Genomic DNA, 56,623 nt, shown 5'->3' with positions numbered 1-56,623 from the left:
CGTGCTGCGGCTTGTTCTGGAACTCGACGGCGAAGTCGTGGAGCGTGTCGATCCGCATATCGGCCTGCTGCATCGCGGCACCGAGAAGCTGATGGAGGCGCGCACCTATCTGCAGAACGTGCCTTATTTCGATCGGCTCGATTACGTCGCGCCGATGAACCAGGAACATGCGTTCTGTCTTGCTATTGAGAGATTGCTCGGCGTCGAGGTGCCGCGCCGCGCGCAATTGATCCGTGTTCTCTATGCCGAAATCGGCCGTATCCTGTCGCATCTCCTCAACGTCACGACGCAAGCGATGGACGTCGGCGCCTTGACGCCGCCGCTCTGGGGCTTCGAGGAACGTGAAAAGCTCATGGTCTTCTATGAGCGCGCGTCTGGCTCGCGGATGCATGCGGCTTACTTCCGTCCCGGCGGCGTGCATCAGGATTTGCCGCCGCGCTTGATCGAAGACATCGGCAATTGGTGCGATCCTTTCCTGAAAGTGCTCGACGATCTGCAGGAACTCTTCATCGAGAACCGCATCTTCAAACAACGCAACGTCGATATCGGCGTGGTCAGCCTTGAAGATTGCTGGCGCTGGGGCTTTTCCGGCGTCATGGTGCGCGGTTCGGGCGCGGCGTGGGATTTACGCAAGTCGCAGCCCTACGAATGCTACGAGGAAATGCAGTTCGACATCCCGGTCGGCTTACATGGCGACAATTACGATCGTCAGGTTATCCGCATGGAAGAGATGCGGCAGTCGACCAGCATCATGAAACAATGTGTCGAGAAGCTCATGTCCGCGAACGGACAGGGGCCGGTGCATGTCAAAGGCAAGGTCGCGCCGCCGAGTCGCGCAGAGATGAAGCAGTCGATGGAGGCCTTGATCCATCACTTCAAGCTTTATACCGAGGGCGTCCATGTGCCGGCTGGTGAAGTCTATGCGGCGGTTGAGGCACCGAAGGGCGAGTTCGGCGTCTATCTCGTCTCCGACGGTACCAACAAACCCTATCGCTGTAAAATCCGCGCGCCGGGCTTCGCCCATCTCCAGGCGATGGATTTCCTTTGCCGCAAGACGATGCTCGCTGACGTGAGCGCTATTCTCGGCTCGCTCGACATTGTTTTCGGGGAGGTCGATCGATGAATCCCGAAAGCCTTGAGCTGAAGTTAGCTGGATTTGTCGTCTCGGTCGCAGGTGGCATCGTTGGATCGTGTTTGTCTGCGTTGATCGCCGGAATGCTTGTCGTGAAATTTGTGTTGTCACCCACTAATTATCCGGGGCCACACGATGGATTGCTGCTTTTAATTGTCTTGATTGTTGCGTTAATATCGGGATTTGGACTTGGCAAAACCGTAGCAAATAGTTTGTGGAATACTTTTGTGGTGCGCGGGCACCCCGCAAATGAAACGCTTTTGGGAGGCCATCGATGAGCGTGCGCCGCCTCGCCGAAATACAACCCGAAAGCTTCGCCTTCACGCCGGAGAACGAGGCGCGCTGCGGGCGGGAGATCGCCAAATATCCGCCGGGACGCCAAGCGTCGGCCGTGATCGCCCTGCTTTGGATCGCGCAGAAGCAGAATGACGGTTGGCTGCCGAAGCCGGCAATCGAGAATGTTGCGGCGAAGCTCGGCATGGCGACGATCCGCGTGTTCGAGGTCGCGACCTTCTATACGATGTTCAATCTCGCCCCGGTCGGCAAATATTTCATTCAGTTCTGCGGCACGACGCCCTGCGTTCTGCGTGGCGCCGATGCAATCAAGAAAGTGCTCCAGGCCCGCATCGGCGCGCAAAGCCACGTCACAGCCGATGGTCTGTTTTCCTGGCTCGAAGTGGAATGCCTTGGCGCCTGCTGCAATGCGCCGATGGTGCAGATCAATGATGACTATTACGAAGATCTGACCGAAGAGAATTTCAACAAGCTGCTCGACAATCTTGCGGCAGGGCATCACGTCAAGGTCGGGTCGCAAAGCGGACGCAGAAGCTCGGAGCCCGCGGGCGGCCTGACCTCGCTGACGAGCCTTTACGGCCATGATGGATTGAGTGGCCCGCAGACCTATCATGCGCCACCCAACGGCCATGACACGGCTGCCGCGCACCATGAATGGCACGCGCAGAACGAGGCACCGGCCGAGCCCGCGAGCGCGCGCATCAACCAGGAACAGGAGCATTCCGTCGGGCAACCGGAAAAGACCGTAACGGCACCCCCGCCGAAGGTCGAACCCGGTTCAGGCGGACATTGAGGTCGCACGATGCTTGACGACAAGGATCGCATCTTTCTCAATCTCTATGGCTTCGGCGACTGGCGCCTGAAGGGCGCGCAGGCGCGCGGCGGCTGGGACAATACGAAAGCGATCGTCGATAAGGGCAAGGATTGGGTCATCAACGAGATGAAGGCCTCGGGCCTGCGCGGGCGCGGGGGCGCCGGCTTTCCGACCGGCCTCAAATGGTCCTTCATGCCGAAGCCCGACCCGGCGCGGCCCTCCTATCTCGTTGTCAATGCCGACGAGTCGGAGCCCGGCACCTGCAAGGATCGCGAAATCCTGCGCAACGATCCACATCTTCTGATCGAAGGTTGTCTGCTCGCGTCTTTCGCCATGCAGGCGCATGCCTGCTATATTTATGTCCGTGGCGAATACCGGCTTGAATTCGTGCGCGTGCAGGCAGCGATCGAGGAGGCCTATGAGGCCAATCTCGTCGGCCAGGACAATGTGCACGGCTGGCCCTTCGATATTTACGTCCACCATGGCGCTGGCGCTTATATCTGCGGTGAAGAAAGCGCGTTGCTCGAATCGCTCGAAGGCAAAAAGGGAATGCCGCGGATGAAGCCGCCGTTCCCGGCCAATATGGGCCTCTACGGCTGCCCGACGACGGTGAACAATGTCGAATCAATCGCTGCCGCACCGGCGATCCTGCGCCGTGGTGCCGCCTGGTTCTCCAGCTTCGGCGCCGAGAACAACAAGGGCACGAAACTTTTCTGCATCTCCGGTCACGTCAACGCGCCGTGCAATATCGAAGAGGTAATGTCGATTCCGTTCCGCGAATTGATCGAACGCCATTGCGGCGGCGTTCGCGGCGGCTGGGATAATCTGCTTGCGGTCATTCCGGGCGGCTCTTCGGTTCCGGTCGTGCCGGCGCACGAGATCATCGACGCGCCGATGGATTTCGACACGTTGCGCAATCTGAAGTCCGGCCTTGGCACGGCAGCCGTCATCGTGATGGACAAGTCGACGGATATCGTCCGCGCCATTACCCGCATCAGCTATTTCTACAAGCATGAAAGCTGCGGCCAGTGTACGCCCTGCCGTGAGGGTACGGGCTGGATGTGGCGTGTGTTGACCCGGATGAGCGAAGGTCGCGCGCAAAAACGCGAGATCGATCTGCTGCTCGAAGTTTCGACCGACATCGAGGGCCATACGATCTGCGCGCTCGGCGATGCTGCGGCATGGCCGGTGCAAGGCCTCATCCGGCATTTCCGCCATGAGATTGAGAAGAAGATCGACGATTATTCGGCCAACCCGCATTCGGAGCCTTTGGCCGGCCTCGGCGTGGCGGCGGAGTAGGCGATGAGCGAACCAGCCAAACTTAGCAAGCTCATTGTCGACGGCATCGAAATCGAAGTGCCGCCGGAATATACGCTGCTGCAAGCCTGCGAAGCCGCCGGCGCCGAAATCCCACGCTTCTGCTTCCACGAGCGGCTCTCGATCGCCGGCAATTGCCGTATGTGTCTCGTCGAGGCCAAGGGCGGCCCGCCGAAGCCCGTCGCCTCGTGCGCGATGGCGGTGCGCGATCTGCGCCCCGGCCCGAAAGGCGAGCCGCCGGTCGTCCTTACCAATTCGCCGATGGTGAAAAAGGCGCGTCATGGCGTCATGGAATTCCTGCTCATCAACCATCCGCTCGATTGCCCGATCTGCGATCAGGGCGGCGAATGCGATTTGCAGGACCAGGCGGTCGCCTTCGGTTTTTCCGGCTCGCGCTATGAGGAGAACAAGCGCGCGGTCGAAGACAAATATATCGGCCCGCTGGTGCGGACCTCGATGAATCGCTGCATCCATTGCACGCGCTGCGTCCGCTTCACGGCGGAAGTTGCCGGCACGGGAGACATGGGCGCGATCGGGCGCGGCGAGGATATGGAAATCACGACCTATCTCGAAACCGCGATGGGTTCGGAATTGCAGGGGAACATCGCCGATCTCTGTCCGGTCGGCGCCTTGTTGCCGAAGCCTTACTCGTTCAAGGCGCGCCCGTGGGAATTGACCAAGACCGAATCCGTTGACGTGATGGATGCTCTCGGCTCGTCGATCCGTGTCGATACGCGCGGGCGCGAAGTGATGCGGATCCTGCCGCGCCTCAACGATGCGGTGAACGAGGAATGGATTTCCGACAAAACGCGGCAGATCGTCGATGGCTTGAAGACGCGTCGGCTTGACCGCCCCTACATCCGCGAGAACGGCAAGCTGCGTCCGGCGAGCTGGCAGGAGGCCTTTGCAGCGATTGCGGCGAAGATCAAAGCCGTGCCGGCAGCGCGTATCGGCGCGCTTGTTGGCGATCTCGCCGCGGCGGAAGAAATCTTCGCGCTGAAGCTTTTAATGCAAAGCCTCGGCGTTGTGTCGCTCGATTGCCGACAGGACGGCTCGAAGCTCGATCCGAAGTTCGGCCGCGCGAGCTATATTTTCAACCCGACGATTGCCGGGATCGACGACGCCGATGCGATCATGATCATCGGCTCAAACCCGCGCAAGGAAGCGCCGGTTTTCAACGCCCGCATTCGCAAGCGCTGGCTCAAGGGCAATCTGCTGCTTGGCGTGATCGGCGAAAACGCCGATCTCACCTATTCCTATAATCATCTCGGCGCCGGACCGGAAAGTCTGGCGCGCTTCATCGATCATGCGCTGGCACAGAAAGAGCGGCCGTTGCTGCTTGTCGGGCAGGGCGCGCTGGCACGGCCGGATGGCGCGGCCATTCTCGCGCAGGCCGCCAAAGCCGCCGTTTCGCTCGGCTGCATCAAGGAAGGCTGGACCGGCTTCGGCGTTCTGCATACCGCTGCGGCGCGCGTGGGTGCGCTCGATCTCGGGTTCGTGCCGGGTGAGCGCGGCCTTGACGCGCTGACGATGACGCAGTCCGGCGCGCTGGACGTTATCTTCAATCTCGGTGCCGACGAGATCGACATCGCGCCGGGCGCCTTCGTCATTTATCAGGGCACCCATGGTGACCGTGGCGCGCATCGTGCCGATGTTGTCCTGCCGGGTGCGACATACACCGAGAAGCCGGGCCTTTACGTCAATACGGAAGGCCGCGTGCAGCTTGCCGAGCGGGCTAATTTTCCGCCCGGCGATGCGCGTGAAGATTGGGCGATCCTGCGGGCGCTCTCGGCTACCATCGGTAAGACACTGCCGTTCGACTCGCTGCACGCGCTGAGGCAGAAGCTGTTTGCCGACTATCCGCTCTTCGCCAAGATCGATGCAATCGTGCCCGGCGATCCCGCGGATATTGCCAATATCTCCGATGGCGGCGTGAGCCCCGGCGATGCGGCTTTCGTCTCGTCGATCGAGGATTTCTTCCTGACCAATCCGATCGCGCGCGCCTCGGCTGTCATGGCCGAATGTTCGGCGCTGGCGCGCGGCCATTTGAAACAAGCGGCGGAGTAGCATCGATCATGGACGCTCTGGCGCTTCTATTGACCCTTGTGAAGAGCGTCGTGATGCTCGTCGTTCTGCTGATTTTCATCGCCTACATCCTTTTAGCGGATCGCAAGGTCTGGGCAGCGGTGCAATTGCGGCGCGGCCCGAATGTCGTCGGTCCCTGGGGCCTGTGGCAAAGCTTCGCCGACTTGATCAAGTTCGTGCTGAAGGAGCCCATCATCCCGGACAGCGCGAACAAAGGCCTGTTCCTGCTGGCGCCGGTCCTCACTGGTTTTCTGGCGCTCGCCGCCTGGGCGGTTATTCCGATCGGGAAAGGCTGGAGCATCGCCAATATCAATGTCGGCATTCTCTACATTTTCGCGATCTCGTCGCTCTCGGTCTATGGCATCATCATGGGCGGCTGGGCATCGAACTCGAAATATCCGTTCCTGTCGGCGCTGCGCTCGGCCGCGCAAATGGTCTCCTACGAAGTCTCAATCGGCTTCGTGCTCGTCACCGTGCTGCTCTGCGTCGGCTCGCTGAACCTCGAAGATATCGTGAAGGCGCAGGATTCGCGCTTTGGCCTGCTCGGCTGGTATTGGCTACCGCTCCTGCCGATGTTCGTGATCTTCTTCGTCTCGGCCTTGGCAGAGACGAACCGGCCGCCCTTCGATCTCGTCGAGGCGGAGTCCGAGCTCGTCGCGGGTTTCATGGTCGAATATTCCTCGGCGCCCTACTTGCTTTTCATGCTCGCCGAATATGTGGCGATCATCACCATGTGCGCGCTGGGGACGATCCTGTTCCTCGGTGGCTGGCTGTCGCCGATTCCTTTCCCACCGTTCACCTGGATTCCGGGTCCGATCTGGTTCGTTCTGAAAGTCTGCTTGCTGTTCTTCCTGATCGCGATGGTGAAGGCCTTTGTGCCTCGTTATCGCTACGATCAGCTCATGCGGCTCGGCTGGAAGGTGTTTTTGCCGATCTCTCTGGTCATGGTCGTCCTTGTCGCCGCGGTGCTTGAATTCACCGGCTGGGGCGGCTCGATGGCGCAATGAGGTGATGCGATGAAAATCGAAGCAGCTGCCAAATCGCTTTTGCTGAAGGAATTCGTCGGCGCCTTCTTTCTGTCGATGCGTTATTTCTTCAAGCCGAAAGCGACGCTGAACTATCCGCACGAGAAGAATCCGCAATCGCCGCGCTATCGCGGCGAACATGCGCTGCGCCGCTATCCGAATGGCGAAGAACGCTGCATTGCCTGCAAGCTTTGCGAAGCGATCTGTCCGGCGCAGGCGATCACTATCGAGGCCGGGCCGCGCCGCAACGACGGCACGCGCCGTACGACGCGCTACGATATCGACATGGTGAAATGCATTTATTGCGGCTTCTGCCAGGAAGCTTGCCCGGTCGATGCGATCGTCGAGGGGCCGAACGCCGAATTCTCGGTCGAGACGCGCGAGGAACTCTATTTCGACAAGGGGCGGCTGCTGGACAACGGCGACCGCTGGGAGCGTGAAATCGCCCGTAACATTGCGCTCGACGCACCCTATCGGTGATAACAATGCAAAGGCGCGCGGGAGTAAACATATTGGCGACAGATAGAACGAGGGGAGGGCGCGGCCGGTGAATCTCGTCACCTTCTTCTTTTATCTTTTCTCCGCGATCTTGATTGCGTCCGCGTTCATGGTGATCACGGCGCGCAATCCCGTTCATTCGGTGCTTTATCTCATTCTCGCCTTCGTCAATGCGGCGGGGCTCTTCCTGCTGCTTGGTGCCGAGTTCCTGGCGATGATCCTCGTCATCGTCTATGTCGGCGCCGTTGCGGTGCTATTCCTCTTCGTCGTCATGATGCTCGACGTCGACTTCGCCGAATTCAAGGAAGGCTTCATGCGCAATCTGCCGGTCGGCGTCACTGTCGGCGGCATTGTGCTTTTGGAGCTGGCGTTCTGCGTTGCGGCCTGGCACCTCAGCAGCGGTGAATTCGAGGTGACGGCGTCGCCCGCGCTTTATGGCCTCACCAATACGGCAGCGCTCGGCCGGGTGCTCTATACGCAATATGCCTATCTGTTCGAGGCCTCGGGGCTCGTTCTCCTGACTGCGATGATCGGCGCAATCGTCTTGACGCTGCATCATAAGTCGGGCGTGAAGCGCCAGAATATTGCCGAACAGAACGCGCGCACGGCGGCGACAGCAGTCGAAATGAAGAAACAGCCGTCACGGGCGGGGGTCTGACGATGCAAGTTGCGCTGGGACATTATCTCGTCGTCGCCGCGATCCTGTTTACGCTTGGCGTGGCCGGCATCATCGTCAATCGTAAGAACATCATCGTCATCCTGATGTCGGTCGAGTTGATCCTGCTGGCGGTCAATATCAACCTCGTCGCCTTTTCCGCTTTCCTCGGCGATCTCACCGGCCAGGTCTTCGCGCTGTTCGTGCTGACGGTCGCGGCGGCGGAGGCAGCGATCGGTCTCGCCATTCTCGTCACTTATTATCGTATTCGCGGTACGATCGCGGTCGAAGACATCAACCTGATGAAGGGCTGAGCCGGATGTATCAGGCGATCGTCTTCCTTCCGCTCGCGGGCTTTCTCATTGCCGGGATTTTTGGCCGGCTGATTGGGCCGCGGCCGTCGGAGCTTATTACGACAAGCTTGCTCTTCGTCGCGGCGGCGCTCGCGTGGGTGACTTTCGTCGGCTTTCTGACCAATCAAAACCCATCTTCGATCGAACTTCTCACGAGTTGGTTCGACTCCGGTGCGTTGCATGTCGATTGGGCTTTGCGCGTCGATACTTTGACAGCCGTCATGCTCGTCGTCGTCACGACAGTATCGGCGCTCGTGCATCTTTATTCGATAGGCTATATGCACGACGACCCGTCGCGGCCGCGGTTCTTCGCCTATCTGTCGCTGTTCACCTTTGCCATGCTCATGCTGGTGACATCCGACAATCTGCTGCAGATGTTCTTCGGCTGGGAGGGCGTCGGCCTTGCCTCCTACCTGCTCATCGGCTTCTGGTATCAGAAGCCGTCCGCCAATGCCGCGGCGATCAAGGCTTTCGTTGTCAACCGCGTCGGTGACTTCGGCTTCACGCTCGGCATTTTCCTCGTTTTCATCCTGACGAATTCGGTGACATTCGATCCGATCTTCGCCGCCGCGCCGGGCCTTGCGCATAAGACGATCCATGTCTTCGGCGCCGATCTCGACGCGATGACGATCACCTGTCTGCTGCTCTTCATGGGCGCGATGGGCAAATCGGCGCAATTCCTGCTCCATACCTGGTTGCCAGATGCGATGGAGGGCCCGACACCCGTTTCGGCTTTGATCCACGCGGCGACCATGGTCACGGCCGGCGTCTTCATGGTCGCCCGGCTGTCGCCTTTGTTCGAACAATCGCCAGCAGCGCTTTCCTTTGTCACCTTTATCGGCGGCACGACGGCCTTTTTCGCCGCGACGGTCGGGCTCGTGCAGAACGACATCAAACGCGTCATCGCGTATTCGACGTGTTCGCAGCTCGGTTACATGTTCGTCGGTCTCGGCGTCGGCGGCTATTCGCTCGGCATTTTCCATTTGTTCACGCACGCTTTCTTCAAGGCGCTGCTCTTCCTCGGCGCGGGCTCCGTCATCATGGCGATGCACCACGAGCAGGACATGCGGAAAATGGGCGGCCTCGCGAGCAAGATCCCGGCGACTTTCATCATGATGACGATCGGCACTTTGGCGCTGACCGGCTTTCCGCTAACGGCAGGCTATTTCTCCAAAGATGCGATCATCGAGGCTTCTTATGCGGGCCACGGATGGACGGCGACTTATGCCTTTGTCCTCGTGACGGTCGCGGCAGGTCTGACCTCGTTCTATTCATGGCGCTTGGTGTTCTTGACCTTTTTCGGCCATCCGCACTGGCAGGACGCGCATGAGGATCATGCGCACGAATATGCCGGCATCGCTGACGCGCACAATGGTCACGCGGTGGCTACGGCTCATGCCGATCATGCCTATGATAATCACGCGCATGCTCCGCATGAATCGCCGCCGGTGGTACTCGTCCCGCTTTTCGTCCTCGCCTTCGGCGCGCTGGTGGCGGGTTTCGTGTTCAAGCATTTCTTCATCGGCGAGGGCGGTCCCGACTTCTGGAAGTCTGCGCTTTATTATGGCCCGGCAAACCATATCCTTCAGGCGATGGAGCATGTGCCGGCGCTCGTAAGTCTTGGCCCGACCCTCATGATGGTCGGCGGCTTTTTCGTTGCGCTCTATGTTTATATTCTCGCGCCCGGTACAGCGCAGAAATGGGCCGACGCCATGCCCGGGCTTTATCGTTTTCTGCTCAACAAATGGTACTTCGACGAGCTTTATGACCGCATCTTCGTGCGCCCGGCGTTCTGGCTCGGCAATCTGTTGTGGAAAGGCGGCGACGAGAACATCATCGATCGTTTCGGTCCCAATGGCGTTGCGGCACGCGTCGTGGACGTCACCAATCGCGTGGTGCGGTTGCAGAGTGGCTATCTCTACCATTACGCGTTCGCCATGCTGATCGGCGTCGCGGCGCTCATCACCTATTACCTCGTGGGGAGCCTGCGCTGATGTTCGGTTTTGGCATCCTCTCGGGGCTCGTAGTTCTGCCGCTCGTCGGCGCTGCCTTCATCCTGACCCTGCGCGGCGATGATAAGGCGACGCAAAACAACGCGCGCTGGGCGGCGCTGGCGACAGCAATCATCACCTTCCTGTTCTCGCTGGTCGTTTGTTCGAAGATTGATTTCAGTTCCTCGGCCTTTCAACTCGTCGAGGAACATCGCTGGTTTGGCGACGGCCTTGTCTATAAACTCGGCCTCGACGGTTTGTCGGCGCCTTTCATCTTGCTGACGACCTTCCTCAAACCTTTCTGCATCCTCGCGTCCTGGCGGTCGGTTCAGTTCCGGGTGAAGGAATGTATGATCGCGTTTCTGATCCTCGAGACGCTGCTTCTCGGCGCGTTCTCCGCGCTCGATCTCGTGCTTTTCTATCTTTTCTTCGAGGGCGGTTTGATCCCGATGTTCCTCATCATCGGGATCTGGGGCGGTAAACGGCGCGTTTATGCGAGCTTCAAATTCTTCCTTTACACGCTGCTCGGCTCGGTTTTGATGCTCATCGCCATCATGGCGATGTACAATTTTGCCGGCACGACAGACATCACCATCCTGTTGAAGACTCATTTCCCGCCCCAGATGCAGACTTGGCTGTGGCTCGCCTTCTTCGCCTCTTTCGCGGTGAAACTGCCGATGTGGCCGGTCCACACTTGGCTGCCGGACGCGCATGTCGAGGCGCCGACCGGTGGGTCGGTGGATCTCGCGGCCATATTGCTGAAATTGGGCGGATACGGCTTTATGCGTTTTTCGCTACCGATGTTCCCGGAGGCGTCCGCGCATTTTGCGCCTCTCATCTTCGCGCTATCGGTCATAGGTATCGTCTACACCTCGCTGGTCGCGTTGGTGCAAACCGACATGAAGAAGCTTGTCGCTTATTCATCGATCGCGCATATGGGCTTTGTCACCATCGGCCTGTTCTCCATGACGCAGCAGGGTGTGCAGGGCGCGCTCTTCCTGATGATCTCGCACGGGCTCGTTTCGGCCGCCTTGTTCCTCAGCGTCGGCGTCATATACGACCGGATGCACACACGCGAGATCGCCGCCTATGGTGGCCTCGTCGCGCGTATGCCGCTTTACGCTCTCGCCTTCATGCTTTTCACTATGGCCAATATCGGTCTGCCGGGTACGTCGGGCTTTATCGGCGAATTCCTGTCAACGCTTGGTGCCTTTAAGGTGAATTCGTGGGTAGGCGCCTTCGCGGCACTCGGCACCATTCTTTCAGCGTGCTATGCGCTTTACCTCTACCGGCGCATTATTTTCGGCGTGCTCGACAAGCCAAGCCTGAAGGGCATTACTGATCTCTCGCTACGCGAGATCGTGACGCTCGCACCGCTCTTTCTGATCATCATCTATTACGGCGTGCATCCGGGGCCGCTCCTCGATAACACGGCGCCTTCGGTCACAAATCTCGTTCAGGGCATCGAATTGCGTCTGGCCGAGGCGCATGAACGGACGCTGCAAGTAGTGGGTCTGTCCCAATGAGTACGTTCGGTTTTACCTTCGCGCTTTCGCATTGCCTGCCTGAAGCAATCCTGACCGTCGGCGTTCTGGCGCTGATCCTGGTCGGTGCCATTCGCGAACGTGCCGAATTCATCATCACGGAACTCGCGGTGGGCGTCCTCGGCCTTGCGCTCTTGTCGCTTTTCAGCGGCAAGGCGAATGCGGTGCTGTTCGGTGGCGCTTTCATCGACGACGGCTTCGGGCGCTTCGCGAAGGGCATGTGTTATATCGGCTCGATCGTGACGCTGCTGATCTCGCATCATTTTCTTGTGCAGGAAAAAATCAACAAGTTTGAATTTCCAGTGCTTGTATTGCTTTCGACTCTTGGCATGTCTTTGCTCATATCAGCGAACGGACTTATCGCGCTTTATCTCGGCCTCGAACTGATGTCGCTCGCGCTTTATGTTATCGCGGCGTTTCATCGCGACGATGCGAAAGCCTCGGAAGCCGGCCTTAAATATTTCGTCCTCGGCGCGCTTTCGTCCGGCATGCTCCTTTACGGGGCGTCGCTGCTCTATGGCTTCGCCGGCACCGTTTCGTTCGCCGGGATCGCTTCGGCGGTGACGGGCATACCGTCGCTCGGCGTCGTGTTTGGCCTCGTCTTCCTGATGGCCGGATTGGCCTTCAAGATTTCCGCCGTGCCCTTCCATATGTGGACACCAGATGTCTATCAGGGGGCGCCGACGCCGGTGACGGCCTTTTTCGCGACGGCGCCGAAGATCGCGGCCTTCGCGATCACCGTCCGTGTCATTATCAGCGCCTTTCCGGGCGTTGCTGTGCAATCGCAGCAGATCGTTATCTTCATTTCGATCCTGTCGATGGCGCTGGGTTCTTTCGCCGCGATCGGACAGCAGAGCTTCAAGCGGTTGATGGCCTATTCTTCGATCGGCCATGTCGGCTTCGCGCTCGTCGGTCTTGCTGCGCATAATCAGGATGGCGTGGCGGCGGTTTTGTTCTATCTCGGCATCTATCTCGTCATGGTTCTCGGCACATTCGCGGCGATCCTTTCGATGCAGGTGGGCGGCAAGCCGGTCGAGAACGTCAGCGATCTTTCCGGACTCGCGCGCTCCGACGGGGCGATGGCGTTCTTCTTATCGATGCTGATGTTTTCACTCGCCGGTATTCCGCCGCTGGCGGGGTTCTTCGCCAAATTTTATGTCTTCGACGCTGCGGTGCGGGCGCATCTTTACGGCCTCGCGGTGATCGGCCTCGTCACCAGCGTCGTGGCGGCTTATTATTATCTGCGCATCGTGAAGATCATGTATTTCGATGAACCGGCGACGGCGTTTGACAAAGCGCCGACGGTCTTGCGCGTGGTCCTCGCCGTCGCGGGAATTTTTGTTGTGCTCATGTTCGTCTATCCTGCGCCCTTCTTTGCAGCGACGGTCGCCGCCGCCAAGACGCTGTTTTGAACTTTTCCGCCGGAGCCGCCGAGACGTTCATTCTTGCTGATGCGGCGCTCGCTGCAGGCTACCAGCTTCACGTCTTTCAAACGATCGGCTCGACCAACGATGCTGCGTTTGATGCGGCGCGAGACGGCGCGGATCGCACCTGGATTGTCGCTCGTGCGCAGACGTCGGGCCGTGGCCGTCACGGTCGCCAATGGCAATCGCCGCCGGGCAATCTCTATGCGAGTCTCTTGCTCATCGATGCCGTCGAGCCGCGCTCCGCGCCACAGCTTGGCTTCGTCGCCGGCGTCGCGCTGGCGCGTGCGTTGCAAATACTCATGTCCGACGTTTCACGAATCCGTGTGAAGTGGCCCAACGATATTCTGCTCGATGGTGCAAAGCTCGCCGGCATCCTGGTTGAGGGTCGTATGCTTTCCGCGGGTGCTTACGCTGTCGTCATCGGGTTCGGTGTTAATTGCCAGTCGCGTCCAGCAGATCTGCCTTATCCCGCCGCCGCACTTGCCGAGACGGATGCGGTGCGCAACAAAGCTGAGGATGTTCTTGCTTTGCTCTCGGCGGAAATAGCGCGCGGGCTACACGTTTTAGAACAAGGCTTTGACGCCATCCGCGCCGAGTGGTTAAGCCTTGCGGCTGGGGTTGGCGCGCCGATCAAGGTGCGGACAGCCACGCGGGAATTCGAAGGCGTCTTTCAATCAATCGACGCGACGGGCCGCTTGCTCCTCACTGAGGCGAATGGCACGCATGCGATCGAGGCCGGTGATGTTGTTCTCGGCCATTAGTCAGGACAGGTGAATGGACGAAGCGGGAAGCGAACTGGTCTTCGTGGCGTTGGGCGGCCTTGGCGAAATCGGCATGAACGTCGCCCTTTATGGCGTCGGTCCGCAACACAAGCGCAAATGGCTGATGGTCGATTGCGGCATTGCTTTTTCCGATGAGGCCGGTGTCGAGATCGTTCTGCCGGACCTCACTTTTGTCGAAAAAATCAAACGCGATCTTCTTGGCCTGATCATCACGCACGCGCACGAAGACCATATTGGCGCTGTCGCGGAACTCTGGCCGCGTTTTCAATGTCCGGTCTTCGCCACACCGTTCGCCGCCGCGCTTCTCGCCGCACGGCTCGAGGGCATTCCCGATGCGCCGGACATCAAGATTTCGACGGTCAAGCAGGGCGGCCGCATCGCGCTTGATCCGTTCGATGTAGAATTGATCCCCGTCGCGCATTCGATACCCGAAAGCTGCGCGCTGGCGATTCGTACGCCACATGGCACGGTCGTTCACTCTGGCGATTGGAAGATCGATCCGGAGCCGGGGCTGGGTTTGCCGACGGATTCGGCGCGGCTGACGGCGATCGGCGATGAGGGCGTCCTCGCGCTCGTCTGCGATTCCACCAATATTCTGCGCGACGGTATCAGTCCTTCAGAGGCTGAAGTGGCACTGGCACTGACAGAGGTGATCGGTGGCGCGACGGCGCGTGTCGTCGTCACGACCTTTGCCTCGAATGTCGCGCGTATCCGCGCGGTGGCGTTGGCTGCAAAAGCGGCGGGACGCAGGGTTGTTCTGCTCGGACGCGCAATGGAGCGCGTCGTCAATGTTGCACGCGAGAACGGCTATCTTGAAGGTGTCGATCCTTTTCTGTCGGGCGAGGCTTTTGCGACGCTACGGCGGGAGGAAATCGTCATCCTCGCGACAGGAAGCCAGGGCGAACCGCGCGCCGCCATGGCGCGCATTGCCGTTGACGATCATCCCATCGCAAAACTGTCGCCCGGCGATATGGTGATCTTCTCGTCGCGGACCATTCCGGGCAACGAGCGCGAGGTTGGCCGCATCGTCAACAATCTGATCGGGCAGGGCGTCGAAGTGGTCACCGACCGCAACGCGCTGATCCATGCCTCGGGTCATCCGCGCCGTGGCGAAGTCGCGCAGTTTTACGAATGGGTCAGGCCGAGGATCGTCGTGCCGGCACACGGCGAGGAGCTGCATCTTAGCGAACATGCGGTATTCGCGGCAGAGCGCGGCATAGAAACTGTTGTGAAGGCGCGCAATGGCGATCTTGTCGTCCTCGCGCCCGGCGCGCCTGCCATTATCGACGAGGTTCCGCACGGCCAGCTTGCGCGCGATGGCAGCATTCTCGTGCCCTTGGATGGCGAGTCGATCAAGGCGCGCCAGCGGCTCGCGTTCGCGGGCATCGTGACGATTGCCCTGGCGATCGATCGAAAGGGCGAAATGGCCGGCGTCCCTGATGTGGTCTTGACCGGCTTGCCCGAGAAGACCGCGTCGGGAGTCGCTCTCGACGAGGTGGTCGATGCAGCCGTGTTTCAGACCTTCGAGTCTTTGCCCCGGCCGAAGCGCCGCGACGCCAACGTCGTTTCCGTCGCGATCGAGAAGGCGGTCCGTGCCGCTGTCGGCGTCGTCTGGAACAAGAGGCCGGCGGTTCATGTCTTGGTTATCGAGGTGTAATCTTACGCATGGACAACCCCTGCGTCAGTTTGTAAACTTTTATAGCTTCGACGCTGGCGCCCCGCCAAGCTGGACGCGCCCGCGCCCGGCACGGAATGAGAGACGATGACGCTCGCCAATCTCAACCAGGTCGACGAAAACTTCCCGCAGGCCGAGAGCGCCGAGCGGCGCATTGAAAAACTCACGAAAATCAATCGCGCGCTCATGCGACGCGTCGAACGGGCGATGGAACAGCCGGAGAATGCGGCCTCACTTTTCCAGACGGTGATCGCCCTCGGCAGCGAAGCGAAATCCCGCACGGAAGAGCTGAAATCAACGCTCGTGGAGCTGGAGCGATCCAATCTGGAGTTGAAAGAGGCGCGCGACGGCGCCGAACGCTCGAATCGGATCAAGACGGGTTTTTTCACTGCAATTGGCCACGACGTGCTGCAGCCGTTGCAGGCGGCGCGGCTCACATTGTCGGCGCTCGCTGAAATAGAAGAAGGCCAGCCAGGCGCCCCGCTCGTCGATCAGGTCGATCAAGCCTTGTCGATCGTCGAAGATTTGCTGCGGACGATGCTTGATCTGTCGCGGCTTGAAACTGGCGCGCTACGGCCGAAAATCCAACCCGTCGATCTGAATGAGATTTTCAATTCGGTCATTGGCGGCTTGTTGCCGTTGGCGGTCGATAAAGGCATCACGCTGCGTTTCCGGCGGACGCGTTTCTGGGTCATGTCGGATCCGCTGATGTTGCGGCGTATTATACAAAACCTCGCCGCCAACGCTGTTCGCTATACGGAAGCCGGCCATGTGCTGATTTGTGCGCGGCCGCGAGGCCGTGAGGTCTGCGTCGCGGTTTATGACACGGGCCCAGGCATCGCTGATGCCGAGCGCGAAGTGATTTTCCAGGAGTTCGAGCGCGGCGAAGCTTCCGAGCGGGGCAAAAGCCTTGGCTTCGGGCTTGGCCTTTCGATCGTCCGCCGAATGTCGGCGGCGCTTAAGCACGACATTTTTCTGCGCTCTTACGAGGGGCGTGGCTCGTGCTTCGGCCTGCGGGTCCCAAGGACCTTGGCGCTGGCGCGCCAACCTGGAGGACCCATCCAATCACCCATCCGGCAAATGAATTTGTCGGCCCGCGCAGTGGTTATCGAAAACGATAAAGCCATCGCAGCGGGGATGATCACCTTGCTGCGGCAATGGGGATGCGAAACGAGGGCCGTTCGCAACTTCAGCGAGGCCAGCGATCTCGCTGGTGGGCCGCCCCCCGATATCGTTCTCGCCGACTATCATCTCGACAATGGCGAGGTCGGGCTGAAGTCCGTGCGGCTCCTGCGCAAAGTCTTCGGTGAAGGGGTGCCGGCCATCGTCCTGACGGCCGACCGGACACCGGATGTCGCCGAGGCTGTCAAGGAGGCCCGCTGCGAGTTGCTCCTGAAACCGGTGAAGCCGGCGGAGATGCGGTCACTCATCACCCACCTTTTGCGCAGGTAAAGCTTCGCCGCGCTCGTGCGAATGGCCGAAAGTCCAATGGCGCGGTTGGCCGTGCTTTCTATGATGGCGAAGTTCGCGGCGACGGCAAGGATTTGCCGTTGTGCCATGCTCTCGAAGAAAGCCGATTTCAATGCCTGCGCAAGATGTTACATTTTCGGAGGCAAAACGGTCGGGACGCACGATGCTGGAGCGGTTTTTAATCGTTGACGATCACCCGCTGTTCCGCGAGGCGCTTCAGAACGCCATTCATCTTGCATTTCCGGTTGCGGAAACTCTCGAAGCCAGCTCGATTGACGAAGCACGAAAAATTCTCGAGGCGGAAGAGAATATCGACCTGCTGCTGCTCGATCTCTCGATGCCGGGCACACATGGCTTTGAGGGCCTTTTGGCCCTACGGCGCCAGCGTCCGCGGCTGCCGGTCGTGATTGTCTCAGGGCTTGAAGATAGCCGTATCGTTGCCGAGGCTCTCGCCTGCGGCGTCGCGGGCTTTATTCCGAAATCGGTTCGCAAGCCCGAGTTGGCGTCCGCGATTCGTAATGTCATGAACGGCATGGTTTACGTACCGGAATGGTATGCCCCTGATCAGACGCCTCCCGTCAATGATAGCGTCGGGGTTGCCGCGCGGCTGAAGACCCTCACCCCGCAGCAATTGCGCGTGCTTGAGATGCTTCGGCAGGGCAAGCTCAACAAGCAGATTGCGCATGAGCTCAGCGTCGGTGAGACGACGGTGAAGGCGCATATCACTGAAATTTTCCGCAAACTCAACGTGCACAGCCGCACGATGGCAGCGATGCAACTGGCGAAAGTGGATTTTGCGGCTGTACTGGCCGATGCCGGCATTTCAGAAAAACGCCCGCGGCGCACAACGGACGCCTGAGGCGCCCGGATATTCAGAGGCCTAGCGCCGAATCAATTGTGCCTGCAGACCCGGACGATAGTCGCGATAACATGCCGTCCAAATCTGGCGCCGCTCAACGGCGCTGATGTGGAGCAGCTTCGCATAATAATTTTGTTCAGCAAACGTCAGATGGCGCACATCATCGCAAGTGAAGGCTTGGGCGGACGATGAAACAGCGCAAGCGGAGATCAGCAAAAGCGCGGCACCGGCAAATTTCTGAATATTGATTTTAATCATCGAATCGGTCTTCAACGGCATCATTTCTCCTTTGGCCATTGCGAACGCAGGCCTGCAAGTTCCGTGTCAAATTGATGAAGACCGGCACTTGAAGGGCAAAGACGGCGCATTTGTGTCGGCAGATGGAGGTTTGAGACATGAATGACATACTCATCGGCCCCTCAACTTGTGTTCAGGATGGGACGCCTATTGTCCCGAACTGAGCGGAGGGCGAAGCGGGTCCACTTGATTTGTGCCATTGCGCACAAGCCGGCGTTTTCACGCCGCGAAACTTTTTAGGCCCCGCTTGGTTTAACCGCTATCGACGCGGAGGTCATGGCATGAAAAAGCTGCGCATTCTCATTGTGGAAGACGATGTCGTCGCGAGGATCGCGCTGGAAAGCGTGCTGACGGACATCACCTCGGTTGCCGTGATTGCCAAACGTTCCGTGGCTGGCGCAAGCGAGGTCTTGGGCGAGCGATTCGACATCGCCTTCATTGATGTTAACGCCGCAGATGGTGAGACGTTTGGGCTGGCGTCTGTGTTGACCGCGCGCGGTGTGCCGGTCGTTTTCACGGGCGACAAATCATTAGCTTTGCCGACCGCCTGGCGTCGCTTTGCTTTCATCTCCAAGCCACCGCGCGCCGCGGCGGTTCGTCAGGTTTTGGCTCAGGCTGAAGAAGTTCAACTTGTGGCGTAGCCCAGTCTCCGCAACCCGGAGGCGGCGGAAGAATTCTGCGCCGACGTCCTTCTCAGAACTCTACCCAGCAAGACTGCCGACCTATGGGTGGGACCGCGGCTCTTCGACAAGTCTCGTCGTATAGAATGCCAGCCGCTGCTAGGGCTTTTTCCGCGGCGTAGTCGGCGGCGTACCAACGCCGGTCTCTGGCTGCGTCTGCGACGGCGGGTCGCTTGCAGGAAAGGATTCTTCCAACGCCTCGTCGAGTTCGCTGTCCTCCGGCTTTGCCTTGGTCGCAGCTTTTGCCTTGTCCACAGCGTCGCGTTTAGCGGCTTCCGCGGCAAGAGACGGGTTCGATTTGGTCATAATCGTCCTCCAGCTTTAACAACGTTCGGCCAAAATTAAGGTTGCGTCGATGCGATTTGCATCCAGCCGTGATGCGCACATGACTTGTCAATTCTAACTCCATGATCGGGTCCCGACCGCGGATGGTCCGGCCACAGCGAGTTGCCGACGCCACTTTCGATCGGAAGGCAATGCCCCAAGTTTCATTGCGGGATATGACTCGCCCAAACTTCCAACATAAGTCGATACCGTCGCCCCGCTAAAGTCTATGAGGGCCCGCAAGATTTGAATACCATCCGTGCTGCTCTAAGCAGCGGGATCGAAAGCTATTGAGAACGCACACGCCGTCAAAACTAGTAAAATCAAATGGGTATGGTGGAGTTTAGATGAATCAAGCCTGTAACTCGCCCTGTGCCGGGAGCCTACCTCGACATTCGGGTGATCGGCGGAAAGCACTCGTTGCTCTTCGGGGCATTACGCAGGCTTTTCAAGTAAATTCTTAAAGCATGGATCCGTGCTAGATTTACTCGAGTCAATCCGGCCGGCAAATGTTGGGCGATGCTTTCAATCGCCCGAGATAATTTTGGTCCTGTGGAATATCTGATCGAGCCGGTTCTTCAATCCGAGAGCCACCGGCTGGCGGCATTTGGACCAATACTTTCCGAACGCCAGGACTGACGATTGGAAGTTGCAGCTCGCAGGACAACGCGTCGAGATTATGAAGCCCGATGTCAAACGCGGAGGCCTGCTGGAATTGGCCCCGAGCTCGTCACTGCGGCAGACCGCTCGTTGGCCGTGCTGTTGGCGCCTCGGCTGGGGCATCGAGCGTGGCTTCATCTCGCTCAGCATCTTGGAAAAATGTTTCCCGGACGGATTGACGGTTAGCGGTTGGCTTCCGAAGCTGAAGAAAATAATCCCCTCATATGGATATCGTTGATCGAGGATGCTGATCTGGTCGGCGCGTTCGCGCGGATACGGCCCCTGTCCGCAGAGATCGAGAACATCTGAGCGCCTTAGCGACCACGGAGGAGCTGTGACGCCGGATCAGCGTGTCGATCTCGTCCTTGCCTTTGCCAGGGTTCTTTACGTCAACGGGCAGGCCACGACGCAAACTTTGGACGCCGCCCGGCGTCTCGGCCGCGCGCTGCGGCTACGGACGGCGATCCGGCCGCACTGGGGTGGCCTGTACCTTGTGGCTGAAGATAACGGCGTCAGGTCGAGCGGACACGTGGCGGCCATGCCGACGGGCATCGAAATGGACCGTGTCGTACAGGCGATGCAGGTCATTGATGCCATCGAGTCGGGGCGCCTGGAACCGCGGGCCGCAATGGATGTGATCGATAACATCTCCCGGTCGCCGCCGGCGCCGCTATGGCTCTTCGCGTTGGCCGCTGGGCTGGGCGCCGTGGCATTGTCGGTTATCTTCGGGGTCCACCATGCGGCAGGCGTGGCGCTGATATTCTTGAGCGCCGGGGGTGGCGCTATAATGCGCCGTACATTGGGGCGGCTGAGTTCGAATCTCTTCCTCCAGCCCTTTTGCGCGGCGCTTCTCGCCGGCGTTATCGGGGCGCTTGCGGTCCGCTACGACATCAGTTCGTCATTGCGACTTGTCGCCGTCTGCCCGTGCATGGTTTTGCTGCCCGGGCCGCATTTTCTCAATGGTGCGTTCGATCTCGCGAGTGGCCGAATGGCGCTCGGTGGCTCCCGTCTGCTTTATGCCGGGCTCATCGCCGTCGCGATTTCAGTTGGGCTGTTGTCCGGGTTGGCCCTGTTCGGCATCAATTTTCCGGCGGATCCGGCCGATGGAACTGTGGTCCCTCTTTGGCAGGACGTTATCGCAGCAGGCGTTGCGGTCGCGGCCTATAGCATTTTCTTTTCGACGCCGCTGCGCATGCTTCCGTGGCCGATGGCGATCGGCATGTTCGCCCACGCCTTGCGATGGGCCGCGCTGACCCAATTTGGATTGAGTACCGCGACGGGGGCCTTCATTGCTTGTGTTGCCGTCGCATTGATCCTCACTCCGGTCTCGCGAATAACCCACATGCCATTCGCAGCAATCGGCTTTGCTTCGGTGGTGTCGATGATACCCGGCGTCTACCTATTCAGGATGGCTGGTGGCCTCCTTCGACTGCTCACTATTCCGCAAACCAACTCCACTCTGCTCGGCGCGACGATCGGCGACGGCTTGATGGCGACGGTCATTATCCTGGCGATGAGCTTCGGGCTCGTCGTTCCGAAATTGATCATCGATTATTTCGGCAATCTTCGAAACATGTCTCTGCCATAGGATACGAACATGCCAGGAGGGATGCTGAATCGCGAAGTGCCGCAGCGGCGCGGCTTGACACAATTACGGCTCGCGATTGTCCTGGCCGCGAGCCTCGCCATGATTGCCGGCTTTCTCGACGCCTATGGCATGATCGAATGGGCGACCTACGTGTCATTCATGAGCGGCAACACTACACAAACGGGATATCGTCTGGGCCAGGGTAATTGGACGGCGGCGCTGCCATCGGCGATCGCCATCGTTTCCTTTTTAAGTGGGTCCTTCGTTTCAATCTTGCTCACCCATTCCCAGGTCCGCGCAAGCCGGCGGCTGATTTTGGGGACGATCTTACTGATTTTGATTGGGGTTATGGGATTTAGTCTCGGCGGTGTCCGGACGAGTGCGCCCTTCATAGCGGCGATTGGCTTCGCCATGGGACTTGTCAATGCGACGCTGCCGCGCGTCGGCGCGCAATCTGTGAATCTAACTTATGTGACCGGCGCATTGAACCGCCTCGCCACACATCTCGCGCTGGCCGTCAAAGCGGTTCCCCTTCAAGATAGCGAGGGCCCGTGGGACACACATATGTTTCGTGCCAGCATCCTCGCCGGCATCTGGTGTAGCTTCTTCGTCGGCGCGTTTATCTCGGGCGCGATGACTCCACATTTCGGAGCGGCGGATCTGTGGATTCCGATACTTATCCTGCTGAGCCTCTTGGTGGCCGACGACATTTTCCCGCATTCCGAGACTTATAATTCCCGGTAGCGCCCCGAGGCTTGCTGCGCGTAACCGGACTAAGGTTTGCGAACCCGTACGCAGGCCACGGCTATGGGCCGTGCGATTCAGTAACGAGCCATAAAATCGCGAAAGCAAGATAAGCGAAATAGTGCTATTTTCGCGTCTGGGATTCAGAGGATTTATCGACAGCCTGAGGAGTGCAGCCATGTCGCACGCAAAAGCAGACCAGAGCGACCCGGGTCCGGAAAATCGAACCTTATTGCGGGCAAACCCCAGCAGCAACGATCCGCCGTTTACGGACCACGGAAACCCCGGTCCCCTGTGGTACTCGTTCGACCTCGCTCCCAAACGCGTCCAGCCGGGAGGATGGACCCATCAGGTCACGCAACGCGAACTCCCGTCTTCGAAAGATATCGCGGGCGTGAACATGCGTCTTACTTCGGGATCTTTCAGAGAGCTCCATTGGCACACGGCGAACGAATGGGCCATCATGCTGACCGGAAGAGCTCGCGTCAGCGTCTTCCAAACCGATGGGAGAATGTTCATCGATGACTTGGGGGCCGGTGACCTTTGGTATTTCCCCGCCGGGCTTCCGCATTCGATCCAGGGTTTGGACCACGATGGCTGCGAGTTTCTTCTCGCTTTCGACCAAGGGGATTTTTCCGAAGATAATACATTTCTCGTATCGGAGTTTTTAGCGCATACGTCCCCGGAGCTTGTGGAAAAGAACACAGGCTGGTCGAGGGTGGCGTACGATCGACTGTCGCGGGAACAACTCTATATATTTGAGGCTGCGCTCCCCAGGCCGCTTGAGGACGACAAGAAATTTCTCGGCAAGTATCTCGAGACCGTCAATCAATATACGTTCAAACAATCTTCGATGCCGCCCGCCGAGGTTACGCCCGGCGGCGAAGTTCGCATCATAGATTCCCGAAATTTTCCCATATCGACCGGGATCGCGGCAGCCATCGTGACGATCAAGCCCGGTGCGTTGCGCGAAATGCATTGGCATCCGAATAAGAGCGAATGGCAATATTGGCTGCGTGGCAAGGGCAGGATGACTGTGGTCACGACGGGCGGCACGGCCCGGACCATAGACCTCAAAGCGAACGACGTCGGTTACGTGCCGAGCATGTCAGGTCATTGCATTGAAAACACCGGCGCGGAAGATCTCGTCTTTGTCGAGCTTTTCGCCGCCCCTCACTATCACGACATCTCCTTGAACCAATGGATCGCCCGCATGCCGGATAAAATGGCGGCGGCGCATTTGAAGCTCGATATCGAGACAATCCGACAGGCCCCGCAACAAAGGACGCCTGTCATATCGCGATAGCGCGCTGAGCCTGAGAGATTTGGCATTGGCATACCGACGTCGCGCCGCCCTTGGCGGTCCATCGGGCGCGCGACGACGCCGTGCGTGGCTGGCTTTGACAGACATTCGCGGGCGTACGGAGAATCCTCGTGAAGTTTTCGCACGAAGTATCGATCCCGTTATCAAAGGATCGCATCAACTTAGCCGGTTGGCTTTTTGAGATGACCGAGCGGCTTCGAGATCAAGAGGACAGATACCGATCATATTCCACGCATGGAACGCGGATGTTCGCAAGCCGTTCTGCGTCGAGCTGCGCAGTCCGGCAAAATCATTTCTGTATGTCTTTGGAAATCAAAGGGCTAATGGTGGGCGCGACAGGGATTGAACCTGTGACCCCTCCCGTGTGAAGGGAGTGCTCTCCCGCTGAGCTACGCGCCCTCAGCCCTTGGGTTTACGCAGCCCGGCGCGGCGAAGTCAAGCCGCAGAGGCTCGCGGCGCTCAGACGGCATTCACCGTGCGGGGTGAAACGCGCCGATGTCCGCAACCGCATCCCATAAAGCATCGAAATGCGAGATGACGCGGTTTGGCTTGTAGGTGGCGACATGCTGGTCGGTGTAGCCGAAATCGACGGCCACGACCGGAATATTGGCGTTCTGCGCCGTCTCGATATCGGTCTTGGAATCGCCGACCATGATTGTGCGGTCGCGTGTGCCGCCAGCCTTGTCGATCGTCGAAAGCAGGGCGCGTGCGTCCGGCTTGCTGACGGGGAACGAATCCTTGCCGCAGATTGCGGTGAAACGGTCGGCGACGCCGAGCGCCTCCAGCAGCAGTTCGGACGATTTGGTGATCTTGTTTGTGCAGACGGCGAAGTGCCAGCCGGCCGCCTCGAACCGGTCGAGCGCCGCGCCAACGCCGGGAAACAGCGTCGAAGAATCGGCGATATGCGCGTCGTAATGGACGAGAAAATCATCGAACATCTGGTCGATTTTCTGCCTCGGCATTGAGACGCCCGCGTGGGTAAGGGCGCGCTCGATCATGAGACGGGCGCCGCCGCCGACCATGGCGCGCGCCGAGTCGTAAGTGACCGGGGCGACGCCGATTTCTGCCAGCACCTGGTTGAGAGTGGCGACAAGGTCGGGCGCCGTTTCGGCGAGCGTACCGTCGAGATCGAAGACGAGGAGGGGCTTTGTCATGCCGAGGGCATAGGCGTCCCGCGGCGAAGGATCAAGTTTCGCAATCGCCCTGCGCCGGCGCGTCGCAGTTTTCACCCCTCTCGCGTATAAATAGGAGCCGATTCGCCCGGAGCGTCTGATGCTGGAATCTCGTTGTCTTGCCTGCCTCTGCCTTGCAATGGGCCTGTCGGGCTTGGGCGCTGGCCGCGCTGCCGCTGCCAATTACGACTTCCTTGCTGCGCCGGAGCGGGATCTGAACCGGGTTTTTCATCTTGATCGCGCGACCGGCGAGATCGGCGCCTGCCAATACGGCTTGAAGGAAGGCACGATCGGCGTCACGCTTTGCTACGAACCGGGGGAGGGCGCCGGGCCGCAACCCGCGAGTGACTATTCACTTGTCGCCTCAAGCCACGAACATGAGGGCGGCGTCTTCCGCGTCGATCTACGCAGCGGCAAGATGTCGATCTGCTACGTGCTCAACGACAAGGTCGTTTGTACGCCGCCGGCGAAATGACAATTCGCGCGGTTGACGGGCGCGCGGCGAGAGCCTAGCTGCCTCGCATGAGCAATGCCGATGATCTGAAACGCCAGGCGGCCGCCAAAGCGCTGGAACTGGTCAAGCCGGGGATGCGTCTGGGCCTCGGCACAGGCAGCACGGCGGCGCATTTCGTCGATCTGCTCGGGCAGCGCGTCGCACAAGGTCTCGATGTCATCTGCGTTCCGACGTCGGAGCGCACCCGCGCCCAGGCGCAATCGCTTGCCATTCCGCTGGCGGAGTTGGACGACCTGCCGCAGCTCGATCTGACGATCGACGGTACGGACGAGTTCGATCCGGCGTTGCGGCTCATCAAAGGCGGCGGCGGCGCCCTGTTGCGGGAAAAGATCGTGGCGGCTGCCTCGCGGCGCATGGTCGTGATCACCGATGCGTCAAAGGCCGTCGAGACGCTCGGCCGGTTTCCGCTGCCTGTCGAAGTCAACCGCTTCGGCGCCGAAGCCACGCGTCGCTTGATCGAGCGTGAGGCTGCCAAAGCCGGGTGCAGGGGGCCGCTCACCTTGCGAACCGAGAAGGGCGCGCCTTACGTGACCGACGGCGGCCATTATATTTTTGACTGCGCCTTCGGCACCATCCCGGCGCCGGAGGAGCTCGCAGCGCGGCTTGTCGCTATCCCGGGCGTGGTCGAACATGGCTTGTTCATCGGCTATGCGCAGGCGGTGATTTCGGCGGCCGCGCAGGGCATCGAAGTTTACGGGAGCCTTGAGCCATGACTGACTTCGACGTCGATCTCTTCGTCATCGGCGCGGGTTCGGGCGGCGTGCGCGCCGCGCGGGTCGCGGCCGGCTATGGCGCCAAAGTCCTCGTGGCCGAGGAATATCGGATCGGCGGCACCTGCGTCATCCGTGGCTGCGTTCCGAAGAAGCTGATGGTCTATGCCAGCCGGTTTGCGGATGACTTTGCCGATGCGGAAGGTTTTGGCTGGACTGTCGGGGAAACCTCCTTCGATTGGGGCAAACTCATTGCCGCGAAGGACAAGGAAATTTCCCGGCTTTCGGCGATCTACCGCGCAAATCTGGAAAAGACCGGCGTTGCGTTCGTCCAAAGCCGCGCAATCGTCGAAGATGCGCATACAGTCCGCATCCTGGCCGAAAACCGCACCGTCAGGGCGCGTTACATCCTGATCGCGACCGGCGGTGCGCCCTTTCTCGGCCCGGAAATTCCCGGCCGGGAATTGGCGATTACGTCGAACGAGATTTTTGATCTCAAGGAACAGCCGAAGCGCATCCTCATCGTCGGCGGCGGCTATATTGCGGTTGAATTTGCCTCGCTACTCGAGCGCCTCGGCAGCAAAGTCACCGTCGCTTTGCGCGGCGAAAATATCCTGCGCGGCTTCGACGAGGACGCGCGCTGCTTTTTACGTGATAGTTTAACTGAGCGAGGAGTTGAATTTAAATTCAATGATATGCCTGTCAGACTTGAGAAAAAAGATGAAGCAATCCATGCGAGTCTTGCTCAGGGCGAAATCCTTGAAGTCGATCAGGTGATGCTGGCAATCGGCCGGCGCCCGGCGACGCAAGGTCTCGGTCTCGATAGGGCTGGCGTCCGGCTCGACGCGGTCGGTGCGGTTTGCGTCGATTCCTTTTCGCAATCGTCGGTGCCGTCGATCTACGCGGTCGGCGATGTGACCAATCGGGTCGATCTGACCCCTGTCGCAATCCGCGAAGGGCACGCCTTTGCCGATACGGTCTTCGGCGGCAAGCCGCGCGCGGTCGATCATATGCATCTGCCGACGGCCGTGTTCACGACGCCGGAACTCGGCACTGTGGGCATGACGGAAGAAGAGGCGCGCCTGAAACATACGGTCGTGGACGTTTTCAAGACGAGCTTCCGGCCGCTCAAGGCGACGCTGTGCGGGAGTTGCGATCGGGTCTTTATGAAGATCATCGTCGATGGCGAGACCGACCGCGTGCTGGGCGTCCATATTATCGCGGGCGACGCCGGGGAAATGATCCAACTTCTCGGAATCATTATCAAAATGGGCGCGACCAAAGCCGATTTCGACGCCACGATGGCCGTGCACCCGACCTCGGCCGAGGAATTGGTGACGCTGCATACCCGCACCATGCGCTACGAGCAGCCGAAGCTCGATCCGGGCGAGGCGCCGGCGTTGATGGACGAGGAGCAGATGCCCTGATCAGGGCTGTCTGGTTCCGCGGCGCGGCCTCTGCCGGGACGTCCCAATTGCGGGTCGCAATCGGCTTCACATATATGTTAAAGACCCGGCGCGTTTATTTGCCTCGGCAATTGCTGCCAACTGGATGAGACTCATGCTTTCCGAACCCTGGTCGCCAAAAACCTGGCGGACAAAGCCCATCGAACAGGCGCCGGTTTACCCGGACATCGCCGCGCTCTCGGATGTGGAGCGGCAGCTGGCGTCGTTTCCGCCGCTCGTCTTTGCCGGCGAGGCGCGCAAGCTGAAGGCGCTGCTGGCGAAGGCGTCGAAGGGAGAGGCGTTCCTGTTCCAGGGCGGCGATTGCGCCGAAAGCTTCGCCGAACACGCGGCCGACAATATCCGCGATTTCTTCCGCGTCTTCCTGCAGATGGCGGTGGTGATGACCTTTGGCGCGGCGCTGCCGGTGGTCAAGGTTGGCCGCGTCGCCGGCCAATTCGCCAAGCCGCGCTCCGAGCCTTTCGAGAAGAAGGGTGATGTGTCGCTGCCGAGCTATCGCGGGGATATCGTCAATGACATCGCCTTCACCGAGGCGGCGCGCATCCCCGATCCGCAGCGCCAGCTCGATGCCTATCGGCAGTCGGCTGCGACGCTCAATCTGCTGCGCGCTTTCGCTTCGGGCGGCTACGCCAATCTCGAGAATGCGCATCGCTGGATGCTGGGCTTCATCAAGGACAGCCCGCAATCAGCCCGCTATCAGGAACTGGCCGACCGGATCACCGAGACGCTCGGCTTCATGCGGGCGATCGGGCTTGACCCGGAGTCGCATCCGGAATTGCGGCAGACGGATTTCTACACGTCGCATGAGGCGCTGCTGCTCGGCTTCGAAGAGGCGCTGACCCGCGTCGATTCGACGACCGGCGATTATTACGCGACCTCAGGCCATATGCTCTGGGTCGGCGACCGCACGCGCCAGCTTGATCACGCGCATATCGAATATCTGCGCGGGATCGAGAACCCGCTTGGGCTCAAATGTGGCCCGTCGCTGACGCCGGAAAACCTGATCCAGCTTATCGAACGGCTCGATCCCGCCAATGAGCCGGGACGGCTGACCCTGATCTGCCGGTTCGGCGCCGATAAGATCGGCGACCACCTGCCGAAGCTGATCCGCGCCGTTCAGCGCGAGGGCCGCAACGTGCTGTGGGCCTGCGACCCCATGCACGGCAACACGATCAAGGCGGTGTCGGGCTACAAGACGCGGCCCTTCGAGCGCATCATGAGCGAAATCCGCAGCTTCTTTGCCGTACATCACGCCGAAGGTAGCTACGCCGGCGGCGTGCATCTCGAAATGACGGGCAAGAACGTCACCGAATGCACCGGCGGCGCGCGCGCGATTTCGGAGGCTGATCTTTCAGACCGCTACCACACCTATTGCGACCCGCGTCTCAACGCCGAGCAGGCAATCGAAGTTGCCTTCCTCGTCGCGGAATTGCTCAAGGCTGAGCGGCTGCAACGCCCGCTGGCGGAAGTCGCGGCGGAATAGAACATCCGCCGTCGTTCGCGGCGTGTTCCTCCTGTGCTATACGAACAAGGTTCGTCAGTCGAAGAACTGCGACACAGGAGGAAAGTCCATGGCGTGGAAAACGACGATTACGGTGCTGGCTGTTTTGGCCTTCGCGCCGCCGGCCTTCGCGACAGAAATGATGTCTGGCCATCATGCCTGCCCGTCCGGTGACAAGAAGGGCAGCTGCATGGTCCATCAACAGCATCATTACATGGGTCATCATGCTTGTGCGCATGGCAGCAAGAAGGGCGGCTGCATCATGCAGCACTCAATGGGCCATCATGCGACGCCATCCGGCGACAAGAAAGCCGGTGCGATGACGCATTAGCCGCGTCGCAATTGCCATTGTGGAATTTTTGGTCGGCCGAGTGCGTTACGTGCTCGGCCGTTCCTTTTCGCGCATCGTCATTTCGTTGCCGCGCCAGACGAAATCGTTGACGACCCATGCGTCGACGTAGACGACGGGCAGCATCAGGTCACGCAAAAGGAACAGAAACGGCATCCGCCAGGAAAAATGCCATTTGTTGGACAGGGCCAACGCGGCCTCGCCGCTATAAAGCACGCCAAGGACAAGGGCTGCGGCCAGCAGCGGGTTGAAGCCGAACAGCGCGCCGGCATAGGCGCCGATGACGGCGGGCGTCGCGGACCCTGACAGAATTTCCGGCAGGAAATGCAGCGGAAACGTCTTGCGCCGCATCCGCGCCCAGCGGATTTGCCGGCTCCAGATATCCGGCAGCGTCCGTTTGCCCAGAGGCTGCGGGAAGGGACTGTCGACAAGATTGATATGAAGACCGGTGGAACGCACGACCTTCGTGGAGGCGGCGTCTTCAGCGATCTCCATCGCGAGCGCGCGGATGCCGCCTGCGGCGTCGAGAATATCGCGACGCCAGAGCATGTTCTTGCCCTGGGCAAAGCCGGTGCCGACACCGTCGGCGGCATATTGCCAGCGCGCTTGATAGGTATTGAGGAAGGCGATCTCGAGTTCGGCCCAGACATTCTGCGGATGCGAGCCTTGTGGCATCGAGCAGACGAGGCCAGTCGTCGGCTTCCAGGCGGCCATGAGCCGCTGGATATAGTCGCGCGGCATCAGCACATTGGAATCGGCGAGAATAATCCAGTCGTGACGCGCCGCTTCCCAGCCGCGCACGCAATTGTTGAGCTTTGGATTGGCGCTCACCCGCTCCTCGCCGATGATCAGCCTGGCCGGCACCTGCGGATTGGCCGCGATCAGCTTTTGCAGCACTGGGATGACCGGGTCGTTGCTCCGGGCGACGCCGAAGATGACCTCATAGTGCGGGTAGTCGAGCTTGAAACTCGACCCGAGCGTGTCCTCGCAGAAATTATCGATGCCGCAACAGGGGCGCACGATCGAAACGGGGGGCGCGTCCGGAGCTGGCGGCAGCGGGGTTGCGCGCGGCTTTGAGTGCCAGATCGCAATACCGTCGCTGATCAGATTGAGGACGACCAGAACAAGACATGTGAGGGCCAAGGCCCAGGCTAGCGTCATCAGCGGCGCCTCCGCACCTTTTCAGTTTGCTTACGTTGGCCCAGGAACGCAATCCGGAGGCTGTGAGAAAGTTGGTGACCGAGCATCAGCCTTGCGATCCAGCGGTTGCGAGGGTAGGCGTTAGCGAAAGGAAGATCATGCCACCCGTAGTCCGTTTTGCCCCTTCGCCCACCGGTCGAATCCATATTGGTAACGCCCGGACGGCGCTTATCAATTTTCTTTTTGTAACAAAAGACCGTGGCCGATTCATTTTGCGTTTCGATGACACTGACCTGGTCCGGTCACGGGAAGAGTATGCGTTATCCATCGAAAACGACCTGAAATGGCTCGGGATCGTGCCGGACGCCATTGTCCGTCAATCGCAGCGATTCGAACTCTACGATGAAGCTGCGGAGAAATTGCGGTCGGCTGGGCGGCTCTATCCCTGCTATGAAACGGCCGAGGAGCTTGAGCGCCGCCGCAAACGACAACAGGCACGCGGGCTGCCGCCAGTCTATGACCGCGCCGCACTTTCGTTGACAGCCGAGGACCGGGCGGCGCTCGAAGCGCAGGGGCGAAAGCCGCATTGGCGTTTTCTGCTCGATCACACCATCATCCGCTGGAACGATCTTGTCCGCGGTGACAGCCATATCGATTCAGCCTCGCTCTCCGATCCGGTTCTCGTGCGCGAGGACGAAACCTACCTCTACACCTTGCCCTCCGTCGTCGATGACCTCAATCTCAAGATCAGCCACATCATCCGCGGCGAAGATCACGTTACCAATACCGCGGTCCAGATTCAGCTTTTCGAAGCTTTGGGGGGCGCCGTACCAGTGTTCGGCCACCATAATTTGTTGACCACGGTGTCGGGCGAGGGGTTGTCGAAACGCAGCGGCGCGCTCTCGATTGGGACCTTGCGGGATGAAGGGATCGAATCCCTGGCGGTTGCCGCCTTTGCCGTCCTGACCGGAACCTCGGACGCCGTTCATCCCGTCCAGTCGCTCGATGAACTGGCCGCGGATTTCAATTTTTCGCATGTCAGCCGCAATCAGGCGAAGTTTGATCCAGCCGAGCTCAAAAGCCTCTCGGCGCGCAACCTGCATCAGATGAGTTTCGAAGCGGCTGAGGCCCGACTCGCCGCCGCCGGGATAGAAGGGCCGAAGGCCGAACCTTTTTGGATGGCCGTGCGCGGCAATCTCGAAATATTTGCGGATGTCGCCGACTGGTGGGGCGTCGTCACGGGGGAAATCAAACCGGCGATTGAAGACGCGGATTTCATCGCCGCGGCGCGCGAAACCTTGCCTGCCGAACCCTGGGATCAGACAACCTGGTCGGCCTGGACCAATGCGTTGAAGGCCCGCACCAACCGCAAGGGCCGGCCTTTATTTCATCCGTTGAGGCTGGCTCTGACCGGCCGGGAACAGGGGCCGGAACTCGCCGGGCTCCTGCCGCTTATTGGGCGGGCGAAAGCTGAGGCCCGACTATCCGGACACGCCGCTTGACGCCATCGGCGCCCGTGACCTCGGTCGTCTCGCCGGCACCTTGCGGATAGGACGTCTGGTTGTTGACGCCGCCCGCGGAAATGCCCGCCGAATCAGTGCTCGCTGTGGGCACCTGCGCCGCAGCCGCCGCATCCCGGTCGGTCATATCGTCGCCATTGTCGTCCGTTTCATCCGTGTCCGCCGCCGGCTTACGCGGTTTTTTGCTCATGGCTTGGCCGGGCGCGGTCGGTCGCGCCATTTCGTCGGACTTTTCCTGCGTCACGACGATCTCGCCCTTTTTGCTGTGACTCAGCATGGCTTCCGCGTCGGCAAGCGTCGTTGCCCATGAAGCGCCGGCTGCTCGGCACGAACACGCCGGATCGAGCGTCTTCTGATATTTGAGCGCCGCCGGCAGGCTCATATAGGGTTTGCCGTCGAGTCCGACGGCCGTCTGGATATCCGAGCCTGGAACGCGCGAATAGACGCTCGCGTCGGCGGCGGGGCAGGAGGCTTTGCAGAAGTCTGCCAGCGTGTCCTGATCGCGGCCGGGCGCATAGGCGATCGGAAAGAATGCGCCGTCGCAATGGCGCACGCAGAGCAATTCCGATCCGCCCGAGGGGCCTTGTGCCGTTTCGGGCGGCGCTGCTGCGTCGGGCAAGGGTGGGGAATCGATTCCCGGCTCGCCCTGATCTTGGTTTGGGCCGCCGAAAAGACCGCCGAGGAACCCGCCGCCTCGATTAGCCGTCTGTTGACGGCAATAGGCGTTATAGCTCGCGACCAATTGCTGACGCTGGGGCGAATCGAGCACGTAACGGGCGTTCGATTCGAGCTGGCCGACGCTCGCCCGCAATTGTTCGATCTGCGCATTCACTTGGCCGCATTGCGGCGGTGGTGCCGAGCCGAAAAAGAGAAATTGCTGTCGGTCGCAGCCGAGTTTGTGGCCATAGGCCTCGGCACGTTGGAGACCGGCGCGTTGGCTGCGGATCTGGCCCGAATATGGGTTGGCGCGCATGCTGGACCGGTCGAGCGCCGCGATCTGCCCACGCAACGTATCGCAATTCGCGCCTTGCGCTGCGGCGGTGTGCCAAGCGTCGGGAAAGATCGTAAAAACCGCCAATGTCGTCGCCAGCGCCAGTGCGCCAGCGGCGCTGAGCGAACGGAACTGTCGGAAGGCGAAAAACCGGCGCGAAAAACGCGTCATCCCAACCTCGTCACGCGGAAACCGCTTGCGGCGCGCAGCCTCTGCACAGACTGAAGGGCTTCTGCTTGGTGCCTGCGGCGAAACAAGCGCATCGGCGCTTGCTGCGATTAGCCACGCGACCGCGACGTTTTCAAGGCCGACTTTTTAAAGCTGCTTGGCGAACCCTAATGCAGCAGACGTTTGAGGCCGTCGATGTCCTGCTCGACGAGTTCGTCGCCATAGGCACCCTTGACCTGCGATTTAAGCACGATTTCGGACGCTTTGGTGGCTGCGTCCGCCGCTGCACCGCGGACCTGATCGAGAGCCTGCATCTCGGCCGACGCGATTTTGTCTTCGGCCTGTTTGGTGCGGCGTTGGACGAAATCGCTGGCGCGCTCATGTGCTTCCTTGGCGATGAGTTCCGCCTCGACCTGCGCCTGCGCAATAATCGCCCTGGCCTCGTCTTCGGCTTCTTTCTTTTTCTGCACGAACGAGGCGAGCAGCGCCTCCGCCTCTTTGCGCAAGGCGATGGCTTCATCGATCTGCGCCTTCACACGCGCGCCGCGAGCGTCAAGCGCGTTCGCGACCTTCTTATGCAGGCCGAAATAGCCAAGCAGACCGACGAAGGTGATGAAGGCGACGGTATCCCAAAATTCTGCGTCGAAATGCATGGCGCCGCTCCGCTCTTAAACCTTGAGTTTCGCAATGGCATCAGCAACGGCCGCAGGGTCCGCCGGCTTGCCGGTGATATGTTCGAGGATGGCCGTCGTTGCCTCCTGCGCGATCTGGCCGACATTGGCCATGGCTTTGGCCTTTGTCTCTTCGATCTGCTTTTCGGCAACGGCCAATTTCGCCGCGAGCTCGCTATCAAGCGCATGGCGCTTGGCCTCCGCCTCGGCGGCGAGCTTGGCGTGCGTTTCCTGTGCCAGGTTTTGCGCATTGGTGCGCGCATCGGCGAGAGTCTTCTGATAATCCGCCGAGGCTTGATCTGCTTCTTTGCGCTTGGCGTGCGCCGCCAGCACATCGGCATTGATCTTGTTATGCCGAGTCTCGAGAATATTCGCGACGCGCGGCAGTGCGATGCGCGACATCAAAAGATAGAGTGCGCCGAAGGTCAGCACGAGCCAGATCAATAGCGACGCGAAGTTAGTCGTATCGAACGGGGGAAACGGCTCTGCCGCCGGGGCCGGCTGCGTTTGTGTGGCAGTCGTATTTTCGAGACCGTTCGCCATGACTTTAATTCTCAATCAAGGTCTTAATCGCAAAGGCAAGCGCGGGCTCGCATGCGAGCCCGCGTCAATTCAATTAATGAAGTGCGAACAAGAGCAGCAGCGCGATGAGGAAGGCGAAAAGGCCGAGAGCTTCTGCCAATGCGGCGCCGACGAAGGCGCGACCGAACTGCGCATCCGACGCCGTCGGGTTGCGCAACGCGCCGGAGAGGAAGTGGCCGAATACCAGACCCACGCCGATAGCTGCGGCGCCCGTACCGACCGCCGCGAGACCGGCGCCGATATATTTCCCCGCAGTGACGATATCGCCGGGGCTCGCGAGTGCATCTGTCATATCTAAACTCCTGCCTATTTTGAAGGGCGACCGATCTGTTGTTGCGCTCTTTATTCAGTGGCCCGGATGAATTGCGTCATTGAGATAGACGCAAGAAAGGATGGTGAAGATGTAGGCTTGCAAAACTGCGACGAAGAGTTCGAAGCCCAAGAGAACGACGTTTGCAGCGAAGGGTAATATCGCGACGAGCCACAAGGCGGCGCCCGCGCCGAGCAGCGCGGTGACGAAACCCGCCATCACCTTCAGGGTGATATGGCCGGCCAGCATGTTGGCGAAGAGACGGACGGAGAGGGTGACCGGCCGGATCAGGAAGGAAATAACTTCGATCAGCACGATGAACGGCAAAAGCCATATCGTGACGCCGGACGGCACAAACAGCTTCAGGAAGTGCAGGCCGTGTCTGGAGAAGCCGACTGCGAGCACGACGAGAATCACCAGCATCGCCAGTGCGAACGTGACGACAAGTTGGCTGGTGATCGAAAAGCTGAACGGGAGCAAGCCAAGAAGATTGCAGGCCAGCACGAACATGAAGATCGTGAAGATGAGCGGGAAGAATTTCATACCCGCCGTGCCCGCCGTCATTTTCACGGTCGAGGCGACGAATTCGTAGGACATTTCGGCCGCGGACTGCAGTCGGCCGGGTACCAGCGAGTGCTGCGAAGTGCCGAGCAGCATGATGATGGAGACGAAAGCGAGCACCAGCAGCATGAAGAGCGAGGCATTGGTAAAACCAATGTTGAGCCCGAGCAAATGGAAGGGGACGAAAGGCTTGACCGCAAATTGATGAATTGGATCCATTGCTAAACCCGCACCCTTACGTCTCGATCCGTGGCGCCCAGGCGCCGGCTCAATTCTTCTACTTCCGTCAGCGCCCGGGCTTTTTCGGCCCAAGTGCTGTCCGATAAATATTCAACATTCCGGCCGCCAGCCCCAAAAAGAGGAAAGCGATCAGAAAGATCGGGGCCGTATGCACCCAGGCATCGATCTGCCAGCCAATGAGAGCTCCGACGCTGATCGCAGAGATGAACTCGACGAGCACGCGAAGGCCGAGATTCGCAGCGCCAAGCGATTGGCCGGAGAGAACCGGCGTCGTCATCGTCTCCGATTCGTCCGGATTTCGATGCTCAGCGAGCGCATTCGACAATTTGGAAAGCCGCGCCTGCAAAGCGGCGTCTTCTTCGGCCTTCCGCCCCTCATTGATATGGCCAATTTCCCGCCGGCCGTCCGAGTCCTCACCCTGTGTCATCGCCATTCCGCCTTGTCATCCAGCGGGACTGGCGCTCTATAATGTGTCGCGGCACAAAAAGCGAGCGCCACCATAGTGCCGTGTGAGGGCAGGCGCGGTGCCGATCTATGCCTTAGAAAGCGGCAGCACCATAAAAATGCCGCCTGCTACTGTCAAGCTGGCGACGGTCGTTCTAAGGCTATGATGAGGCTTGAATTTTCGCTACGCTTGCTGCCGCAGTGCCGGATATGACAAAAGGCTTGGCGACGTGCGGAAAAACGGCCTTGGGCCGTCGGCGCTGGCCCAAACCCTCGCAACGGCGGCCACAGATTTTTCAGCAGGCGATATGAAAGCGGCCCCGTGACCGACGCGCCTTCGATTTTCCAAGAAACTTTGCAAGAAACCTTGGTGGTGACCCCAGAGGATCGGCCGATTGATGTCGCCGATCCGTTCTGGCGCAAGGCACAGCGCCGGTTTCCGCAGATTCTTCTGGGCGTCCTGCTGCTGCATCTGACGATTCTCCTGCTTTTATTTTTGATGGACCAGCCCGATAACGACGGCGCCCCCCCGGTGAAGGAAATTCCCGTCGAGATTGTCGTCCAGCCCCCGCCACCTCCGCCCCCGCCTCCGCCCAAACCGGAACAAAAGAAGCCGGAGCCGAAACCGAAGCAGCAGCCGCCGAAGCCGAAGTACCAGCATGAGGAAAAGCCGGCCTTCGACGCGCCGCGCGCCGCCAATCAGGAGACGATCAAGCGCGAGGCACTTGACGATAAGACGCGCGCCCCCGTGCAGGAGCAAAAGCCGACACCGGCCAACGAGACGAAGCCCACGCCCGAGGCGCCGAAGCCGGCGCAGAATGCCGCGCCGGAGGCCGCGCAACAGACAACTTCACCTGAGAAGCCGTCGCCGGACGAGAAGGACGCCGAGGCTCTGGACAAGGCCGCGCCGGTACAAGCGCGAAAATCGCAACGCCGGATGCGCGAGACCAAGCATCGCGCGACGTTGCCGGACGATGAGCGCGGCGCCGTCGCGCGCGAGCTCGCTTCTCTGGAGCCGTCCCCCAACTTCACGTTTGCTGCGAAAACCGAAGTCTCGCCTGTCTCAGGCGGGACGGAAGACATGCGCTATCTTTCGGTCCTCTTCGGCTTGATCATGCGGCAGCGGCATATGCCACCCCGCGTTCTCCATAACGATGTCGAAGTGGTCGTCGCTTTCTGGGTCGACGATTCCGGCGCGCTGGTACAGACCGAACTTTATCGTACGAGCGGTTATCCCGAATACGATCACGAGGCCGTCTCGGCCGTTCGCCGCGCCGCGCCGTTTCCGCAGCCGCCTTATGGCGAACCGCACGGCTTTATCGCCAAGATGGATTTTCCGGCGCGTTAGATTTTCCGGCGCAGCAATGGCTGAAACGAAAACGGTCTCCGCAGCCGCGCTGCAGAGACCGTCTGACAGAAAATGACAATTATGTCAGGAAGCGCTGGCTTTATTGCGCCAACGAATCCGCGCCGGCTTTGTAGATGCCGTCGACGACTTTCTTGGCGGCGTCGTCAGTCGTACCCTTCACCGCTTTGTACTTGCCGGTCCAGATGACGTCCGAGCCCGAACCGTCGGCGACCACCTTGATCGTCGAGATGTAATCCTTCACCGGCAGCGGGCTTTTGAGGATGCGATAGGTGTATTTGTGATCAGCTTTGTCCCACGATACAAGCCGCTCGACGATGGTGCCGCCACCCTTCAGGCTCAGAGTGCGGATCTTCTTGCCATGCGACAGTTCGCATTTCGCGACCGCGGGATGCCAGGTGCCGATGCCGCAGAAATCGCCAACCTTCGCCCAGACATCGCTGACGGAGTGGGTGGACGTGGCTTTATAATCCGAGTCAATCGCGAAGGCGGATACGCACGACAACAACAACGCGGCCGAGCCGGCCGCGAGCACTAATACTTTTTTCATAGGGCGTTTCTCCCATTATTCCCATGATCTCTGGGCTTTTTAACTTAGCCTCTGGCGCCACGCGCTGGCAATCCCGCGGGCTCGGCCCAGGATTATCGCGGCCTGCCTAAAGAAACGCGCCGGGAAGGTCCCGGCGCGAAACAATCAGCAGCAATCAGACACGTCGCTTAGTAGTGGTCGTGATGATGATGAATCACAACGACGTGGTGATGGTGGTGGTAATCATGATGAAAGCCGCCATGATGCACGACGACGACATGGTCAGCCATGGCCGCGACAGGCGCGAAGGCGACGGCCGAAGCCAGGACGATCGCCGCAACAATTTTCTTCAACATCAGGATACTCCCCTTTTTTGTTCTGAGAGCCGCGACCGCGCCGCGATTCTCTCAACCCCTATATCCAAATCGCGTCCTTAACGGCGGCTGAACTTGGCCGTAGGCGATGCACACAGAGTAGGCATCGGGTTGGGCCTTGGATAAACAGCTTGCGGGTGTTATGCGGGCGCGAAAGCCTAGAGCGGGATGCGAAAAAGTGGATACCGGTTTTTCGCACCAATCCCGCTCTAAATTACTAGAATCGATCACGTTCATGACTTTGGATCGGTCGATCCAAAGTCATCGCGATCTAAGGGGTAACGAAATGAGCGAGATTTGGTTGCGTACAGGCGAAGCGACAGTTTTGGCGGCGGAGGGGCAATTCACCGACGCAATGCCTGAGGTGATGATCGGTGATGTGCGTGGGCCAGTCGGGCAAGCGTTCGCGTCGATGGCGGGGCAGGTCGCAGGCCACCCGCGCATGTTCGTCATTCGCGATCTCAATCAGCAGGTCCGCCCAGCGACCATGATGACCACCAAAATGACGGTGCGCTCAGAAGCTTATGTCGAATTGCTGGGCGGCATCGTGCAGGCGGCGACGGGCGATGCGATCGTCGATTGCCTGTCCGAAGGAATCCTGCCGAAGAACAAGGCCAACGATCTCTGCATGATCATCATGATCTGGCTCGATCCGCGCTGCGCCACAGACGAAAATCTCGATCGCCGCGATCTTTATCGTACCAATTACGACGCGACGAAGCTCGCGATCTCGCGCGCCATGAAGGGTGAGCCAACGGTCGAGCAATTGATCGCCAACCGCAAGACGATTAGCCATTACGCCCTCGAAGGCGTGTTCGACTGATCACGCCCACGTGAAAATGGCGGCTCCGGCGGCGAACGCCAGCACGCAGGCGACAGGAAAGCCAAGCGCGAAAAGAAGTGCGGTCCGCGACTGCACGCGCAGCAGCAAAAGGATGAGCGCCGAGATCGCGCTCATGCAAAAGAAAAACGACACAACGAGACCGGCGACGATGTCTAAAGTCTTCGTTGCCGGCTCCTCGGCTGAGAACCAGAAAGCTTTGATAAGGCCGAGATAGATCACAATATCGAACCGAACGACGGCGAAAGGAATGACGCAAACGCGGCGTTGCGCACCCGGCGTCTCGCTCACACCGCCTCGAGGAAATGTTCGACTTCGGTCAGTTCGACCGACACCAATTGGCTGATGCCGCGTTCGGCCATCGTCACACCGAAGAGCCGGTCCATCCGCGCCATGGAGATCGGATTGTGCGTGATGGCGACGAAGCGCGTGTCGGTACGCTTCACCATCTGTTCAAGCAGATCGCAGAAGCGTTCGACGTTGGCGTCGTCGAGCGGCGCATCGACTTCATCGAGCACGCAGATCGGTGAGGGATTGGTGAGGAAGACGGCGAAGATCAGCGACATCGCCGTCAAAGCCTGCTCACCACCGGACAGAAGCGAGAGCGCCTGCATGCGCTTGCCCGGCGGCTGTGCGAGAATCTCAAGCCCGGCTTCCAGTGGGTCTTCGGATTCGACAAGCTTCAATTCCGCCGCGCCGCCACCAAAGAGCGTCGTGAAGAGGTCCTTGAAATGCGCGTTCACAGCGTCGAAGGCGCCGAGCAGCCGTTCGCGGCCTTCCTTGTTGAGGTTCTGGATCGCCTGACGCAGACGGCGGATCGCTTCGGTCAAATCCTCGCGCTCGCTCGTCAGGTTCGTCCGGCGCGTTTCGGATTCGGTCAACTCTTCATCGGCGCGAAGATTGACGTTGCCCAGCCGTTCACGCTCCGCCTTCAGTCTTTCGAGTTTGGCTTCGACGCTCGGCGCATCGGGCAATTCATCATCGCGCTCGACGTTGGCAAGTGCCGCAAGGCCTCTCGGATCGCATTGCAATTCGGTTTCTATGTGATGGGTGATCGCGGCGAAGCGTTCGCGCGCCCCTTCGAGCCGCGCCTCATCGCGTGCCTTTTCTTCGCGTGCGGTGCTCATGGCCTCGAGTGCCTTGCGCGCGGCTCGGTCGGCGTCAGTCAGGCGTTCTTCGGCTTTGGCGCGTGCGTCAGCGGCGGCACGGCGCGCGTTTTCGGCGGTTTCGATCTGATCCATCAGATTGCGGCGCAAGCGCAAAAATTCGCCAGGCGTATCGGCGAGTTTTTCCTGTTCGACCGCGGCTTCCTTGAGACGTGAGTCCAATTCGCCGATCTGGGATTGCGCGCGCTCGCGCCGGTTATTCCAGGAGCCGCGCTCCTCGCCGATCGCCGCAAGACGCTTCGTCCGCGTCTGCATCTCATGGATCAGCGCTTGCAGATGCGCGCGCGCTTCGGCGGTTGCGGTACGATTCTGCGCGGCCTTGGCACGCGCCGCCTCCAGCGCCATCGCAAGTTCAGGCGTCGCAACGAGTTCGGCCAGCGCCGCCTCGGCTTTGGCCTGATTGGCGCGGGCTTCGTCGCGGCTCGCGGTCAAGCGCTGCGCGGCTTCCTCGCGTCCCGATAGCCGGGCTGCGACTTGAGCCTTCTTGCGCTCGGCTTCGGCGGCGGCTTCGCGCGTCTGCTCGACAGCACGCAGGGCGTCACGGTGCGCTTGGCGCGCCTTGGCTTCCGCCTCGGCCTTCACCCGCAGATCGGCCTGCGCCGCCTCGGCTTTGGCTTTGACCTCATCAGCGGAGTGACGTGCGATCTCGGCATCGCGCGTAAGATCGCCAAGCCGGTTCTTTTCGGCGAGGCGCCGGGCCGCGGGCGTCGGCGCTTCCGCCGCAAAACAGAAACCGTCCCAGCGCCAGAGATCGCCTTCCACGGAGACGAGCCGCTGACCGGGCCGCAATTGTGCCTGCAAGGCCTTGCCGGCGCTTTGGGCGACGACGCCGATTTGCGCCAGCCGCCGTGCCAGAGCGGGCGGCGCGCTGACATATTGCGCAAGCGAGTCGATTCCGACGGGCAGGATGGGATCGTCATAGCTCGAGAGCATATCCCAATAGGCCGGGGCGGTCACATCGATCGAGGCGTCGAGATCGTCGCCGAGCGACGCGCCGAGCGCCGCCTCATAGCCCTTGGCGACGCTGATTTCTTCGACGACCGCGGGCCAGCGGCTTCCGCTCGGCGCGGAAAGCAATTTTGCCAAGGTTTGAGCTTCGGTCGCAAGACTTTGCGCCTTGCGTTCCGCGTCCTGCCAAGGGCCGCGCGTGTCCGCCTCAGCGCGGCGCGATTCGGCATGAGCGGCCTCGGCGGCGAGCATATCTTTTTCCGCCGTTTCGGCGGCCGCCTTCGCGGACTCGAACGCCGCGCCGAACAGGTCATCTGCGACCGCATTTTCGATCTCGGTACGCAGGGCGGCAAGTTCCGCGCTCACCTTTACAAGCTCGGCCTCGAATTGCGAATATCTCTGCGTCTCGTCGCGGAGATTTTTGTTCAGCGCATTGCGCTGCGCTTCGACATTAGAGAACGCACTTTGCGCAGTGCCGAGCGCGGCCTCGGATGTCGCGAGCGCCGTTTCCGCTTCGGCGAATTTTGCGCGCGCGGCGGATTCGGCATCCGTATCATCGGCACCGAATGCCGCGAGTTCCTCGGCTTCGTTATCGAGCCGCGTCAGCACCGAGGCGGCATCCTCGATCAAAGCCTGCTCGCGGCCGAGGTCGGCATTCATCTGCGCGATGCGCCGCTCAAGCTCAGCTAGGCGCGCCTTGGCGCGGCGCTCTTCGCCGTCAAGCGTTTCGCGCGCCAGCACCAGTTTCTGCAATTCGCTACCGGCATTGGCCTCGGCTTCGCGCAGGGGCGGTAATTCATGCGCCGCGACAGCCTGCAAACGCGCCGTCTCGGCCTGATGCAATGTCGCGTCGGCGACGAGCTTCAGATCGTCTTCGACTTTTTGGCCGGCGGCAGTGAGCTGCGCATTGGCTTCGCCGAAATTGACGAGCGCAAGCAAGGCCTCGTTGCGCTTGATGTCGGTGGCGAGGACACGATAGCGCGTCGCCTGCCGCGCCTGACGCTTCAGCCCGTCGATCTGCGCTTCGATCTGCTTCACAACGTCTTCGAGACGCACGAGATTGTCTTCGGCCCCCTTTAGCCGAAGCTCGGCCTCATGCCGGCGCGAATACAATCCGGCGATGCCGGCGGCCTCTTCGAGGATGCGTCGCCGTTGCTGCGGTTTGACCGAGATCAGTTCGCTGATCTGCCCCTGCCGCACCATGGCGGGCGAGCGAGAGCCGGTAGATGCGTCTGCAAACAACAATTGCACGTCGCGGGCACGGACTTCGCGGCCGTTGACGCGAAAGCTCGATCCGGCATCGCGTTCGATACGCCGGGTGACTTCAATTACCTCGTCGTCGTTGAAAACCGCCGGGGCGGTGCGCGCACTATTGTCGAGCGTCAGGCGCACTTCGGCCATGTTGCGGCCGGTCCGGTTGCCGCTGCCGGAGAAGATCACGTCGTCCATTTCGGCGCCGCGCATATTCTTCGACGAGCTTTCACCCATCACCCAGCGCAAGGCGTCGACGAGATTGGACTTGCCGCAGCCGTTCGGCCCGACAATGCCGGTCAACCCCGGTTCGATCAGGAAATCCGTCGATTCGGCAAACGTTTTGAAGCCGGCGATATGAAGTTTCTTAAATTTCATCGCCGTATGCGACTTTCACTTTCATCTAATCTCTCATGGCCGCCTGTGCGAAAATGCTCCCGATTACGGGCAAGGGCGCCCGCCAACGCAAGGCAAGGCGGCGCTTTTTCTGTGCGCAACGCCGTCCCGATTGGTCAGGCGTTCGCCGGGACAATGATCTTGCCGATCGGCCAGAGCGCGATACCGGCAAGCTTCAGGTGTGCCCAGGCGAAGGGCAGGCCGATGATAGTGATCGCCCACATCGCCGCAGTGATAACGTGGCAGAGCGCGAGCCACCAGCCGGCAAGCACGAGCCACAGAATATTGCCCAGGAAGCCAAGCGGACCGGTGCCGAAGTCGTCGCGGCCGGTCATCTGGGCGCGCGGAACGGCTCGGCTGCCGAAGGGCAATAATGTATAGGCGGCGATGCGGAATGCAGCCGGGGCCCATGGCAGGCCGATAATTGTGATCGCCATGATGATCCCGGCGATCACCCAGGCGACCGACATCCAGATGCCACCGAACGCGATCCACAGCACGTTCAAGAGAAACTGCAGCAGGTTCAAAGCGACCTCCTGTGCTTGGGCGCCACCCGCATCCTATCTTACTTCTTTGCGACCAGCGGATCGAGGATTTTGGTCAGTGCAGCGACCGGCATTTCGCCGCTATATTTCGTGCCATTGATGAAAAAGGTCGGCGTCGCATCGATGGCGAAGTCCTTGCCTGCATCCTCGCGCTCCTTGATGACCTTATCGTAGAGCTTCTGGTCGTTGAGACAGGCCTGGAAATCCTTGTCGCCCATGCCGGTCTGTTTCATCAGGCCGGCAAGCGCGTCGATGGGTGTGTCGGAATAGGCCCAGGACTGCTGCGCGTTGAAAAGGAGATCGATCACAGCCGTGCGCTTGTCGCCATCGCCGGAGCAGCGTGCCAGCATGAAGGCCGCAGCCGCGCGCGGGTCGAGCGGGAATTCTCGCAGCGCGAAACGCACCTTGCCGGTCTCGATATATTTGCTCAGCAGCGTCGGATAGGTCTCGGCATGGAAACGGGCGCAATGCGGGCAGGTCATCGAGGCATATTCGATAATCGTGACGGGTGCGTCGGCTTTGCCCTGGACAATATCAGGCAGCGCTTGCGGCGCATTCAACTTCTCGGGCGGGATCGTCACGGTCTGCGCTTGTGCGGGCCAAAGCTGCATGGCCGAAACGCCGCCGATGGCGACCGCCACAATCATTCCGAGCGCACGCATGGCGGAAAACCGCTGATATCGAGACATAAACTCCCCCGTCGAAAATTCCGATTGAAGCCGGGCAGCTCTTCGGACGGTTTCCGATCACGAGGCGGGCTTGGGGTCAAGTGAATGTTCGATAATCTGGGCGCCAAGCCGCGCCAACGCCTCGCGCAACGGACCTTCGCTGACGTCGTGGACCATCGCTTCGGCCGCGGCGACCGCTTGGGGGGATGGCGGCCGCCTTCGCGCAACGGCGGCCCGGCGCGTCACAGGCCCTTGCCGCAGGGCAATCCGGTCGATGCAGGCAAAGCCCAAGTAGCCATTCACGCGTTCAATCACAATCGCGGCAAGATGCTGCAATTCGAGCGCGAACCCGCTTTCGACCCTGACGACCAATATCGCCGGCGCGTGTTCGGTCCGCGCAGGTCCGCGCGGCGGCCATTTCAGTGCCAAAGGCTCGGACATGGCCGCGAGCCTTTCGCCGACGATATCCTCCCAATAAAGGACGATCTGCGACTCGCCGAAGCCCTGCCGGGCAAGGACCGGATCGATCACCGCGCCGACGAGATCGGCCAGCGGCCGCGACCAGGGCGAATGAGACGGACGTTTCGACATGCGCCTTTATAGCCCGCGGCAGAGGCGGGATCAAAGAGAGGCGGGATCAAAGATTGAGATGCGCCGCCAAAGGCGCTACCAAGCCCGACTTGGTGACTTTTGGCTGGGATGATGACGCAGACTGACGATCCGCGGCGCAGGCGGGCTTTATTCCGCTCCTGGCATCGCGGGATGCGCGAGACGGACTTGCTGATGGGCCGCTTTGCCGATGCAGAGATCGCCCATCTCAGCGAGACGGAATTGAGCGATTATGAAGCGCTTCTCGAAGCGCAGGATCGCGATATTCTCGGCTGGCTGACAGGGGAGATTGAAATCCCGTCGTCCTTTGACACGCCGGTGCTGGGACGGTTGCGGCAGTTTCACACCCATGCCGGGCCGATCCATATCTGAGGCTCTGGCATCTGGAATTATTGACCCGTGACTGATCTGAAGCGCGCGACCGCCGAACTTGCCAAAAAAGGCTCGCTCGTCCTGGCCTCATTGCCGGACGGGTTCGATGCCTTTTGCATTGCCGACCTCAGCCGGGCTCTCGCGCCGACGGCCGAAGAGCGCGCCGTCGTGCTCGTCCACATCGCGCGCGACGAGCAACGTGCCCGTGCCTTCAATGAAACGCTGGCTTTCGTGGCACCCGAGATCGAGATTCTCGATTTTCCCGGTTGGGACTGCCAGCCCTACGATCGCGTCTCGCCCAATGCGGCGATCTCGGCGCGTCGGATGACGGTACTGTCGCGGCTCGCACGTTCGCGCACTGCCGCCGGACGGCCGCGCATTCTCTCGACGACGATCAACGCCGTCCTGCAACGTGTGCCGCCGCGCGAAAAAGTGGCGGCGGAATCTTTCTCAGCCGCGCCCGGCAACGCCGTCAACATGACGAGCCTGACCGAATGGCTTGAGAATAACGGCTTCGCGCGTGCCTCTGCCGTGCGCGACACGGGTGAATATGCCGTGCGTGGCGGCATCCTCGATCTTTTTGCGCCATCCATGCTGGAGCCGATCCGGCTCGATTTCTTTGGCGATACGCTCGAATCGATCCGTACCTTCGACCCGGAGACACAACGCACCGTTGCGCCGCTTCGCGCGGTCGATCTTGTGCCGGTCAGCGAAGTGCAACTGACGACGGACTCCATGCGTCGCTTCCGCCAGGGCTATGTCGGCGCTTTCGGCGGCGGCCTGCGCGGCGATACGCTTTACGAGGCGGTGAGCGAAGGGCGCCGCCATCCCGGCCTCGAACATTGGCTGCCATTGTTCTACGATGGGCTGGATACGCTGTTCGATTATATCGGCGGCGCGCCGCTGGTGCTCGATCCGCTGACCGACGAGGCCGCGACCGAACGCCTGGCGCAAATCCGCGATTATTACGATGCGCGGAAACACGCGCACGATAGCGACCCGTCCAATTCCGCCTATAAGCCGTTGCCGCCCGACGCACTTTATCTGCCGGCCGACGAATGGACGAAACAACTTGCCGCGCAAGGCACCGCGCGAGTCACAGCTTTTTCACCGCCGGAAGGCGGCAAGACTCTCGTCATCGATTGCGGCGGCAAGCTCGGCCGGAATTTCGCTGCCGAGCGCGCCGACGAGGGCGCGAATGTCTTCCACGCGGCGGCCGAACATGTTCAGGCTCTCCAGGCACAGGGCAAGCGCGTCGTCGTCGCTGGCTGGTCGGAAGGCTCACGCGAGCGTCTCGGCCATGTGTTGAAGGATTTCGGCCTGCACGCGGTCGAGCCGGTGTCGTCTTTCGCCGACGCGCTGCGTGCGTCGAAGGGAACCGTCGCTCTCGCCGTCATCGGGCTTGAGGCAGGGTTCGAGGCGCCGGACCTCGCGGTGGTCGGTGAGCAGGATATTCTCGGCGACCGTCTGATTCATGCGCGCAAGAAAGCCCGGCGCGCGCAGGATTTCATTGCTGAAGTCGGTGTGCTTTCGGCCGGCGATCTTGTCGTCCATGTCGGCCACGGCATTGGCCGCTTCCAGGGTCTCACGCCGGTCGAGGCCGCAGGCGCGCCGCATGATTGTCTTGAAATCCATTATGCCGGCGGCGACAAGCTTTTCCTGCCGGTCGAGAATATCGAGCTTTTGTCGCGCTACGGTTCGGAAGGCTCGGATGTCGAGCTCGACAGGCTCGGCGGCGCCGGCTGGCAGAAGCGCAAGGCGCGGATGCGCAAGCGCGTCCTCGAAATGGCCGCAGGCCTGTTGCGTATCGCCGCTGCGCGGCAGACGCAAGCGGCGCCGTGCCTGATTCCGCCCGAGCCACTTTATGAGGCGTTCTGCGCCGGGTTCCCGTATGACGAGACGGAAGATCAGGATGCCGCGATCGACGCCGTGCTCGACGATCTGGCGTCTGGCCGGCCGATGGACCGGCTGATCTGCGGCGATGTCGGGTTCGGCAAGACGGAAGTTGCGCTGCGCGCCGCCTTCGCCGCCGCGATCAACGGCAAGCAGGTCGCCGTCGTCGTGCCGACAACCTTGCTCGCGCGTCAGCACGCGAAGAATTTCGCCGCGCGCTTCGCCGGTCTGCCGGTGAAAGTGGCGCAGCTCTCGCGCATGGTTGGCTCGGCCGATACAAAGGTCGTCAAGGCCGGTCTCACATCGGGCGACATCGACATCGTTGTCGGCACGCATACTTTGCTCGGCGGCCAGATCGCCTTCAGAGATCTTGGCCTCGTTATCATCGACGAGGAACAGCATTTCGGCGTTAAACACAAAGAGCGGTTGAAGGAGCTGCGTGCCGAAGTGCATGTGCTGACGCTATCGGCGACGCCGATCCCGCGCACATTGCAGCTTGCGCTGACCGGCGTGCGTGAACTCTCGATCATCGCGACGCCGCCGGTGGACAGGCTCGCGGTGCGCACCGCGATCAGCCCCTTCGATACGCTGCTGGTGCGCGAAGCGCTGCTGCGCGAACGCTATCGCGGCGGCCAGAGTTTCTATGTCTGCCCGCGTATCGAAGATATCGAAGAGGCTGGCGCTTTCCTGCGTCAGAATGTGCCAGAGGCGAAGTTCATCATCGCCAACGGGCAGCTTCCGGCCTCGGAACTCGAAGCCCGGATGTCGGCCTTCTATGACGGCAAGTACGACATTCTGCTGTCGACGGCGATCGTCGAGTCGGGGCTAGACATCCCCCGCGCGAATACGCTCATCGTCCATCGCGCCGATATGTTCGGGCTCGCGCAGCTCTATCAATTGCGTGGCCGCGTCGGCCGCGCGAAGACGCGCGCCTACGCCTATTTCACCACGCCGATGAACAAGAAAATGACGCCGCAGGCGGAAAAGCGGCTTGGCATCCTGCAATCGCTCGACACGCTCGGCGCTGGTTTCCAACTCGCGACGCACGATCTCGACATCCGGGGCGCTGGCAATCTCTTGGGCGAGGACCAGTCGGGCCACATCAAGGAAGTCGGCTACGAGCTTTACCAGCAGATGCTGGAGGAGGCGGTTCTGGCATTGAAGTCGGGCATCGACGAGCCAGTGGAAGAAGCCTGGTCGCCGGCGATTACGCTCGGCACGCCAGTCACGATTCCAGAGGATTATGTTGCCGATCTCGATTTGCGGCTTGGTCTCTATCGCCGTCTCTCGACGCTCCAGACCGATACCGAGATCGAGGCCATGGCCGCCGAGATGATCGATCGCTTCGGGCCGCTGCCGCGCGAAGTCGAGCAATTGCTAACGCTCGTCGCGATCAAGGCGCTCTGCCTCAAGGCGAATGTCGAAAAGGTCGATGCGGGGCCGAAGGGTGTAACACTGGCCTTCCGCGACAATTCCTTCGCCAATCCGCAAGCGCTCGTGCGCTATGTCGCGGAGCAGGGGCCGCAGGCGAAAGTGCGCCCCGACATGCGCGTCGTCTTCATCCGCGATTTCGAACAAACGCCCGAGCGGCTCGAAGGGACGCGCGCGATCCTGCGTACGCTCGCTGCAATGGCGACCAAGAAGGCGGCGTAGGGCAGAAGCATCCGCCGGCGCTCCAAGCCGACGTCATTTTAACTTCCGGCGCTTTTGCTTTATTTGAAGGTGGCCTGCAGCGTGCGGTCATCGACATTGGAATGCATCATGAGCGCACTTTTCGCACCTCTTAAACTCCGCGGCATGGAGCTCGCCAATCGCATCGTCGTCTCACCGATGTGCCAATATTCGGCCGAGAACAATGGCGAGCCAAATACCTGGCATCTGATTCATCTTGGCACGATGGCGCTTTCCGGCGCCGCCATGCTGACCATCGAGGCGACGGCGGTCGAGCCGGACGGGCGTATCACGCCTGGCGATCTCGGCCTTTGGGACCATAAGACGGAAGCAGCGTTCCGGCCTGTGCTCGCTGCGATCCGCGCCTATTCCAACATCAAGGTGGCGATGCAGCTCGCTCACGCGGGCCGCAAGGCGTCAGCCATGTGCCGTGGGAAGGCGGCGCGCAGATTCCCCTCCACGAAGGCGGGTGGCTTGCGCACGCGCCCTCCGCCGTGCCGCAGCGCGAGGGTGAAGTGCCGCCGCAGCCGCTCGACAAAGCGGGACGCGACCGCATCCGCACGGGCTTCGCCGTGGCGGCCGAGCGCGCCAACCAGCTCGGCCTCGACGCGCTCGAGATTCACGGTGCGCACGGTTATCCGCTGCATGAATTTCTTTCGCCTCTGTCGAACCGCCGCGCCGACGAATATGGCGGCTCGCTCGAAAACCGCATGCGCTTTCCGCTCGAAGTCTTCGAGGCGGTGCGCGCAGCTTTTCCGGCCGACAAGCCGGTCGGCGTACGCGTCTCGGCGACCGATTGGGTCGAAGGTGGCTGGGACTTGAAGCAGACCATCGCCTATGCGGCGGAATTGAAGAAACGCGGCGTCGATTGGATCGACGCCTCCTCCGCGGGCGCGTCGCCGCTGCAGAAGATTCCGGTCGGCCCCGGCTATCAGGTGCCGCTTGCCGAAGGCATCAAGGAAGCGACGGGTGTCACCACTTTCGCTGTCGGCCTCATCACCGAACCGCAGCAGGCTGAAGACATTATCGCCAGTGGCAAAGCCGATCTCGTCGCGCTGGCGCGCGGCATGCTCTACGATCCGCGCTGGGGCTGGCACGCGGCCGCCGCGCTCGGCGGTCAGGTCGATGCACCCCAGCCTTATTGGCGCGCGCCGCCGCGCGAACACAAAAACATTTTTGGCGCAATCACCGACGGAAACCGCTGAACGCGGGGTGGCAATTGCCGCCGCTAGCCTTTGGCTCGCATTGGTGCACAGCGCGACTGCAGCCACAGCAATGCAAAGCCAATCGCTGGAATAAGCACGTCGCTATAGAGGATCGCGCCCGAATTGCCGGGCGCGAGATTTTGGGCCTTGGCGATCTGATAGACATGTCCGCCGGCCGCGCCGAGCAGAAAGAGCGATGGGCCGATAATGGCGGCGAGCCGCAGCCCGAAACCGCCGCGAAACGCAAGAAAGCCGACGACCGCGTAGCCAAGACTCGCAAAGCCGACCTCGGTTTGAAAAGGGCTGTTTGCCCAGCCGATGAACCGAGCCGCCATGTCACCGAAAAATGTATGCATGACGAAATTGTAGAAAAAGCTCACGCCGATCGAAAATAACAGGAAATACGAGAACAAGGCTTCAACGACGATTGCGGTGCCTAAAGGTTTTGGCGCGCGGGCGAGGGCGAAGCATGAGGCGATCAAACCGATTACGAAAAGGGTGACCGTGAAATTGCTAAGTGCGAAAGGGATGGCTGCGGCCATTGAAATGCTCTTCCTCGGACTTGCCTCAATCGCGATCGAGCTGCACTGCCTGATCGAGTATGATCCTCAGAGTTTCCGCATCTTCCGGAAATCCCGCCTCAATCCAGCGCGCTTCCAGAAGTCTCAGCGTTTCGCCGACAGCTTTGCCATCTTTGATGCCGCGCGCGAGCAGGTCATTGCCGCCGAAGGGTAGTCGCGGTTCTTTCGCGTCGCGCAAGAAACCGAGCGCCTTGCGCCAGAGAGCGGCATCGTCGCGGGCGTGCGATGCGGCGAGCAGCAGGGCATCGCAGGCACCACGGCGGCCATAGCGAAACAATAGAGTCAAAAGCCCGCGCTCGTCCGGCGGTGTATCGAAATCATGCAGTGTTTCGAGCGCATCGGCCGCCTTCACCAGACGTTGATGTTCGGGATTTGAGAGGCGGAGCTTCTCGCGCAGCCGGTGAGCGTCTTCGGGCAGATTGAGGCAGAGCGCGGCGAGATTCAAAACCGGATCGGCCTGTTCGCCAGATCGCAGATTCAACAAATTTTCGAGACGTCGCGGATTGGGTGCCGAGGCGAGCAGCGGGCCAAGCAGGCCTGCTTGCGACATCTCGCGCGTTATCTCGCCCGCGCGGGGTGCCGCGAGAAGCTTCAGCACTTCGTTGCGCACGCGTTCGCGCGACAGTCGCGCCAGCCCATCGCGGGCGCGGATACAGGCAAGCAGGCCCTCCGCATCGAGAGGCCCTTCGGCATACCCGGCTGAAAAACGGAAAAAGCGCAGAACGCGCAAATAATCTTCTTTGATCCGCGCCGCGGGATCGCCAATGAAGCGCAGTATTTTCGCGGCGATGTCGTCGAGACCGCCGACATAATCGTAGAGGACGCCTTCGCGGCTTAGCGACAAAGCGTTCATCGTGAAGTCGCGGCGTTGTGCGTCGGCGGCAAAATCGCGGTTGAAGCGCACGACGGCGTGGCGGCCATCTGTCTCGATATCCTCGCGCAGGCTCGTCACCTCGAACGGATGACCGTCGATAATGACAGTCACCGTGCCATGCGCGAGGCCGGTGGGGACGGCGCGCAAATTTGCGGCCTGCGCGCGCGCGGCGACCGTCTCCGGCGTTGCTGTCGTGGCAATATCGAATTCCGAGACCGGCTTGCCGAGCAAGGCGTTGCGCACCGCTCCGCCGACGAGGCGTGCCTCCTCGCCGTTGCCGTTGAGCAGGTCAAGGATGCCCTGGAGTTCGTCGTTTTGCAGCAGGGCCAGCGCAGGCGCGGGCGCCGCGATCTCGGTCACGCTCATTGCATGCGGCCGGGCACGACGACGCCGTTTTCGATATGAGCCGGCACGTAAGCGCCGAGATGCCGGTCGGCGAAAATTCCGAAGGCGAACATTCCAATCACGGCGATGACCAGCCCCAATAGCGTCAAGGTCGAAACGACGCCGCTACCCCAATGGTGACGGCCAAAGGGCGTCGCCCGACGCAAGAGAAGCCAGATTGCATAAAGCATGAAGGGCAGCAGGAATAGAAGCGCGGGCCTCAGGACGACGCGCCACATTCAAAACCCCTCATGGCAGGACTAACTTGGCAAGACTAGTTTGGCCCCTAAGCTAGGGCGGCCGGCGTCGCTTTGCAAAGCCGCGAGGCGATTGCGTAACCGTCTCGGAATCCACATATCTGCGCTGGTTTTCTTGTTCTTCACGAAAATGGTAGCAGATGGCGCCGAATCCGGCGGGAAATGATGTGACGGCAAAGCTGGACGGACTTTGGGTTTATCAGCTCACGTGGCGCGAGCCGCTGGATGTCGCACGCGCGCTCGCCGAGCGGCCCGGCTTCGCATTTCTCGACAGCGCGATGTTCGAGCCGAAGCTTGGGCGTTATTCGTTTATCGGGCTGGAGCCTTTCGGCATTTTTACCGCAGTCGGGCGTCGCGCAGCGTGGAACGGAATCGCCCTTGAGGCCTCGCCGCAAGAGGCTCTGCGCGATTTGCTTGGGCGTTTTTCGTTTACGCCAGACCCGGCGCTGCCGCCGTTTCAGGGTGGCGTGATGGGCGCCGTGCCTTACGAATTCGGTTGGGAATTCGATGGACTGCGCGGCGGCCGGCACGCTGTGGAACAGGACGAGCCGGTTTCGCTCGGTTTTTACGATCTCGTGCTTGCTTTCGATCATCTGCTGCGCCGCGCCTATGTCTTTTCGTCCGGGCTGCCGGAGATAGACAAGAAAGCGCGCGCAGCACGCGCGGCGGCACGAATCGATCATGTGTTGGCTCATCTGGAGCATCCCGGCCGCATCGCGAGCGCACCGCCGGCCATTCATGGCTGGGCCTCGAATTTCAGGCCGGCCGAATATCACGCCGCGATCGAAGATGTGCAGGCGCATATTTTTGCGGGCGACATCTATCAGGCCAATATCGCGCAGCGGTTTTCCGCGCGCCTGCCGGAAGATTTTGCGCCGTTCGGGTTTTACGAGAAGCTGCGCGCGGCCAATCCCGCGCCCTTTGCTGCCTATCTCAATCTCGGCGAGACAGTGATCGCGTCTTCGTCGCCGGAATTGTTGCTGCGCAAACGCGGCCGCGCCATCGAGACGCGGCCGATCAAGGGGACGATCAACCGTTCGCCCGATCCGGCAAAAGACGCGCGCCGCGCCCAGGCGCTTCTAAAATCGGAGAAGGATCGCGCCGAAAACATCATGATCGTCGATCTGCTGCGCAACGATCTTTCACGTGTCAGCGAGCCGAAGTCGGTTGAGGTGCCGGTGCTCTGCGGCCTCGAATCCTACGCAAACGTCCACCATCTCGTTTCTGTGGTCACGGGCGAACTGGCGCAAGGCAGGGATATCGTCGATCTGGTTGCCGCGACCTTTCCCGGCGGTTCGGTTACGGGCACGCCCAAGCGGCGGGCGATGGAAATCATCGACGAGATCGAAAAGGTCTCGCGCGGCTATTATTGTGGGTCGATCGTCTATATCGGCTTTGATGGCACGATGGACATGAACATTGCGATCCGAACTGCGGTGCTGAAACCTGGCCGCGCCTCGCTGCACGCGGGCGGTGGCATCACGAGCCTGTCCGATCCGGTGGCCGAATATGCCGAGACAGAGATCAAGGTGAAGCGTCTGTTCGAGGCGTTCGGTGCGGCCGAGGAATTGGAAGAGGCGGCGCAATGAGCAATGGCGTCCTTGTCATCGACAATTACGATTCGTTCGTCTTCAACGTCGCCCGCTATTTCGAAGAGCTTGGGCGCGATGTCGTCGTGCGCCGCAATGATGAAATTGACGTCGCCGAAATCCGCCGTGCCGGGCCTGCGGCCATTGTGATTTCACCAGGACCGGGAACGCCGCGCGATGCCGGCATTTCCGAGGCCATCGTTGAAGAATTGACTGGTGAGATTCCGATCCTCGGCGTTTGTCTTGGCCATCAGGCCATCGGCGAAGTCTTCGGCGGTAGAATAGAGGCAGCCAAGCGCCCGCTTTATGGCCGGACATCGCGGCTGACACATAGCGGCAAAGGTCTTTTCGAAGGATTGCCACAACCTTTGGTCGTTGGGCGCTATCATTCGCTAGTCGTTGAACGCACGCCAGCGCTCGAAACCAACCTTTCGATTGATGCTGTGTCCGAGGAAGGCGAGATTATGGCGCTCTCGCATCACACTGCGGCGGTTTATGGCGTCCAGTTTCATCCGGAATCAATTTTGACCGAATTTGGCCACGCTCTTTTCGCTAATTTCTTGCGTCTCGCTATGGAAAGAAAGCCGCGTGTTCTGGTTTAATGGTGCGATACAAGAGCAGCCGGTCGTTTCCTTCGATTTGACGGATCGCGGACTCAACCTTGGCGACGGCGTGTTCGATACATCGCTGGCGCGTAACGGCCACATTTTTCGTCGCAAGTCGCATATCGATCGGATGGCGGACGCGGCCGAGATTCTTGGCATTCCTTTCGACGAAATGGCCGCCGGGACGGCCCTCGATGCGCTCGCCGAGGCTATCGGCGACGGCGCGGTTCGGTTGACACTGACGCGCGGGCCAGGCCCACGCGGGCTATCATTCCCGAAAAATCCCGCGCCGCTTCTCTATGGCGCGGCCGCAGCGATGCACATGCCGCTGTTCCCGGTTTTGAAACTTGGTACGACATCGATCCGCCGCAACGAGACGTCGCCGGCCTCGCGCATCAAAGCGTTGCCTTATCTCGATTCCGTGCTGGCGCTGGAACAGGCTTCCGCGCGCGGCGCCGACGAGGTTTTGTTCGAGAATACGCATAGCCGCGTGGCTTGCCTCGCAACCGCGAACATCTTTGCCATTTTCGGCCGTCAGCTCGTAACCCCGCCGCTGAGCGACGGCGCGCTCGCCGGAACCACACGCGCTTTCGTCCTTTCCAAGGCGCACGGTTTGCACTTCGATGTCGCCGAGCGTTCGCTGCCGTTGGAGAAATTCTCCCGTGCCGATGCCCTGTTTGCGACCAGCAGCCTGCGGCTGATCGCCCCGTGCAGCCAGCTCGATGCCATCACCTATCCCTCCGAGGCGAACGAGATCGTGATGGAATTGCAGGCCTCGATCAAAGAGGTGATTGCGAGCGAATGCGGACGCTTTTAAACCGGGCGTCCCGAGCGCGGCTTTGCAAGGCGCCCGCCACGGGAGATAATAGCGCCGCCGGGTTCCCGGTTCGTCCTTACTCCTGCCCGGTTTCCTCATGCTGCGCCTAGCAATTTTGCGTCATGCCGAAGCAGTGCCGCTCACAGACGAATCGGATGCGGATCGGGAATTGACCCCCGCGGGCTGGGAAATGGCCGAGCGGATGGGCCGCTATTTCCGCGATGCGGGATTGCGGCCGGACCTTGCTTTGGTCTCACCCGCAAAGCGCGCCAAAGAAACTTTCCGCGGCCTCGAACGGGGCGCGGGTGTGACGTTCACGGTAGATTTCGTCGGCAAGCTCTATAGCGCCGATCTCCGCACTTTGGAGGAGGTGGTGGCTGAAGCGCCCGGAGATGCCAAATTTCTTCTCATCGTCGGCCACAATCCAGGCCTTGCCGAACTGGCGCATGTCTTGGCCGGGCACGGCAACAAGGCGGAACTTGCGCGGATGCGCGGCAATTTTCCCGCGCCGGCGCTGGCCGTGATCGATTTTGACGTCGATGTCTGGCAAAAGGCGCGTCGCGGCGTGGGCCAACTCGAACATTTCGTCACACGCCTCGCGCTCGCCAAATGAACCCATCGGAAGGTTGAGGATCGCCCGTGCCCTCTTTCGCCGATTTTCTCTTCGATACCGGGCTCGCGATTCAGAACCTTGCCGAATCCCTATCCGGCCGTCCGTTGCGGCTCGGCGTCACTGGCCTGTCGGGCGCGGGCAAGACGATTTTCCTTACTGCGCTCGTGCAGCATCTGACTCTGGCCGCACGCGTCGCGACGCTGGGCGGCAAGAATCCACTGCCCGTCTTCCGGGTTCATGCGGAAGGTCGGTTGGTTCGCGGCGCCATCCAACCACAGCCCGACGATGCGGTGCCGCGCTTCGCCTACGAAGACCATATCGCGACGCTGACAGGGCCGGGCGGCGATGCCGACAAACGCGCGTGGCCCGAGTCGACCCGCCGCATTTCCGAACTGCGGCTGACGCTCGAATTCGAACGTGACACCGGGTTCGGCCGGCGGACATCGCAGTTAACGATCGACCTCATCGATTATCCCGGCGAATGGCTGCTCGATCTGCCACTTCTCGGCAAATCCTATCAACGCTGGTCGCAGGATACGCTTGACGCGAGCCTGACTCCGGCGCGCGCGCCACTGGCGGCCGAATGGCGCGCCTATGTCACGAGTCTCGACGCCGAGGCTGCCGCGGACGAGGGTGTCGCGCAGAAGGCAGCGGCGCTGTTCACGGCCTATCTTCGCGCCTGCCGCGCCGAACCGATCTCCGCATCGGCGTTGCCACCAGGGCGTTTCCTAATGCCGGGCGATCTTGAAGGCTCGCCGCTGCTGACGTTTTCGCCGCTGCCGATCAGCGAAGGCAGCGAAACCGATCCGCAATCGCTCGCCGGCATGATGGCACGCCGCTACGATGCCTATCGCAATCATGTGGTGCGGCCGTTCTTTCGCGATCATTTCGCAAGACTCGACCGGCAAGTCGTGCTCGTCGATGTGCTGGCGGCGCTGAACGCTGGCGTTTCCGCCGTGCGCGATCTCGAACAGGCGCTCGGCGACGTTCTCAATGCTTTCCGTACCGGCAAGAATACATTGCTGACGAGTTTGCTGCGACCGCGGATCGACAAAATTCTTTTCGCCGCCACCAAGGCCGATCATTTGAATCATGTGAGCCACGATCGCCTGGAGGCGATCCTGCGACGGCTGACGGCGCGTGCCATTGCTCGGTCAGAGAACGTTGGTGCAATTATCGATGTTGTCGCGCTCGC

Annotated in this window: 54 protein-coding genes, 1 tRNA gene and 2 pseudogenes (2 of these 57 cut by a window edge); 36 read left to right on the top strand and 21 right to left on the bottom strand. The window is 60.6% G+C overall.

From position 1 onward, the window contains the following. The 16 genes and pseudogenes from WDN02_RS17930 to WDN02_RS17855 all read left to right on the top strand — a co-directional run. Positions 1–1,123, top strand: the 3' portion of a protein-coding gene (locus WDN02_RS17930) for an NADH-quinone oxidoreductase subunit D (RefSeq protein WP_337294776.1). 65 nt of this gene lie to the left of the window's left edge; 1,123 of the gene's 1,188 nt are visible here — the last part of the coding sequence; the start codon falls outside the window, past its left edge; it ends in the stop codon at positions 1,121–1,123. After that, complete coding sequence (locus WDN02_RS17925) at positions 1,120–1,410, top strand: hypothetical protein (protein WP_337294775.1); 291 nt, start codon at positions 1,120–1,122, stop codon at positions 1,408–1,410. Before WDN02_RS17930 ends, WDN02_RS17925 begins: the two co-directional genes overlap by 4 nt. Beyond that, positions 1,407–2,033 (top strand): annotated as a pseudogene (gene nuoE / locus WDN02_RS17920) (NADH-quinone oxidoreductase subunit NuoE); the annotation flags it as partial. The gene WDN02_RS17925 and the pseudogene nuoE, both read left to right, overlap by 4 nt. Before the next feature lie 195 nt (positions 2,034–2,228). Beyond that, a complete protein-coding gene (gene nuoF, locus WDN02_RS17915) occupies positions 2,229–3,539 on the top strand; it encodes an NADH-quinone oxidoreductase subunit NuoF (RefSeq protein WP_337294774.1) in 1,311 nt (436 codons plus the stop codon). Between the two features lie 3 nt (positions 3,540–3,542). Then, positions 3,543–5,624 (top strand): NADH-quinone oxidoreductase subunit NuoG, encoded by a 2,082-nt coding sequence (nuoG, locus tag WDN02_RS17910; RefSeq protein WP_337294773.1) that lies wholly within the window; start codon positions 3,543–3,545, stop codon positions 5,622–5,624. Between the two features lie 8 nt (positions 5,625–5,632). After that, positions 5,633–6,649: an NADH-quinone oxidoreductase subunit NuoH gene (nuoH, locus tag WDN02_RS17905; protein WP_337294772.1), complete on the top strand. Its 1,017-nt coding sequence runs from the start codon at positions 5,633–5,635 to the stop codon at positions 6,647–6,649. 9 nt (positions 6,650–6,658) lie between these two features. Continuing rightward, positions 6,659–7,147: an NADH-quinone oxidoreductase subunit NuoI gene (nuoI, locus tag WDN02_RS17900; RefSeq protein ID WP_337294771.1), complete on the top strand. Its 489-nt coding sequence runs from the start codon at positions 6,659–6,661 to the stop codon at positions 7,145–7,147. Between the two features lie 67 nt (positions 7,148–7,214). Then, the gene (locus WDN02_RS17895; protein ID WP_337294770.1) at positions 7,215–7,823 is read left to right on the top strand and encodes an NADH-quinone oxidoreductase subunit J; all 609 of its coding nucleotides are present in this window, start codon (positions 7,215–7,217) and stop codon (positions 7,821–7,823) included. Positions 7,824–7,825: 2 nt separating this feature from the next. Next, positions 7,826–8,134 carry an NADH-quinone oxidoreductase subunit NuoK gene (nuoK, locus tag WDN02_RS17890; RefSeq protein WP_337294769.1) on the top strand — a complete coding sequence of 103 codons (309 nt, stop codon included), beginning with the start codon at positions 7,826–7,828 and terminating at the stop codon, positions 8,132–8,134. 5 nt (positions 8,135–8,139) lie between these two features. After that, positions 8,140–10,167: an NADH-quinone oxidoreductase subunit L gene (nuoL, locus tag WDN02_RS17885; protein WP_337294768.1), complete on the top strand. Its 2,028-nt coding sequence runs from the start codon at positions 8,140–8,142 to the stop codon at positions 10,165–10,167. Further along, entirely contained in the window at positions 10,167–11,690 is a 1,524-nt protein-coding gene (locus WDN02_RS17880) for an NADH-quinone oxidoreductase subunit M (protein WP_337294767.1), read from the top strand. Before nuoL ends, WDN02_RS17880 begins: the two co-directional genes overlap by 1 nt. Beyond that, positions 11,687–13,120, top strand: a complete 1,434-nt coding sequence (gene nuoN, locus WDN02_RS17875; RefSeq protein WP_337294766.1) for an NADH-quinone oxidoreductase subunit NuoN — start codon at positions 11,687–11,689, stop codon at positions 13,118–13,120. The genes WDN02_RS17880 and nuoN overlap by 4 nt, the downstream gene beginning before the upstream one ends. Next, positions 13,117–13,896 (top strand): biotin--[acetyl-CoA-carboxylase] ligase, encoded by a 780-nt coding sequence (locus tag WDN02_RS17870; RefSeq protein ID WP_337294765.1) that lies wholly within the window; start codon positions 13,117–13,119, stop codon positions 13,894–13,896. The genes nuoN and WDN02_RS17870 overlap by 4 nt, the downstream gene beginning before the upstream one ends. A gap of 13 nt (positions 13,897–13,909) precedes the next feature. Further along, positions 13,910–15,574 carry a ribonuclease J gene (locus WDN02_RS17865; protein ID WP_337294764.1) on the top strand — a complete coding sequence of 555 codons (1,665 nt, stop codon included), beginning with the start codon at positions 13,910–13,912 and terminating at the stop codon, positions 15,572–15,574. Between the two features lie 105 nt (positions 15,575–15,679). Continuing rightward, positions 15,680–17,044 carry a hybrid sensor histidine kinase/response regulator gene (locus WDN02_RS17860; protein WP_337294763.1) on the top strand — a complete coding sequence of 455 codons (1,365 nt, stop codon included), beginning with the start codon at positions 15,680–15,682 and terminating at the stop codon, positions 17,042–17,044. Between the two features lie 181 nt (positions 17,045–17,225). Next, complete coding sequence (locus WDN02_RS17855) at positions 17,226–17,921, top strand: response regulator transcription factor (protein ID WP_337294762.1); 696 nt, start codon at positions 17,226–17,228, stop codon at positions 17,919–17,921. A gap of 21 nt (positions 17,922–17,942) precedes the next feature. Here WDN02_RS17855 and WDN02_RS17850 read toward each other — a convergent pair whose 3' ends face one another. Continuing rightward, a complete protein-coding gene (locus WDN02_RS17850) occupies positions 17,943–18,218 on the bottom strand; it encodes a hypothetical protein (protein WP_337294761.1) in 276 nt (91 codons plus the stop codon). Between the two features lie 281 nt (positions 18,219–18,499). Here WDN02_RS17850 and WDN02_RS17845 point away from each other — a divergent pair, with 281 nt between their 5' ends. Then, a complete protein-coding gene (locus WDN02_RS17845) occupies positions 18,500–18,859 on the top strand; it encodes a hypothetical protein (protein WP_337294760.1) in 360 nt (119 codons plus the stop codon). A 138-nt stretch (positions 18,860–18,997) separates the two neighbouring features. Here WDN02_RS17845 and WDN02_RS17840 read toward each other — a convergent pair whose 3' ends face one another. After that, positions 18,998–19,204 (bottom strand): hypothetical protein, encoded by a 207-nt coding sequence (locus tag WDN02_RS17840; RefSeq protein ID WP_337294759.1) that lies wholly within the window; start codon positions 19,202–19,204, stop codon positions 18,998–19,000. A 1,012-nt stretch (positions 19,205–20,216) separates the two neighbouring features. Between WDN02_RS17840 and WDN02_RS17835 the strand changes: the two genes are divergently transcribed. From WDN02_RS17835 to WDN02_RS17825, 3 genes are all read left to right on the top strand, one after another. Continuing rightward, positions 20,217–21,470 (top strand): threonine/serine exporter family protein, encoded by a 1,254-nt coding sequence (locus WDN02_RS17835; RefSeq protein ID WP_337294758.1) that lies wholly within the window; start codon positions 20,217–20,219, stop codon positions 21,468–21,470. 21 nt (positions 21,471–21,491) lie between these two features. Then, complete coding sequence (locus tag WDN02_RS17830) at positions 21,492–22,214, top strand: YoaK family protein (protein ID WP_337294757.1); 723 nt, start codon at positions 21,492–21,494, stop codon at positions 22,212–22,214. 178 nt (positions 22,215–22,392) lie between these two features. Next, positions 22,393–23,520, top strand: a complete 1,128-nt coding sequence (locus WDN02_RS17825; RefSeq protein ID WP_337294756.1) for a cupin domain-containing protein — start codon at positions 22,393–22,395, stop codon at positions 23,518–23,520. A 342-nt stretch (positions 23,521–23,862) separates the two neighbouring features. Here the strand turns inward: WDN02_RS17825 and WDN02_RS17820 are convergent. Both WDN02_RS17820 and WDN02_RS17815 read right to left on the bottom strand, forming a co-directional pair. Further along, positions 23,863–23,937, bottom strand: a tRNA-Val gene (locus WDN02_RS17820). Between the two features lie 71 nt (positions 23,938–24,008). Next, on the bottom strand, positions 24,009–24,692 hold the full coding sequence (locus tag WDN02_RS17815) for an HAD-IA family hydrolase (protein ID WP_337294985.1): 684 nt from the start codon (positions 24,690–24,692) through the stop codon (positions 24,009–24,011). 157 nt (positions 24,693–24,849) lie between these two features. On the opposite strand from WDN02_RS17815, the gene WDN02_RS17810 reads away from it, so the two are divergent. The 5 genes from WDN02_RS17810 to WDN02_RS17790 all read left to right on the top strand — a co-directional run bounded on the left by WDN02_RS17810 (position 24,850) and on the right by WDN02_RS17790 (position 29,229). Continuing rightward, positions 24,850–25,185, top strand: a complete 336-nt coding sequence (locus WDN02_RS17810) for a hypothetical protein (protein ID WP_337294984.1) — start codon at positions 24,850–24,852, stop codon at positions 25,183–25,185. A gap of 47 nt (positions 25,186–25,232) precedes the next feature. Then, on the top strand, positions 25,233–25,937 hold the full coding sequence (gene rpiA, locus WDN02_RS17805; protein ID WP_337294755.1) for a ribose-5-phosphate isomerase RpiA: 705 nt from the start codon (positions 25,233–25,235) through the stop codon (positions 25,935–25,937). Further along, positions 25,934–27,361: a glutathione-disulfide reductase gene (gene gor, locus WDN02_RS17800; RefSeq protein WP_337294754.1), complete on the top strand. Its 1,428-nt coding sequence runs from the start codon at positions 25,934–25,936 to the stop codon at positions 27,359–27,361. Before rpiA ends, gor begins: the two co-directional genes overlap by 4 nt. Positions 27,362–27,494: 133 nt before the next feature. After that, positions 27,495–28,880 (top strand): 3-deoxy-7-phosphoheptulonate synthase class II, encoded by a 1,386-nt coding sequence (locus tag WDN02_RS17795; RefSeq protein WP_337294753.1) that lies wholly within the window; start codon positions 27,495–27,497, stop codon positions 28,878–28,880. Between the two features lie 88 nt (positions 28,881–28,968). Next, positions 28,969–29,229: a hypothetical protein gene (locus WDN02_RS17790; RefSeq protein WP_337294752.1), complete on the top strand. Its 261-nt coding sequence runs from the start codon at positions 28,969–28,971 to the stop codon at positions 29,227–29,229. 45 nt (positions 29,230–29,274) lie between these two features. Here WDN02_RS17790 and WDN02_RS17785 read toward each other — a convergent pair whose 3' ends face one another. Continuing rightward, a complete protein-coding gene (locus WDN02_RS17785) occupies positions 29,275–30,408 on the bottom strand; it encodes a ceramide glucosyltransferase (RefSeq protein ID WP_337294751.1) in 1,134 nt (377 codons plus the stop codon). A gap of 134 nt (positions 30,409–30,542) precedes the next feature. Between WDN02_RS17785 and gltX the strand changes: the two genes are divergently transcribed. After that, positions 30,543–31,889 carry a glutamate--tRNA ligase gene (gltX, locus tag WDN02_RS17780; RefSeq protein WP_337294983.1) on the top strand — a complete coding sequence of 449 codons (1,347 nt, stop codon included), beginning with the start codon at positions 30,543–30,545 and terminating at the stop codon, positions 31,887–31,889. Here the strand turns inward: gltX and WDN02_RS17775 are convergent. The 6 genes from WDN02_RS17775 to WDN02_RS17750 all read right to left on the bottom strand — a co-directional run bounded on the left by WDN02_RS17775 (position 31,840) and on the right by WDN02_RS17750 (position 35,857). Further along, positions 31,840–33,069 (bottom strand): DUF2865 domain-containing protein, encoded by a 1,230-nt coding sequence (locus tag WDN02_RS17775; protein WP_337294750.1) that lies wholly within the window; start codon positions 33,067–33,069, stop codon positions 31,840–31,842. The genes gltX and WDN02_RS17775 overlap by 50 nt on opposite strands. Positions 33,070–33,233: 164 nt before the next feature. Next, a complete protein-coding gene (locus WDN02_RS17770; RefSeq protein ID WP_337294749.1) occupies positions 33,234–33,719 on the bottom strand; it encodes an ATP F0F1 synthase subunit B in 486 nt (161 codons plus the stop codon). 15 nt (positions 33,720–33,734) lie between these two features. Continuing rightward, positions 33,735–34,280 carry a F0F1 ATP synthase subunit B' gene (locus WDN02_RS17765; RefSeq protein WP_337294748.1) on the bottom strand — a complete coding sequence of 182 codons (546 nt, stop codon included), beginning with the start codon at positions 34,278–34,280 and terminating at the stop codon, positions 33,735–33,737. Between the two features lie 73 nt (positions 34,281–34,353). Beyond that, entirely contained in the window at positions 34,354–34,611 is a 258-nt protein-coding gene (locus tag WDN02_RS17760) for a F0F1 ATP synthase subunit C (RefSeq protein ID WP_337294747.1), read from the bottom strand. A 54-nt stretch (positions 34,612–34,665) separates the two neighbouring features. Continuing rightward, positions 34,666–35,409: a F0F1 ATP synthase subunit A gene (locus WDN02_RS17755; RefSeq protein ID WP_337294746.1), complete on the bottom strand. Its 744-nt coding sequence runs from the start codon at positions 35,407–35,409 to the stop codon at positions 34,666–34,668. Positions 35,410–35,476: 67 nt separating this feature from the next. After that, positions 35,477–35,857 (bottom strand): AtpZ/AtpI family protein, encoded by a 381-nt coding sequence (locus WDN02_RS17750; protein ID WP_337294745.1) that lies wholly within the window; start codon positions 35,855–35,857, stop codon positions 35,477–35,479. A 339-nt stretch (positions 35,858–36,196) separates the two neighbouring features. Here WDN02_RS17750 and WDN02_RS17745 point away from each other — a divergent pair, with 339 nt between their 5' ends. After that, the gene (locus WDN02_RS17745; RefSeq protein ID WP_337294744.1) at positions 36,197–37,222 is read left to right on the top strand and encodes a TonB family protein; all 1,026 of its coding nucleotides are present in this window, start codon (positions 36,197–36,199) and stop codon (positions 37,220–37,222) included. 100 nt (positions 37,223–37,322) lie between these two features. On the opposite strand, the gene WDN02_RS17740 is transcribed toward WDN02_RS17745, so the two are convergent. Both WDN02_RS17740 and WDN02_RS17735 read right to left on the bottom strand, forming a co-directional pair. Next, complete coding sequence (locus WDN02_RS17740; protein WP_337294743.1) at positions 37,323–37,790, bottom strand: SRPBCC family protein; 468 nt, start codon at positions 37,788–37,790, stop codon at positions 37,323–37,325. A gap of 167 nt (positions 37,791–37,957) precedes the next feature. Continuing rightward, the gene (locus tag WDN02_RS17735; protein ID WP_337294742.1) at positions 37,958–38,125 is read right to left on the bottom strand and encodes a hypothetical protein; all 168 of its coding nucleotides are present in this window, start codon (positions 38,123–38,125) and stop codon (positions 37,958–37,960) included. Positions 38,126–38,429: 304 nt separating this feature from the next. Here WDN02_RS17735 and WDN02_RS17730 point away from each other — a divergent pair, with 304 nt between their 5' ends. Beyond that, complete coding sequence (locus tag WDN02_RS17730) at positions 38,430–38,966, top strand: formaldehyde-activating enzyme (RefSeq protein WP_337294741.1); 537 nt, start codon at positions 38,430–38,432, stop codon at positions 38,964–38,966. Here WDN02_RS17730 and WDN02_RS17725 read toward each other — a convergent pair whose 3' ends face one another. The 5 genes from WDN02_RS17725 to WDN02_RS17705 all read right to left on the bottom strand — a co-directional run bounded on the left by WDN02_RS17725 (position 38,967) and on the right by WDN02_RS17705 (position 44,549). Continuing rightward, positions 38,967–39,275 carry a hypothetical protein gene (locus tag WDN02_RS17725; RefSeq protein WP_337294740.1) on the bottom strand — a complete coding sequence of 103 codons (309 nt, stop codon included), beginning with the start codon at positions 39,273–39,275 and terminating at the stop codon, positions 38,967–38,969. Continuing rightward, entirely contained in the window at positions 39,272–42,727 is a 3,456-nt protein-coding gene (gene smc, locus WDN02_RS17720; protein WP_337294739.1) for a chromosome segregation protein SMC, read from the bottom strand. The genes WDN02_RS17725 and smc overlap by 4 nt, the downstream gene beginning before the upstream one ends. A gap of 134 nt (positions 42,728–42,861) precedes the next feature. Continuing rightward, on the bottom strand, positions 42,862–43,272 hold the full coding sequence (locus WDN02_RS17715; RefSeq protein ID WP_337294738.1) for a YccF domain-containing protein: 411 nt from the start codon (positions 43,270–43,272) through the stop codon (positions 42,862–42,864). Between the two features lie 38 nt (positions 43,273–43,310). Further along, positions 43,311–43,979: a DsbA family protein gene (locus WDN02_RS17710; protein ID WP_337294737.1), complete on the bottom strand. Its 669-nt coding sequence runs from the start codon at positions 43,977–43,979 to the stop codon at positions 43,311–43,313. A 57-nt stretch (positions 43,980–44,036) separates the two neighbouring features. Beyond that, positions 44,037–44,549 carry a DciA family protein gene (locus WDN02_RS17705; protein WP_337294736.1) on the bottom strand — a complete coding sequence of 171 codons (513 nt, stop codon included), beginning with the start codon at positions 44,547–44,549 and terminating at the stop codon, positions 44,037–44,039. Between the two features lie 108 nt (positions 44,550–44,657). On the opposite strand from WDN02_RS17705, the gene WDN02_RS17700 reads away from it, so the two are divergent. The 3 genes and pseudogenes from WDN02_RS17700 (at position 44,658) to WDN02_RS17690 (ending at position 49,708) form a co-directional block, all read left to right on the top strand. After that, the gene (locus tag WDN02_RS17700; protein ID WP_337294735.1) at positions 44,658–44,939 is read left to right on the top strand and encodes a succinate dehydrogenase assembly factor 2; all 282 of its coding nucleotides are present in this window, start codon (positions 44,658–44,660) and stop codon (positions 44,937–44,939) included. 27 nt (positions 44,940–44,966) lie between these two features. Beyond that, on the top strand, positions 44,967–48,485 hold the full coding sequence (gene mfd, locus WDN02_RS17695) for a transcription-repair coupling factor (protein ID WP_337294734.1): 3,519 nt from the start codon (positions 44,967–44,969) through the stop codon (positions 48,483–48,485). A gap of 108 nt (positions 48,486–48,593) precedes the next feature. Beyond that, positions 48,594–49,708, top strand: a pseudogene (locus tag WDN02_RS17690) (NADH:flavin oxidoreductase/NADH oxidase). Between the two features lie 23 nt (positions 49,709–49,731). Here the strand turns inward: WDN02_RS17690 and WDN02_RS17685 are convergent. The 3 genes from WDN02_RS17685 to WDN02_RS17675 are packed head-to-tail and all read right to left on the bottom strand — an operon-like array spanning position 49,732 to position 51,786. Beyond that, the gene (locus WDN02_RS17685) at positions 49,732–50,250 is read right to left on the bottom strand and encodes a DUF6790 family protein (protein ID WP_337294733.1); all 519 of its coding nucleotides are present in this window, start codon (positions 50,248–50,250) and stop codon (positions 49,732–49,734) included. Positions 50,251–50,275: 25 nt separating this feature from the next. Next, on the bottom strand, positions 50,276–51,529 hold the full coding sequence (locus WDN02_RS17680) for a CCA tRNA nucleotidyltransferase (protein ID WP_337294732.1): 1,254 nt from the start codon (positions 51,527–51,529) through the stop codon (positions 50,276–50,278). Continuing rightward, on the bottom strand, positions 51,526–51,786 hold the full coding sequence (locus WDN02_RS17675) for a DUF6111 family protein (RefSeq protein ID WP_337294731.1): 261 nt from the start codon (positions 51,784–51,786) through the stop codon (positions 51,526–51,528). Before WDN02_RS17675 ends, WDN02_RS17680 begins: the two co-directional genes overlap by 4 nt. Before the next feature lie 185 nt (positions 51,787–51,971). On the opposite strand from WDN02_RS17675, the gene pabB reads away from it, so the two are divergent. From pabB to WDN02_RS17650, 5 genes are all read left to right on the top strand, one after another. Further along, positions 51,972–53,393, top strand: coding sequence for an aminodeoxychorismate synthase component I (gene pabB, locus WDN02_RS17670; RefSeq protein ID WP_337294730.1), 1,422 nt, complete (start codon positions 51,972–51,974; stop codon positions 53,391–53,393). After that, positions 53,390–53,995 carry an aminodeoxychorismate/anthranilate synthase component II gene (locus WDN02_RS17665; protein WP_337294729.1) on the top strand — a complete coding sequence of 202 codons (606 nt, stop codon included), beginning with the start codon at positions 53,390–53,392 and terminating at the stop codon, positions 53,993–53,995. Before pabB ends, WDN02_RS17665 begins: the two co-directional genes overlap by 4 nt. Further along, a complete protein-coding gene (locus WDN02_RS17660) occupies positions 53,982–54,815 on the top strand; it encodes an aminotransferase class IV (RefSeq protein WP_337294728.1) in 834 nt (277 codons plus the stop codon). The genes WDN02_RS17665 and WDN02_RS17660 overlap by 14 nt, the downstream gene beginning before the upstream one ends. A gap of 97 nt (positions 54,816–54,912) precedes the next feature. Continuing rightward, a complete protein-coding gene (locus WDN02_RS17655) occupies positions 54,913–55,428 on the top strand; it encodes a histidine phosphatase family protein (RefSeq protein WP_337294727.1) in 516 nt (171 codons plus the stop codon). A 26-nt stretch (positions 55,429–55,454) separates the two neighbouring features. Further along, positions 55,455–56,623: the 5' portion of a YcjX family protein gene (locus WDN02_RS17650; protein ID WP_337294726.1), read on the top strand. Its footprint extends 331 nt past the window's final position; 1,169 of the gene's 1,500 nt are visible here — the first part of the coding sequence; the start codon lies at positions 55,455–55,457; its stop codon lies off the right edge, out of view.

Source organism: Methylovirgula sp. (assembly GCF_037200945.1).
Classification (GTDB): Bacteria; Pseudomonadota; Alphaproteobacteria; order Rhizobiales; family Beijerinckiaceae; genus Methylovirgula.
This window is presented reverse-complemented; position numbering and strand designations above follow the sequence as displayed.

Bases quoted from the DNA above. Each gene is read 5' to 3' on its own strand.
- WDN02_RS17765 (WP_337294748.1), bottom strand. From the start codon at position 34,280: ATGGCGAACGGTCTCGAAAATACGACTGCCACACAAACGCAGCCGGCC.
- WDN02_RS17710 (WP_337294737.1), bottom strand. From the start codon at position 43,979: ATGTCTCGATATCAGCGGTTTTCCGCCATGCGTGCGCTCGGAATGATT.
- nuoK (WP_337294769.1), top strand. From the start codon at position 7,826: ATGCAAGTTGCGCTGGGACATTATCTCGTCGTCGCCGCGATCCTGTTT.
- WDN02_RS17790 (WP_337294752.1), top strand. From the start codon at position 28,969: ATGGCGTGGAAAACGACGATTACGGTGCTGGCTGTTTTGGCCTTCGCG.
- WDN02_RS17705 (WP_337294736.1), bottom strand. From the start codon at position 44,549: ATGTCGAAACGTCCGTCTCATTCGCCCTGGTCGCGGCCGCTGGCCGAT.
- WDN02_RS17815 (WP_337294985.1), bottom strand. From the start codon at position 24,692: ATGACAAAGCCCCTCCTCGTCTTCGATCTCGACGGTACGCTCGCCGAA.
- WDN02_RS17865 (WP_337294764.1), top strand. From the start codon at position 13,910: ATGGACGAAGCGGGAAGCGAACTGGTCTTCGTGGCGTTGGGCGGCCTT.
- WDN02_RS17685 (WP_337294733.1), bottom strand. From the start codon at position 50,250: ATGGCCGCAGCCATCCCTTTCGCACTTAGCAATTTCACGGTCACCCTT.
- WDN02_RS17825 (WP_337294756.1), top strand. From the start codon at position 22,393: ATGTCGCACGCAAAAGCAGACCAGAGCGACCCGGGTCCGGAAAATCGA.
- nuoN (WP_337294766.1), top strand. From the start codon at position 11,687: ATGAGTACGTTCGGTTTTACCTTCGCGCTTTCGCATTGCCTGCCTGAA.
- WDN02_RS17750 (WP_337294745.1), bottom strand. From the start codon at position 35,857: ATGACACAGGGTGAGGACTCGGACGGCCGGCGGGAAATTGGCCATATC.
- rpiA (WP_337294755.1), top strand. From the start codon at position 25,233: ATGAGCAATGCCGATGATCTGAAACGCCAGGCGGCCGCCAAAGCGCTG.
- WDN02_RS17810 (WP_337294984.1), top strand. From the start codon at position 24,850: ATGGGCCTGTCGGGCTTGGGCGCTGGCCGCGCTGCCGCTGCCAATTAC.
- WDN02_RS17760 (WP_337294747.1), bottom strand. From the start codon at position 34,611: ATGACAGATGCACTCGCGAGCCCCGGCGATATCGTCACTGCGGGGAAA.
- WDN02_RS17655 (WP_337294727.1), top strand. From the start codon at position 54,913: ATGCTGCGCCTAGCAATTTTGCGTCATGCCGAAGCAGTGCCGCTCACA.
- WDN02_RS17880 (WP_337294767.1), top strand. From the start codon at position 10,167: ATGTTCGGTTTTGGCATCCTCTCGGGGCTCGTAGTTCTGCCGCTCGTC.
- WDN02_RS17850 (WP_337294761.1), bottom strand. From the start codon at position 18,218: ATGGCCAAAGGAGAAATGATGCCGTTGAAGACCGATTCGATGATTAAA.
- WDN02_RS17740 (WP_337294743.1), bottom strand. From the start codon at position 37,790: ATGAAAAAAGTATTAGTGCTCGCGGCCGGCTCGGCCGCGTTGTTGTTG.
- WDN02_RS17755 (WP_337294746.1), bottom strand. From the start codon at position 35,409: ATGGATCCAATTCATCAATTTGCGGTCAAGCCTTTCGTCCCCTTCCAT.
- WDN02_RS17700 (WP_337294735.1), top strand. From the start codon at position 44,658: ATGATGACGCAGACTGACGATCCGCGGCGCAGGCGGGCTTTATTCCGC.
- gor (WP_337294754.1), top strand. From the start codon at position 25,934: ATGACTGACTTCGACGTCGATCTCTTCGTCATCGGCGCGGGTTCGGGC.
- nuoI (WP_337294771.1), top strand. From the start codon at position 6,659: ATGAAAATCGAAGCAGCTGCCAAATCGCTTTTGCTGAAGGAATTCGTC.
- nuoF (WP_337294774.1), top strand. From the start codon at position 2,229: ATGCTTGACGACAAGGATCGCATCTTTCTCAATCTCTATGGCTTCGGC.
- WDN02_RS17845 (WP_337294760.1), top strand. From the start codon at position 18,500: ATGAAAAAGCTGCGCATTCTCATTGTGGAAGACGATGTCGTCGCGAGG.
- WDN02_RS17785 (WP_337294751.1), bottom strand. From the start codon at position 30,408: ATGACGCTAGCCTGGGCCTTGGCCCTCACATGTCTTGTTCTGGTCGTC.
- WDN02_RS17925 (WP_337294775.1), top strand. From the start codon at position 1,120: ATGAATCCCGAAAGCCTTGAGCTGAAGTTAGCTGGATTTGTCGTCTCG.
- WDN02_RS17675 (WP_337294731.1), bottom strand. From the start codon at position 51,786: ATGTGGCGCGTCGTCCTGAGGCCCGCGCTTCTATTCCTGCTGCCCTTC.
- nuoH (WP_337294772.1), top strand. From the start codon at position 5,633: ATGGACGCTCTGGCGCTTCTATTGACCCTTGTGAAGAGCGTCGTGATG.
- WDN02_RS17795 (WP_337294753.1), top strand. From the start codon at position 27,495: ATGCTTTCCGAACCCTGGTCGCCAAAAACCTGGCGGACAAAGCCCATC.
- WDN02_RS17665 (WP_337294729.1), top strand. From the start codon at position 53,390: ATGAGCAATGGCGTCCTTGTCATCGACAATTACGATTCGTTCGTCTTC.
- WDN02_RS17775 (WP_337294750.1), bottom strand. From the start codon at position 33,069: ATGACGCGTTTTTCGCGCCGGTTTTTCGCCTTCCGACAGTTCCGTTCG.
- WDN02_RS17735 (WP_337294742.1), bottom strand. From the start codon at position 38,125: ATGTTGAAGAAAATTGTTGCGGCGATCGTCCTGGCTTCGGCCGTCGCC.
- nuoL (WP_337294768.1), top strand. From the start codon at position 8,140: ATGTATCAGGCGATCGTCTTCCTTCCGCTCGCGGGCTTTCTCATTGCC.
- WDN02_RS17860 (WP_337294763.1), top strand. From the start codon at position 15,680: ATGACGCTCGCCAATCTCAACCAGGTCGACGAAAACTTCCCGCAGGCC.
- smc (WP_337294739.1), bottom strand. From the start codon at position 42,727: ATGAAATTTAAGAAACTTCATATCGCCGGCTTCAAAACGTTTGCCGAA.
- WDN02_RS17855 (WP_337294762.1), top strand. From the start codon at position 17,226: ATGCTGGAGCGGTTTTTAATCGTTGACGATCACCCGCTGTTCCGCGAG.
- nuoG (WP_337294773.1), top strand. From the start codon at position 3,543: ATGAGCGAACCAGCCAAACTTAGCAAGCTCATTGTCGACGGCATCGAA.
- WDN02_RS17730 (WP_337294741.1), top strand. From the start codon at position 38,430: ATGAGCGAGATTTGGTTGCGTACAGGCGAAGCGACAGTTTTGGCGGCG.
- WDN02_RS17770 (WP_337294749.1), bottom strand. From the start codon at position 33,719: ATGCATTTCGACGCAGAATTTTGGGATACCGTCGCCTTCATCACCTTC.
- WDN02_RS17840 (WP_337294759.1), bottom strand. From the start codon at position 19,204: ATGACCAAATCGAACCCGTCTCTTGCCGCGGAAGCCGCTAAACGCGAC.
- WDN02_RS17680 (WP_337294732.1), bottom strand. From the start codon at position 51,529: ATGAGCGTGACCGAGATCGCGGCGCCCGCGCCTGCGCTGGCCCTGCTG.
- WDN02_RS17830 (WP_337294757.1), top strand. From the start codon at position 21,492: ATGCTGAATCGCGAAGTGCCGCAGCGGCGCGGCTTGACACAATTACGG.